General features: G+C 63.8%; 55 protein-coding genes and 1 tRNA gene (2 of these 56 only partly in view). 24 read left to right on the top strand and 32 right to left on the bottom strand.

Going from position 1 to position 55,640, the window contains the following annotated elements:
- Positions 1–587, top strand: partial view of a S9 family peptidase gene (locus tag RYH74_RS17680; RefSeq protein WP_085618073.1) — the final stretch only. It extends 1,456 nt beyond the left edge of the window; 587 of the gene's 2,043 nt are visible here — the last part of the coding sequence; its start codon lies off the left edge, out of view; its stop codon occupies positions 585–587.
- 195 nt (positions 588–782) lie between these two features.
- Here the strand turns inward: RYH74_RS17680 and RYH74_RS17675 are convergent, their stop codons facing one another.
- The gene (locus RYH74_RS17675) at positions 783–1,061 is read right to left on the bottom strand and encodes a hypothetical protein (RefSeq protein WP_075046024.1); all 279 of its coding nucleotides are present in this window, start codon (positions 1,059–1,061) and stop codon (positions 783–785) included.
- A 131-nt stretch (positions 1,062–1,192) separates the two neighbouring features.
- Here RYH74_RS17675 and RYH74_RS17670 point away from each other — a divergent pair, with 131 nt between their 5' ends.
- Positions 1,193–1,564 carry a YajD family HNH nuclease gene (locus RYH74_RS17670; RefSeq protein ID WP_003259546.1) on the top strand — a complete coding sequence of 124 codons (372 nt, stop codon included), beginning with the start codon at positions 1,193–1,195 and terminating at the stop codon, positions 1,562–1,564.
- 71 nt (positions 1,565–1,635) lie between these two features.
- Positions 1,636–2,106 carry an RNA methyltransferase gene (locus RYH74_RS17665; protein WP_025340213.1) on the top strand — a complete coding sequence of 157 codons (471 nt, stop codon included), beginning with the start codon at positions 1,636–1,638 and terminating at the stop codon, positions 2,104–2,106.
- A gap of 168 nt (positions 2,107–2,274) precedes the next feature.
- Here the strand turns inward: RYH74_RS17665 and RYH74_RS17660 are convergent, their stop codons facing one another.
- The 6 genes from RYH74_RS17660 to gabP all read right to left on the bottom strand — a co-directional run bounded on the left by RYH74_RS17660 (position 2,275) and on the right by gabP (position 10,130).
- Positions 2,275–3,765 carry an aldehyde dehydrogenase gene (locus RYH74_RS17660; RefSeq protein ID WP_025340214.1) on the bottom strand — a complete coding sequence of 497 codons (1,491 nt, stop codon included), beginning with the start codon at positions 3,763–3,765 and terminating at the stop codon, positions 2,275–2,277.
- A gap of 2 nt (positions 3,766–3,767) precedes the next feature.
- Positions 3,768–4,670 (bottom strand): dihydrodipicolinate synthase family protein, encoded by a 903-nt coding sequence (locus RYH74_RS17655; RefSeq protein WP_075046026.1) that lies wholly within the window; start codon positions 4,668–4,670, stop codon positions 3,768–3,770.
- Between the two features lie 74 nt (positions 4,671–4,744).
- Positions 4,745–6,073, bottom strand: a complete 1,329-nt coding sequence (locus RYH74_RS17650) for an MFS transporter (protein WP_317409833.1) — start codon at positions 6,071–6,073, stop codon at positions 4,745–4,747.
- A 182-nt stretch (positions 6,074–6,255) separates the two neighbouring features.
- Positions 6,256–7,575, bottom strand: coding sequence for an NAD(P)/FAD-dependent oxidoreductase (locus RYH74_RS17645; protein ID WP_274079730.1), 1,320 nt, complete (start codon positions 7,573–7,575; stop codon positions 6,256–6,258).
- Between the two features lie 61 nt (positions 7,576–7,636).
- Positions 7,637–8,353 carry a GntR family transcriptional regulator gene (locus RYH74_RS17640; protein ID WP_075046029.1) on the bottom strand — a complete coding sequence of 239 codons (717 nt, stop codon included), beginning with the start codon at positions 8,351–8,353 and terminating at the stop codon, positions 7,637–7,639.
- A 379-nt stretch (positions 8,354–8,732) separates the two neighbouring features.
- Complete coding sequence (gabP, locus tag RYH74_RS17635) at positions 8,733–10,130, bottom strand: GABA permease (RefSeq protein WP_025340219.1); 1,398 nt, start codon at positions 10,128–10,130, stop codon at positions 8,733–8,735.
- Between the two features lie 274 nt (positions 10,131–10,404).
- On the opposite strand from gabP, the gene RYH74_RS17630 reads away from it, so the two are divergent.
- A complete protein-coding gene (locus RYH74_RS17630; RefSeq protein WP_075046031.1) occupies positions 10,405–10,746 on the top strand; it encodes a DUF2892 domain-containing protein in 342 nt (113 codons plus the stop codon).
- Positions 10,747–10,878: 132 nt separating this feature from the next.
- On the opposite strand, the gene RYH74_RS17625 is transcribed toward RYH74_RS17630, so the two are convergent.
- Both RYH74_RS17625 and RYH74_RS17620 read right to left on the bottom strand, forming a co-directional pair.
- Complete coding sequence (locus RYH74_RS17625; protein ID WP_075046032.1) at positions 10,879–12,087, bottom strand: hypothetical protein; 1,209 nt, start codon at positions 12,085–12,087, stop codon at positions 10,879–10,881.
- 41 nt (positions 12,088–12,128) lie between these two features.
- Entirely contained in the window at positions 12,129–12,578 is a 450-nt protein-coding gene (locus tag RYH74_RS17620; protein ID WP_025340222.1) for a YcgN family cysteine cluster protein, read from the bottom strand.
- A 144-nt stretch (positions 12,579–12,722) separates the two neighbouring features.
- Between RYH74_RS17620 and RYH74_RS17615 the strand changes: the two genes are divergently transcribed.
- Positions 12,723–13,316 (top strand): nitroreductase family protein, encoded by a 594-nt coding sequence (locus RYH74_RS17615; protein ID WP_075046033.1) that lies wholly within the window; start codon positions 12,723–12,725, stop codon positions 13,314–13,316.
- Positions 13,317–13,447: 131 nt separating this feature from the next.
- On the opposite strand, the gene RYH74_RS17610 is transcribed toward RYH74_RS17615, so the two are convergent.
- The 5 genes from RYH74_RS17610 to RYH74_RS17590 all read right to left on the bottom strand — a co-directional run bounded on the left by RYH74_RS17610 (position 13,448) and on the right by RYH74_RS17590 (position 18,249).
- Positions 13,448–14,380: a D-2-hydroxyacid dehydrogenase gene (locus RYH74_RS17610; protein WP_025340224.1), complete on the bottom strand. Its 933-nt coding sequence runs from the start codon at positions 14,378–14,380 to the stop codon at positions 13,448–13,450.
- A gap of 2 nt (positions 14,381–14,382) precedes the next feature.
- On the bottom strand, positions 14,383–14,676 hold the full coding sequence (locus RYH74_RS17605; RefSeq protein ID WP_015271354.1) for a YcgL domain-containing protein: 294 nt from the start codon (positions 14,674–14,676) through the stop codon (positions 14,383–14,385).
- Complete coding sequence (gene rnd, locus RYH74_RS17600; protein WP_317409832.1) at positions 14,673–15,806, bottom strand: ribonuclease D; 1,134 nt, start codon at positions 15,804–15,806, stop codon at positions 14,673–14,675. The genes RYH74_RS17605 and rnd overlap by 4 nt, the downstream gene beginning before the upstream one ends.
- Positions 15,807–16,081: 275 nt before the next feature.
- The gene (locus RYH74_RS17595; protein ID WP_317409831.1) at positions 16,082–17,719 is read right to left on the bottom strand and encodes a phosphoethanolamine--lipid A transferase; all 1,638 of its coding nucleotides are present in this window, start codon (positions 17,717–17,719) and stop codon (positions 16,082–16,084) included.
- A 164-nt stretch (positions 17,720–17,883) separates the two neighbouring features.
- Positions 17,884–18,249, bottom strand: coding sequence for a 5-carboxymethyl-2-hydroxymuconate Delta-isomerase (locus RYH74_RS17590; protein WP_286100356.1), 366 nt, complete (start codon positions 18,247–18,249; stop codon positions 17,884–17,886).
- A 116-nt stretch (positions 18,250–18,365) separates the two neighbouring features.
- Here RYH74_RS17590 and RYH74_RS17585 point away from each other — a divergent pair, with 116 nt between their 5' ends.
- Entirely contained in the window at positions 18,366–18,602 is a 237-nt protein-coding gene (locus RYH74_RS17585; RefSeq protein WP_075046038.1) for a YdcH family protein, read from the top strand.
- A gap of 123 nt (positions 18,603–18,725) precedes the next feature.
- Here the strand turns inward: RYH74_RS17585 and RYH74_RS17580 are convergent, their stop codons facing one another.
- The gene (locus RYH74_RS17580; protein ID WP_075046039.1) at positions 18,726–19,907 is read right to left on the bottom strand and encodes a trans-sulfuration enzyme family protein; all 1,182 of its coding nucleotides are present in this window, start codon (positions 19,905–19,907) and stop codon (positions 18,726–18,728) included.
- A 92-nt stretch (positions 19,908–19,999) separates the two neighbouring features.
- On the opposite strand from RYH74_RS17580, the gene RYH74_RS17575 reads away from it, so the two are divergent.
- On the top strand, positions 20,000–20,461 hold the full coding sequence (locus tag RYH74_RS17575) for an Lrp/AsnC family transcriptional regulator (protein ID WP_015271359.1): 462 nt from the start codon (positions 20,000–20,002) through the stop codon (positions 20,459–20,461).
- Between the two features lie 127 nt (positions 20,462–20,588).
- On the opposite strand, the gene RYH74_RS17570 is transcribed toward RYH74_RS17575, so the two are convergent.
- Positions 20,589–22,919 (bottom strand): FdhF/YdeP family oxidoreductase, encoded by a 2,331-nt coding sequence (locus tag RYH74_RS17570; RefSeq protein ID WP_317409830.1) that lies wholly within the window; start codon positions 22,917–22,919, stop codon positions 20,589–20,591.
- A gap of 348 nt (positions 22,920–23,267) precedes the next feature.
- Here RYH74_RS17570 and moaA point away from each other — a divergent pair, with 348 nt between their 5' ends.
- Together moaA and RYH74_RS17560 are read left to right on the top strand one after the other, a co-directional pair.
- Entirely contained in the window at positions 23,268–24,272 is a 1,005-nt protein-coding gene (gene moaA / locus RYH74_RS17565; RefSeq protein WP_137164637.1) for a GTP 3',8-cyclase MoaA, read from the top strand.
- Between the two features lie 20 nt (positions 24,273–24,292).
- Positions 24,293–25,192 (top strand): bestrophin family protein, encoded by a 900-nt coding sequence (locus RYH74_RS17560; RefSeq protein WP_075046043.1) that lies wholly within the window; start codon positions 24,293–24,295, stop codon positions 25,190–25,192.
- 130 nt (positions 25,193–25,322) lie between these two features.
- Here the strand turns inward: RYH74_RS17560 and moaB are convergent, their stop codons facing one another.
- Positions 25,323–25,862 carry a molybdenum cofactor biosynthesis protein B gene (moaB, locus tag RYH74_RS17555; protein WP_003259533.1) on the bottom strand — a complete coding sequence of 180 codons (540 nt, stop codon included), beginning with the start codon at positions 25,860–25,862 and terminating at the stop codon, positions 25,323–25,325.
- A gap of 140 nt (positions 25,863–26,002) precedes the next feature.
- Between moaB and RYH74_RS17550 the strand changes: the two genes are divergently transcribed.
- Entirely contained in the window at positions 26,003–26,890 is an 888-nt protein-coding gene (locus RYH74_RS17550; protein ID WP_075046044.1) for a LysR family transcriptional regulator, read from the top strand.
- A gap of 151 nt (positions 26,891–27,041) precedes the next feature.
- Positions 27,042–27,887, top strand: a complete 846-nt coding sequence (locus RYH74_RS17545) for a DUF6216 family protein (protein WP_317409829.1) — start codon at positions 27,042–27,044, stop codon at positions 27,885–27,887.
- Here RYH74_RS17545 and RYH74_RS17540 read toward each other — a convergent pair.
- On the bottom strand, positions 27,877–28,647 hold the full coding sequence (locus RYH74_RS17540; RefSeq protein WP_075046046.1) for an AraC family transcriptional regulator: 771 nt from the start codon (positions 28,645–28,647) through the stop codon (positions 27,877–27,879). The genes RYH74_RS17545 and RYH74_RS17540 overlap by 11 nt on opposite strands.
- Positions 28,648–29,026: 379 nt before the next feature.
- Here RYH74_RS17540 and RYH74_RS17535 point away from each other — a divergent pair, with 379 nt between their 5' ends.
- From RYH74_RS17535 to RYH74_RS17515, 5 genes are all read left to right on the top strand, one after another.
- On the top strand, positions 29,027–30,643 hold the full coding sequence (locus RYH74_RS17535; protein WP_317409828.1) for an APC family permease: 1,617 nt from the start codon (positions 29,027–29,029) through the stop codon (positions 30,641–30,643).
- A gap of 148 nt (positions 30,644–30,791) precedes the next feature.
- Positions 30,792–31,718, top strand: coding sequence for a 4-hydroxyproline epimerase (locus tag RYH74_RS17530; protein WP_317409827.1), 927 nt, complete (start codon positions 30,792–30,794; stop codon positions 31,716–31,718).
- Between the two features lie 46 nt (positions 31,719–31,764).
- Positions 31,765–32,712, top strand: coding sequence for a dihydrodipicolinate synthase family protein (locus RYH74_RS17525; protein WP_286100360.1), 948 nt, complete (start codon positions 31,765–31,767; stop codon positions 32,710–32,712).
- 157 nt (positions 32,713–32,869) lie between these two features.
- On the top strand, positions 32,870–34,447 hold the full coding sequence (locus tag RYH74_RS17520) for an aldehyde dehydrogenase (NADP(+)) (RefSeq protein ID WP_286100361.1): 1,578 nt from the start codon (positions 32,870–32,872) through the stop codon (positions 34,445–34,447).
- 2 nt (positions 34,448–34,449) lie between these two features.
- Positions 34,450–35,697, top strand: coding sequence for an NAD(P)/FAD-dependent oxidoreductase (locus tag RYH74_RS17515; protein WP_286100362.1), 1,248 nt, complete (start codon positions 34,450–34,452; stop codon positions 35,695–35,697).
- Between the two features lie 124 nt (positions 35,698–35,821).
- On the opposite strand, the gene xenA is transcribed toward RYH74_RS17515, so the two are convergent.
- Entirely contained in the window at positions 35,822–36,913 is a 1,092-nt protein-coding gene (xenA, locus tag RYH74_RS17510; protein WP_025340240.1) for a xenobiotic reductase XenA, read from the bottom strand.
- A gap of 50 nt (positions 36,914–36,963) precedes the next feature.
- Between xenA and RYH74_RS17505 the strand changes: the two genes are divergently transcribed.
- Entirely contained in the window at positions 36,964–37,299 is a 336-nt protein-coding gene (locus RYH74_RS17505; protein WP_003259528.1) for an ArsR/SmtB family transcription factor, read from the top strand.
- A 119-nt stretch (positions 37,300–37,418) separates the two neighbouring features.
- Here RYH74_RS17505 and RYH74_RS17500 read toward each other — a convergent pair whose 3' ends face one another.
- From RYH74_RS17500 to RYH74_RS17485, 4 genes are all read right to left on the bottom strand, one after another.
- The gene (locus RYH74_RS17500) at positions 37,419–38,036 is read right to left on the bottom strand and encodes a helix-turn-helix transcriptional regulator (RefSeq protein WP_317409826.1); all 618 of its coding nucleotides are present in this window, start codon (positions 38,034–38,036) and stop codon (positions 37,419–37,421) included.
- Positions 38,036–38,680, bottom strand: coding sequence for a hypothetical protein (locus tag RYH74_RS17495; RefSeq protein WP_317409825.1), 645 nt, complete (start codon positions 38,678–38,680; stop codon positions 38,036–38,038). Before RYH74_RS17495 ends, RYH74_RS17500 begins: the two co-directional genes overlap by 1 nt.
- A gap of 261 nt (positions 38,681–38,941) precedes the next feature.
- Entirely contained in the window at positions 38,942–40,579 is a 1,638-nt protein-coding gene (mqo, locus tag RYH74_RS17490) for a malate dehydrogenase (quinone) (RefSeq protein WP_075046052.1), read from the bottom strand.
- Between the two features lie 328 nt (positions 40,580–40,907).
- Positions 40,908–41,099: a YhfL family protein gene (locus tag RYH74_RS17485; protein WP_003254720.1), complete on the bottom strand. Its 192-nt coding sequence runs from the start codon at positions 41,097–41,099 to the stop codon at positions 40,908–40,910.
- Positions 41,100–41,356: 257 nt separating this feature from the next.
- On the opposite strand from RYH74_RS17485, the gene RYH74_RS17480 reads away from it, so the two are divergent.
- The 3 genes from RYH74_RS17480 (at position 41,357) to RYH74_RS17470 (ending at position 43,069) form a co-directional block, all read left to right on the top strand.
- Positions 41,357–41,974, top strand: a complete 618-nt coding sequence (locus RYH74_RS17480; RefSeq protein WP_286100364.1) for a LysE family transporter — start codon at positions 41,357–41,359, stop codon at positions 41,972–41,974.
- 422 nt (positions 41,975–42,396) lie between these two features.
- Positions 42,397–42,660 carry a hypothetical protein gene (locus RYH74_RS17475; protein ID WP_025340251.1) on the top strand — a complete coding sequence of 88 codons (264 nt, stop codon included), beginning with the start codon at positions 42,397–42,399 and terminating at the stop codon, positions 42,658–42,660.
- A 136-nt stretch (positions 42,661–42,796) separates the two neighbouring features.
- Complete coding sequence (locus RYH74_RS17470) at positions 42,797–43,069, top strand: DUF3077 domain-containing protein (RefSeq protein WP_317409824.1); 273 nt, start codon at positions 42,797–42,799, stop codon at positions 43,067–43,069.
- A gap of 53 nt (positions 43,070–43,122) precedes the next feature.
- Here the strand turns inward: RYH74_RS17470 and RYH74_RS17465 are convergent.
- The 5 genes from RYH74_RS17465 to dapA form a co-directional block, all read right to left on the bottom strand.
- Positions 43,123–43,212, bottom strand: a tRNA-Ser gene (locus tag RYH74_RS17465).
- A 91-nt stretch (positions 43,213–43,303) separates the two neighbouring features.
- On the bottom strand, positions 43,304–44,014 hold the full coding sequence (purC, locus tag RYH74_RS17460; protein ID WP_004375217.1) for a phosphoribosylaminoimidazolesuccinocarboxamide synthase: 711 nt from the start codon (positions 44,012–44,014) through the stop codon (positions 43,304–43,306).
- 30 nt (positions 44,015–44,044) lie between these two features.
- A complete protein-coding gene (locus RYH74_RS17455) occupies positions 44,045–44,803 on the bottom strand; it encodes an MBL fold metallo-hydrolase (protein WP_063913004.1) in 759 nt (252 codons plus the stop codon).
- Positions 44,804–45,925: an outer membrane protein assembly factor BamC gene (gene bamC / locus RYH74_RS17450; protein WP_004375223.1), complete on the bottom strand. Its 1,122-nt coding sequence runs from the start codon at positions 45,923–45,925 to the stop codon at positions 44,804–44,806.
- Positions 45,926–45,940: 15 nt separating this feature from the next.
- On the bottom strand, positions 45,941–46,828 hold the full coding sequence (gene dapA / locus RYH74_RS17445) for a 4-hydroxy-tetrahydrodipicolinate synthase (RefSeq protein ID WP_317409823.1): 888 nt from the start codon (positions 46,826–46,828) through the stop codon (positions 45,941–45,943).
- A 259-nt stretch (positions 46,829–47,087) separates the two neighbouring features.
- On the opposite strand from dapA, the gene RYH74_RS17440 reads away from it, so the two are divergent.
- The gene (locus tag RYH74_RS17440) at positions 47,088–47,648 is read left to right on the top strand and encodes a glycine cleavage system protein R (RefSeq protein WP_013973793.1); all 561 of its coding nucleotides are present in this window, start codon (positions 47,088–47,090) and stop codon (positions 47,646–47,648) included.
- An 11-nt stretch (positions 47,649–47,659) separates the two neighbouring features.
- A complete protein-coding gene (locus RYH74_RS17435; RefSeq protein WP_075046053.1) occupies positions 47,660–48,133 on the top strand; it encodes a peroxiredoxin in 474 nt (157 codons plus the stop codon).
- Positions 48,134–48,257: 124 nt separating this feature from the next.
- Here the strand turns inward: RYH74_RS17435 and RYH74_RS17430 are convergent, their stop codons facing one another.
- Together RYH74_RS17430 and RYH74_RS17425 are read right to left on the bottom strand one after the other, a co-directional pair.
- The gene (locus RYH74_RS17430; RefSeq protein WP_075046054.1) at positions 48,258–49,328 is read right to left on the bottom strand and encodes an AI-2E family transporter; all 1,071 of its coding nucleotides are present in this window, start codon (positions 49,326–49,328) and stop codon (positions 48,258–48,260) included.
- 19 nt (positions 49,329–49,347) lie between these two features.
- Positions 49,348–49,587 carry a sulfurtransferase TusA family protein gene (locus RYH74_RS17425; protein WP_004375233.1) on the bottom strand — a complete coding sequence of 80 codons (240 nt, stop codon included), beginning with the start codon at positions 49,585–49,587 and terminating at the stop codon, positions 49,348–49,350.
- Positions 49,588–49,709: 122 nt separating this feature from the next.
- Between RYH74_RS17425 and RYH74_RS17420 the strand changes: the two genes are divergently transcribed.
- The gene (locus tag RYH74_RS17420) at positions 49,710–51,146 is read left to right on the top strand and encodes a M48 family metalloprotease (RefSeq protein WP_025340255.1); all 1,437 of its coding nucleotides are present in this window, start codon (positions 49,710–49,712) and stop codon (positions 51,144–51,146) included.
- 109 nt (positions 51,147–51,255) lie between these two features.
- On the opposite strand, the gene nadA is transcribed toward RYH74_RS17420, so the two are convergent.
- Complete coding sequence (gene nadA, locus RYH74_RS17415) at positions 51,256–52,314, bottom strand: quinolinate synthase NadA (RefSeq protein ID WP_003254747.1); 1,059 nt, start codon at positions 52,312–52,314, stop codon at positions 51,256–51,258.
- Between the two features lie 273 nt (positions 52,315–52,587).
- Positions 52,588–54,096 (bottom strand): YdgA family protein, encoded by a 1,509-nt coding sequence (locus RYH74_RS17410; protein ID WP_286100371.1) that lies wholly within the window; start codon positions 54,094–54,096, stop codon positions 52,588–52,590.
- A 445-nt stretch (positions 54,097–54,541) separates the two neighbouring features.
- Here RYH74_RS17410 and RYH74_RS17405 point away from each other — a divergent pair, with 445 nt between their 5' ends.
- Positions 54,542–55,640 carry the 5' portion of an APC family permease gene (locus RYH74_RS17405; RefSeq protein WP_317409822.1) on the top strand. Its footprint extends 254 nt past the window's final position, so the window shows 1,099 of its 1,353 coding nt (coding positions 1–1,099); its start codon is at positions 54,542–54,544; its stop codon lies off the right edge, out of view.

The raw sequence follows: 55,640 nt of genomic DNA, 5'->3' as shown, positions 1-55,640 counted from the left end.
GCGGTGAACTGGGCGAAGCCTGGTACCGCGCCGGCAAGCAGGAGCACAAGCACAACACCTTCAGCGACTTCATCGCCTGTGCCGAGCACCTGATCGCCGAGGGTGTCACGGCTGCCGACCGCCTGGCCATCAGTGGCGGCAGCGCCGGTGGCCTGCTGATGGGCGCGGTGCTCAACCTGCGCCCCGAGCTGTTCCGCTGTGCGATTGCCGAAGTGCCGTTCGTCGACGTGCTCAACACCATGCTCGACCCCGAGCTGCCGCTGACCGTGACCGAGTACGACGAATGGGGCAACCCTGAGGAGCCGGAGGTGTATGAGCGCATCAAGGCCTACGCACCGTACGAGAACGTGAAGGCACAGGCCTACCCGGCGATGCTGGTGGTGGCGGGCTACAACGACAGCCGCGTGCAGTACTGGGAAGCGGCCAAGTGGGTGGCGCGGCTGCGCACGCGCAAGACCGACGACAACCTGCTGCTGCTCAAGACCGAGATGGGGGCTGGGCATGGCGGGATGAGCGGGCGGTATCAGGGGCTCAAGGATGTGGCCCTTGAGTACGCGTTCGTGTTCGGCGAGCTAGGTCTGGCTTGAGAAAGCCGGGGGCGCTTTGCGCCCCTTTCGCGACACAAGGCCGCTCCCACAGGGATCGCGCATGTCCTGAATCCTGCGCGATCCCTGTGGGAGCGGGTTTACCCGCGAACACGGGCGAAGCCCGTGCCATCCACCGCGGCGCCTGCTTCGCGGGTAAACCCGCTCCCACAGAAAACCGGGGCAGGCCGGCTGAATTCAATCATCCTGCACCGGCTGCTTCGGCGGGTCCTGGCGCAACCCCGGCAATGGCTGGTCCTTCGGCGGCCCGGGCACCGGCATCGGCGGCAACAGGGGCGCCCCCGGCTGGCTGTCATAGGCCTTGGGCGGCGTACTCGGGGTAATCTGCGGATATGGCGTAGGCGTAGGCGTACCCGGTGCACCGGGCACCGGCGTGCTCAACCGGGGTGGCGTGCTGGCAGCTTCGGCCATGGGCAGGCCGGCGAACAACAGCACAACGAGGATCGCGCGAAACATCAGCAACCTCCTGTCGGGAACCTTCCTACAGGCTACGCCTAAATCACGGCTTTCGCCTGTCCGCCTGCCCCGCAAGCGCGCTAGACTCAATGCATAACCGTCATTTGCCTGATCAGAACAAAGGAAACACCATGAGCTCCACCTCTTCCGCCGCCGCCACCGCGCGCCTGGACCGCATCCTGGCCGATGCCAAGCGCGACAAGGAAATGGGTTACCGCGACAAGGCCCTGAAAATGTACCCGCACGTCTGCGGCCGCTGCGCCCGCGAGTTCTCCGGCAAGCGCCTGAGCGAGCTGACCGTGCACCACCGCGACCACAACCACGACAACAACCCGCAGGACGGCTCCAACTGGGAGCTGCTGTGCCTGTACTGCCACGACAACGAGCACTCGCGCTACACCGACCAGCAGTACTTCAGCGAAGGCTCCACCAGCACCCCGAGCATCGCCAAGGCCACCCACAACCCGTTCGCCGGGCTGGCGGGCATGCTGAAGAAAGACTGACCATCGATTCGCCCCCCGCTGCTACCGGGCAGCCCGTATAATCGCGCTTTTTTCGCGAAGGGCCCCGGTACGTGGCAAACAAACGATACAGCTGCATCGGCCTGTTCAACCCCAAGTCGGCAGAAAACGTCGGCTCGGTGATGCGCGCCGCGGGTTGCTACGGCGTCAATTCGGTGTTCTACACCGGCAAACGCTACGAGCGTGCCCGTGACTTCGTCACCGACACCAAGCGCGTGCACTACGACATCCCGCTGATCGGCATCGACGACCTGCAGCGCATCATCCCGCTGGGCTGCACGCCGGTGGCTGTGGAATTGGTGGAAGGCGCGCGGCCATTGCCGGAATACACCCACCCGGACCGGGCCATCTACATCTTCGGGCCGGAAGACGGCAGCCTCAGTGCCGATGTGCGGGCGTGGTGCGAAGAGACCATCTACATTCCGACCGAGGGCTGCATGAACCTGGCAGCGACGGTGAATGTGGTGCTGTATGACCGCATGGCCAAGGGGCTGAATACCCGTTCGGGGCCCAAGTTCAAGTAGTAAAAAGGCCGCCACTGCGGCAGCAGGACCGGCCCTTTCGCGGGTAAACCCGCTCCCACAGACTGTGCACTCCCTGTGGGAGCGGGTTTACCCGCGAAGAGGCCAGCCCGGACAACACAGGGCGGCCAGGTGCCGAACTCCGTCAGAACAGCACCGGTCTTGCTCAGGTCACGAAGCGTTGATCCAGATGGTCTTCAGCTCCGTGTACTGGTCATGGGCCCAGATGGACTTGTCGCGCCCACCGAAGCCGGACTCCTTGTAGCCACCGAACGGCGTGGTGACATCCCCTTCGCCGAAGCAGTTGACCGTAACCACGCCCGCGCGGATTTCACGCGACAGGCGCAGCGCATTGCGCAGGCTGCCGGTGTAGGCCGAGGCCGCCAGGCCGTAGACGGTGTCGTTGGCCAACTCGATCGCCTCGTCGATGGTCTCGAAGCTGGTCACGCTCAGCACCGGGCCGAAGATTTCCTCGACGAACAACTTGTTGTCGCGGCCAACGTTGTCGACGATGGTCGGCTGCACGAACACGCCGTCCTCGGTCTCGCCACCCTGGACGATACTGAGCTTGTGCTCGGCGGCGTATTCCAGGTACGACTTGACCTTCTCGAAGTGCGACTTGCTGACCATGGCGCCCAGGCGGTTGTCCGGGTCCAGCGGGTCGCCCAGCTTCCAGTCCTTCAGGTGCTTGGCGATCAGGCCCAGCAGCTGGTCCTTCACATCCTTGTGCACGATCAGGCGCGAAGAAGCGGAGCAGTTTTCGCCCATGTTCCAGAACGCACCGGCGGTGACGAACTGGGCCACTTCGTCCAGGTCCTCGCAGTCGTTCATGACCACGGCCGGGTTCTTGCCACCCAGCTCCAGGACGATGCGCTTGAGGTTGGACTCGGCGGCGTACTTCAGGAACAGGCGGCCGGTGTCGGTGGAGCCGGTGAAGCTGACCATCGGGATGTCCATGTGGCGGCCAATGGCCTCGCCCACTTCACGGCCACCGCCAGGCACCAGGTTGAACACGCCTGCAGGAATACCCGCCTCGTGGGCCAGTTCGGCCACGCGCAGGGCGCTGAGGGTGGTTTCCTTGGCTGGCTTGACCACGATCGAGCAACCGGCGGCCAGCGACGGGGCAATCTTCCAGGCCAGCATCAGCAGCGGGAAGTTCCACGGCAGCACCAGGCCGACCACGCCGATGGCCTCGCGCACCACCATGGTCACGGCGGCATTGCCGGTCGGGGCCGTGGCGTCGTAGATCTTGTCGATCAGCTCGGCGTGCCAGCGGATGGTGTGGATGGTTTCCGGCACGTCGACGTTCTGGCACTCGCTGACCGGCTTGCCGCTGTCCAGCGCTTCCAGCACGGCCAGTTCGTGGGCGTTGTCTTCCAGCAGCTGGGCGAACTTCAGCAGCACGTGCTTGCGGTCGTTCGGCTGCATCTTCGACCAGGTGCCCTGTTCGAACACGCGCTTGGCGGCGGCCACGGCCACGTTCACGTCGTTGACATCGCAGGCGGCGACTTCGGCCAGCTGCTTGCCGGTGGCCGGGTTGGTGGTGACGAAGGTGTTGCCCGAGATGGCATCGCGGAACTCACCGTCGATGAACGCCTGGGTACGCAGTTGCAGTTCGGCGGCGAGGGCCGCGTATTGTTCCTTGCTCAGCAAATCGGCCATTTTCAGGCTCCTCCGATGATCTGTGCGATGTTGCGCTTGAGTTCGGTGACCACGCGCTGCAGTTCCTGCTTCTCGGCCGCATCCAGGTCATACAGCGGCTTGCGTACGCCACCGGTGCTCAGGCCGTTGAGGGCGCAGCCGTACTTGATCGACTGGACGAACTTGCCGCCTTCGAGGAAGTCCATCAGCGGCATCATGGCGCCCATGATCTTGCGGCCTTTGTCGAAGTCCTTCTCGATCACACAGGCCTCGTACAAGGCCACGTGCTCGCGCGGGATGAAGTTGGAACCGGCGCAGACCCAGCTCTTGGCACCCCAGGCAAAGAACTCCAGGGCCTGGTCGTCCCAGCCGCACGACAGCTGGATGTTCGGGCGCTGGATGGCCAGGCGGTGCAGCTGGCCCATGTCACCGGAGCTTTCCTTGATGGCGACGATGTTCTTCACGTCGGCCACGGCGTCGAAGAACTCTTCGCCCATGCTCACGCTCATGCGGCCCGGGTAGTTGTAGAGCATGATCGGCAGGCCGGCGGCGGCGTCGACGGCTTTGACGTGCAGGGCGATTTCCTGCTGGGTCGGCAGTGCGTACGGCGGGGTGCCCACCAGCAGTGCGTCGGCCTTGATTTCCTTGGCGTGCTGGGCGAAAGCCACGGCGTCTTCGGTGCGGATGCCACCGGTGCCGACGATCAGTGGCAGGCGGCCGGCCAGCACGTCCTTGGCCTGGGCGGCCAGGTCGATGCGCTCCTGGGTGGTGTGGGCGTAGTACTCGCCGGTGGAGCCACCAATGATGACGCCGTGGATTTTCGACTCGACCAGGTATTCGAGGACCTCGGCGAACGCCGCCTTGTCGATCGAGCCGTCCGCAGCCAGCGGAGTGATTGCCGGGGTGTAGATGCCTTCGAATTTCACGGTAGGTTCTCCAGTGCGTTGCTCAGTGTTGTAAAGGCCGCAGCGGATCGACGCTGCGGCGGGTCGTCATGAATTCAGCTCAGCGAAGCCGCTTGTTGCAGGTTGAGCGAGCGGGTTTCCGGGGCCAGGGCAACGGAGAAGGCCAGGCCGACGAAAGTCACCGCGGCGGCGGCATACATGGTGGCGCCGATGCCATAGCTATCGAGGGCGATGGGCACCAGCCAGGTGCCGACCGCGGCACCGACCCGCGACATCGAGGTGCCCACGCCAACGGCACCGGCACGGATTTCGGTAGGGAACAGTTCGTTGGGGTACACCAGCTGCAACACCTGGGCGCCACCGATAAACAAGGCGTAGGCGCCGAACAGGGCGAGGATCAGCATCTCGTTGCCGTTGCTGAAAGCGCCCAGGCCCAGCAACGCCAGCCCCGACCAGAAGAAGCTGTGCAGCAGCGTGGTGCGGCGGCCGATGGTGTTCAGCAGGCGGGTGCCGATGATGCAACCGACCACGAACAGGCAGGTGATGGCGACCGACCCGATGGCGGCCCAGTCCCCTTTCAGGTTCAGTGCACCCAACACTTTCGGAGCGAAGGCGTAGACGGCGAACACCGGGATCACCGAGCAGGTCCAGAACATGGTGACGAACAGCATGCGCTTGCCGTAGCCGGAGTGCAGCAGGCTGAAGAACGACAGCTTGCGGGTCTTGGGCTCTTCCGGCAGGTTCTTCAGCGAGAAATCTCTGCCGTAGACGCGCTCGATCACTTGCTCGGCTTCGGCCGAACGGCCTTTGCTGATCAGCCAGCGCGGCGATTCGGGGGTGCCTATACGGATCGCGAACAGCAGCGCGCCGATCACCGAGGCACTGGCCAGCACCAGGCGCCAGGCATCATCGCCACCGTGGCGCAGGATCGCTTCACCGACCATGTAGGCGCAGGCGGCACCGGCGAACCACAGCACGGTCAGGGTGGCCAGGCGTGGGCCACGGTTCTTCTTGGGCAGGAACTCCACCAGCAGCGAGGTGGCCACCGGGTATTCGATGCCCACCGCGATGCCGATGGCGAAGCGCAGCAGGAACAGGACCATCGCCGATTCCACCCAGAACTGCGCGATCGAGGCCAGGATGAACAGGGTCGGGCCAACGAAGAACACGCGCTTGCGGCCGAAGCGGTCGGTCAACCAGCCGCCGAAGAAGCCACCGAAGAAAATGCCGATCAGCGCCGAAGCGGCGATCATGCCCTGCCAGAAACTGGTCAGGTTGAGGCCTGCCGACATCTGCACCATGGCAACGCCGATGATGCTCAATACATAGCCATCGACGAACGAGCCGCCACCGGAACGCAGGGTCAGCAACTGGTGAAAGTTGTTGATCGGTACATCTTCAATCGAAACATTTGGACTTGTCATTGTTGTTCCTGCCACTTCTGTTACATGCACAAATTCAAGGCGAGCGTGCCCGCGAAACTGAAAACAGCGTTCAGCCCCGGGTGACCGGCCTGTTGGCCAATCATCAATTTCGGGCAAAGGGCGCCCGTGCCGGCTAAATCGCCACCGGCATCAAGTGTTCAAAGTTGCAACGCCGTCAGCGGTCAGCTTTCTTTGCCAGCGCGGAACTGCCCCCACATCAGGTTTGCGTTCAAGCCTAGGGAAACCAGGGGTTGCGGCGGGTTTGCACAAGGCCCGGGAGCATTGAGCAAGAACTCGATCAGTTCGTTCTTGTCGCCGGCCAGCCAGTCGGCCAGCAACTTGCCGGTGACAGTGCCACGGGTAACACCCAGGCCGTTGCAGCACAGTGCGCCGACAACATTGGGCGCCAACTTGCCAAAGAACCCCATGTGGTTGCGCGACAGTGCCAGTGCACCGCCCCAGGTGTATTCGAAGTTCACCCCGGGCAGCATCGGGAAACGCCGGGCGAACGATTCGCGGTGGCGCTGGACGAAGCGGTCCAGGTATTTGCGGTTGCTGCGCCCGTCGGGGTTGTAGCTGAAGCTGTTGCGGATCAGCAGGCGGTTGTCGACGGTGCGGCGCATGGTGGTGCCGAACGGGTCGGCCGGGATCACGCCCCAGTAGGGTTTGCCGCCCAGGCGCGCCTGCTCTTCCTCGGTCAGCGGGCGGGTGATGCTGCCGTAGGTGAACACCGGCAGCATGCGGCCCTTGAGGAAGCCGAAGCTCATGCCGAAGGCGTTGGTGGTGAGCACCAGCTTGTCGGCGGTGATCGAACCGTTGGCATGACGCAGCACTACCTTGTCGCCGTAGTCGACCTCGGTGATGGGCGTGCGTTCATACAGCGAAACATTGGACGGCAGGCTGTCGGCCAGGCCTTTGACCAGCGCCGACGGCTGCAGCAGGGCGGTGCCGGGGGTGAACAGGCCCTTGCGGTAGAAATGCGTGCCGATGTGCTCGGGCAGGTCGCGGCCTTCGATCACTTCGTAGGGCTGGCCGAGCTTGTCCAGGCCGCGGCGGTAGGCATCCAGCACGGCGATGCCGCGGTCTTCGACGGCCGCCTGGTACTTGCCGCAGTGGCGGAACTGGCACTCGATATCGTAGCGCTCGATCAGTTCCTTGATGTAGGACTGGCCACCCAGGTTGAGCTTGAGGATGGTCTTGGCGATGTCGATGTCGCCGATGTAGTCCTCGGCGCCGATGTCGTGCGGCAGGTCGATGGCAAAGCCGGCGTTGCGCCCGGAGGTGCCAAAGCCGACCTCCTGGGCCTCGATCAGCACGATCTCGTCGTCCGGGAAGTTCGTTGCCAGCTGCCGTGCGGCAGCCAGGCCGGTGAAACCGGCGCCGACCACCACCCAGCGCGCCTGGCTGTGGCCACTGTGGGCCGGCCTTGGCGTGCGGGGCTTGCTCAGGTGATACCAGCCACAGGTGGCATCATCGGCAGGTAACGAACTAATTCTTGTCATGTCACTAACCTGGTTCTTGTTGTCGACGGGTGGTCAGCGTCAGTTGCCTGACCTTGGTAACTCATATCTGAATCGGTACATCCAGCCCTTGCGGCGCGGCGTACTCGGCCATGCGCCGGCGCGACAGCTCGAAGTGCTCGCGCACCAGCTGGCCGGCAGCTTGCGGGTCGCGGCGCTCGATGGCCTGGATCATCTGCTCGTGCTGCTCGCAGGCGATCTCGAGGTCGTGCTGCATGTCATCGGTGGTCGGGTGGCGGTAGAAAATCTTGCCCAGCCGGGTGTGGTCGATCAGCAGGCGACGCAGGCTTGGCAGCAGGTAGTCGTTGTGCGCCATCTTGCCGATTTCCAGGTGGAAGGCGTCGTTGTAGAGCACACGGTTTTCCACGTCGCGCTCTTCGATGGCCTGGCGGAACAGGGCCTGGATACCTTTGAGCACTTCGATCTCGGCGGCGCTGGCATAGGTGGCGGCCAGCTGGGTGGTGGCGATGTAGATCAGCGGGGCGGCGACGAAGAAGCTGTGCAGCGACTCGTGGTTCATGGCAGCGACACGTGGCGCGCGGTTGGCTTCCAGTTCGATGTAGCCTTCGGCGGCGATCTGGCGCAGCAGCTCACGCACTGGCGGGCGCGACAGGCCGAACTCGTCGCACAGGGCCAGTTCGTCCACCACCGCGCCCGGGGCCAGTTCCATGCTGAGGATCCGGCGGCGCAGCGCTTCGGCGAGGACGGCCTTGCGGTCCTGCGGCACTTCTGCACTGAGTGGTTGGACGGTGGCTTTCATGGCGGCCTTCTTTGTTGTCATAGAGCTGTGTCTACTATTTGTATAACGACTATAGGGCACTGTTAGACAATATGTCTACAGCATTTTCGATGAACGGTGAAATCTGTCTGGGCCTTTGTTTTCAAGGGGTCCAGCGGGTTCAAGGGTGAGATTAAACACCCCTTGGGGCTGCATTGCCAAACCGGGCAGAAAATTATCCAGATCAGACAAATGGGCAAAATTTGCCGGCCCTTTCGCGGGTAAACCCGCTCCCACAGGATCACCACAGGACTTGAGCACAGTGGTACCCCTGTGGGAGCGGGTTTACCCGCGAAAGGGCCGGCACAAACAAAAAAGCCACCTGCAGGCAGGTGGCTCTCTTCCATTCACACAAATCTCTTCACGCGGTTGCCAAGGCCTCCCGCCGCGCATGCCGCTTGCTGGTAATCACCCCCAGCACCAGGATCACCAGGGCCAGCGCCAGGGTCAGCGATACCTCCATGCGGTGCTTGGGCATGACGAACATGGTGCCGAGGGCAAAGATGATGAAACCGATCACCGCATAGGTCAGCCATGGGTACAGCCACATGCGGAAGGCAATCTCGACATTCTGCCGCTGCAGGATGGCGCGCATGCGCAGTTGCGAGAAGGCAATCGCCAGGTACACCAGCAACGCGATCGACCCGGAACTGGCCAGCAGGAAGGCAAACACCTCGGCCGGGGCGAAGTAGTTGACGATGGTCGCCAGCATGCCGATCAGCGTGCTGCCGATCACCGCCGCACGTGGCACGCCCACCTTCGAGGTGCGCTGGATGAAGCCTGGCGCATCACCGCGCTTGCTCAGCGAGTAGAGCATCCGCGACGAAATGTAGATCGACGAGTTCAGGCAGCTGGCCACCGCCACCAGTACCACGATGTCCACCAGTTGCTTGGCGTAAGGAATGTTCATGATTTCCAGCGCCCGCTGGTACGAACCCTGTACCGGCAGCAGCGGGTCGTTCCACGCCACCACCGAGATGATCACGAAGATCGACAGCAGGTAGAACACGCTGATGCGCCAGATCACCGAACGGGTGGCCTTGGCGATGTTGCGCGCCGGGTCTTTCGATTCGGAGGCGGCGATGGTGACCGCTTCGGTGCCCAGGTAGCTGAACATGGTGGTCAGCAAGGCACCGATGATCGCGGTCCAGCCATTGGGCATGAAGCCGCCCTGCTGCTCCAGCAGAAGTGGCAGGCCACTGACTTCACGCCCCGGCAAAACGCCGGCCAGGGCTGCGGCGCCCAGGGCGATGAAGGCGACGATGGCGATGACCTTGAGCATGGCGAACCAGAACTCGAACTCGCCGTATTTGGCCACGCTGAACAGGTTGGTGGCGGTCAGCAGCACGGTCATGCTCAGGGCGAAGAACCAGGCATCGATGTGCGGGAACCAGTTGTTGAGCACCACACCGGCGGCAATGGCCTCGATGGGAATCACCAGCACCCAGAACCACCAGTACAGCCAGCCGATGGTAAAGCCGGCCCAGCGGCCGATGGCGCGGTCTGCGTAGGTGGAGAACGAGCCGGTATCGGGGCTGGCGACGGCCATTTCCCCGAGCATGCGCATCACCAGCACCACCAGCGCGCCGGCCAGTGCGTAGGCGACGATGGCTGAAGGGCCGGCCGCCGCAATGGCGTGCCCGGAGCCGATGAACAACCCGGCACCGATCACCCCGGCGATGGAGAGCATGGTCACATGGCGTTGCTTGAAGCCTTGCGCCAGCTGATTGCTGGCGCCACTCGCGCTTGTCATTGTCATCCTGATCCCTGCTTTTGTTTTCTTTGTGGGGGGGACGTGAAGCTCCTGGATCGAAACCCAGCGTGGATGAGCTTCGCGCCCGGTCACGGTACGCCAGCGAGGGGGCGGTCAAGTTGCCTGGATCCGCCACGGACTTGACCATAAGTGACATCGGCTCCTTTGAAAGGCGCATGGCAGAGCCTTCTATGCGACAGGGGATGTCGTTCGGCATACCGAGTGAACGATGACAGCGGCCAACGGGTCAGCTGCTTACACTTCACGAGGAGGCCTTGCCATGCTCGATATCCATTCCGCGACGGCATCGTCGCAGCACAATGTTCATGGGCTGGAACGGGTCAGCTCGCTGGCCGGGGGGGCGCTGATGTTCAGCAAGGGGATGCGCCATGGCGGCCTGGTCGGCTTGCTGCAGATGGTGGTGGGAGGTTTGGCGGTGGCCCGAGGGGTCAGCGGGCATTGTTCGACCAAGGCCTGGTGGCAGCGGCATCGCCAGGAATACCAGCGGTTGCGTGCGGACATCGAGCGCAGCGCGGCGGAGCTGGAGGCGTTGCGGGCCAGTGCCGACGCGGCGACGCAGGGGGTGACGGTGACCGGGAAGGATCCGTTGGCTGGCAGTTGAGTTTTGCACTGCCTGTGCCGGCCCTTTCGCGGGTGAACCCGCTCCCACAGGGACCGCACCGTCTTGAGGGCAATACATTACCTGTGGGAGCGGGTTCACCCGCGAAGAGGCCGGTACGGGCGAAAGAGGTGCTCAGCGCAACGCCTTGCTCTGCAACACCTCGGAGCGCCGCCCCAGCACGTTCTCGCTGATCTGTATGAAGTCTTCGGTGCTGACGCTGGGCAGGCGCATCAGCCCGCGCGCCACATCGTCCAGCGAGCGTTTGGCCTGGGTGTGGATGCGGATTTCCTTGTCCAGCGCCTGCAGCAACATCACCCCCCGCGCCACCTGCGCCGGGGTGGCATGCTCGCCTTTGAGCCGGGTGACCTTGGCGCCCTGCTTGCTCAGGCGCGCCTGCCAGGCCTGGTAACGGTCGTCACTCACCCCGCCCGAGCGGCGCAGCAACTCGCTGGCGTAGTAGTCGGTCAGGCTTTCCACCAGCCAGTCACTGCCGTCACGCCCATGGATCTGCGCAAACAGTTGCACCACTTCGCGCAGCAACGGGCTGCTGCCGTTCTCGCTGACCATAGGCCGGGCACTGTGCAGGTACAACGAGCCCTGCGCGGCCATCGCCCCGCGCCACATGCCGTCGCGGGCACCGACCAACAGCAGCTTAGGCGGGTTGCGCGGGAACACCGCCTGCAATTGCGGCCAGACAAAGGTCAGCAAGGTCAGGTTGTCCATGCGCCGCATACCCTGCCCCACCGGTGCGGCCACGGTGACCTCGGTTTCGCCCAGGCGGGCGCGGCGGCTACCCAGGTCGCCGGCGAGCATCCAGCCGGTAGGGCGGTCGAACAGGCGCGAAACGTTATCGATGCGGAACTTGTCCTTGCCGATGCGCGGCCAGGAGGTCTCGATGCTCTTCCAGCCTTCGGGCAGGTCGAACGCCAGCCGCGCCACCAGCTCGGTGCCATCCTGTTGGTCGAGGCGCGCAGGCGGTACCAGCTGGTCGCCGAGGAACAGCGCCCAATGCGGGGTGATGCGCGACGAATAGGCGCCGCTGCCGCGTTTCTGGTCCAGCTGCACGCGGTAGCTGAGGCTGGTCTTGCCGGCCGCCGGTTGCCACACGCCGCGCTGGCCCTGCAGTTGCCATTGGCCATCAGCCTGGAAGCCGCTGTAGGCCCCGGCCTTGCCCAGGTCGAAGTCCAGGCTGCGCACGGCACTGCCTTCGGCCAAGGTGAGGCGGACCTCCGCCTGGCCACTGGCCGGCAACAGGCGCACCTGGTAGTCGAGGTCGACCTTTTTCGCCCAGGCCGGCGAACTGGCCATCAGGCCAAACAGCAACAACAGCTGGCAACGCATACAGAAACTCCTTGTTTCCCCGTGGCAGCGGGCCGCGCCGGTCAGCTGGCGCGGAAAATCAGGTGGTCTTCCCAGTCGTCTTCGTGCACATCGTGTTCACTGAGCATGCGCCCCGACTGGGAAATGCGCTGTTCATGGACCTGCTGGCGATCGCCGCAGACCAGGTGGTGCCAGGCCGGCAGGTCCTTGCCCTCGCTGACCAGGCGGTAGCCGCAGGTGCTCGGCAGCCACTTGAACTGGTCGGCCTTGCCCGGGGTGAGCTGGATGCAGTCAGGTACCTGGGCGAAGCGGTTGGGGTAATCGCTGCACTGGCAGGTGTGCAGATCCAGCAGTTTGCAGGCGATGCGCGTGTAATAGACGCTGTTGTCGTCCTCGTCCTCGAGCTTTTGCAGGCAGCACAGGCCGCAGCCGTCGCACAGCGACTCCCACTCTTGCGGGCTGAGTTGTTCGAGGGTCTTGCGCCGCCAGAACGGCGCGTTTTCAGCGATCATGACACGGGTTTCCTGCATTCATCTTGGGGCCACGGCGCGCGGCGGCGCCAGTCTAGAGCCTGGCCTTCGGCAAAGCCAGACCGCTTGTCAGTCGCGACGCGACGCAGTAGCGTGCGCGTTTCCCGTCCTTTTGCAGGAGCAGCCATGAGCGCCACCCCCCGCATTGCCGATTACGCCATCAACGAGCAATTCATCAACCGCTGGTCGCCACGTGCCTTCACCGCCGAGCCGATCAGCGAAGAAACCCTGCTGAGCTTCCTCGAAGCCGCACGCTGGGCACCGTCGGCGTACAACTCGCAGCCTTGGCGCTTCCTGTATGCCCGCCGCGACACGCCGAACTGGGAGCGCTACCTGAACCTGCTGGTGCCGTTCAACCGCAGCTGGGCGCAACAGGCTTCGGCGCTGGTGCTGGTCATTTCCAAGACCACCTTCGCGGCACCCGGTGCCACTGAAGAAAAGCCGGCGCTGTGGCACACCTTCGACACAGGTTCCGCCTGGGGGCACCTGGCCCTGCAAGCCAGCATCAGCGGCTGGCACACCCATGGCATGGCCGGCTTCGACCAGGAACTGGCGCGTCAGGAGTTGAAGGTTCCAGAAGGCTACGTGCTGCATGCCATGGTGGCGATTGGCAAGCTGGGTGACAAGGCCAGCCTGGACGAAGCCCTGCAGGCGCGTGAAGTACCGAGCCCGCGCAAGCCACTGAGCGAGCTGGCTGCCGAGGGTGATTTCAGCCTGTAAGCCTTGCATTGGCTGTACCGGCCTTTTCGCGGGCTCGCCCGCTCCCACAGGTACAACACACCCTTCGAGGGCGGCGCAATACCTGTGGGAGCGGGCAAGCCCGCGAAAAGGCCAGCACAGGCACTACAAAATCAATAGCCCCGGGCGAAGTCCACTTCACCTCGCAACCCCTGCCCCGCCACATACGCCCGCACATTCTCGACAAACAACCGCACCATCGCCGCCGGCGAGGTGGGCGCCGAGCTGTGCCCGGTCAGCAGCAAGCCCCACGCCGTCCAGAACGGGTGCTGCCTGGGCAACGGCTCCTGCCGGCAGACATCGATCACCGCCCCGGCCAGGTGCCCTTCCTTCAGCGCCTCGACCAGGTCAGCGTCGACCACCGCCGCCCCACGCCCGGCATTGATGAACAGCGCCGTGGGCTGGAAGCACTTGAACAGTGCCGCGTCATACAGGTCGTGGGTGGCCGGGGTATCCGGCAGCAGGTTGAGCACGTAGTCGACCTGGCCAACCATGCGCGGCAGGTCGGCCAACGCCGCTACCTCGACGAACGGCGCCTGCTCGCGGGCGCTGCTGGCAACGCCATACAGCACCACGCCAAACGCCTGCAGGAACTCGGCCACCCGCTGGCCAATGTCGCCAGTGCCGACGATCAGCACCTTGCGCCCTTCCAGGGTACGCCCCGGGCGGTCGTCCCAACGCCGTTCGACCTGGCTGACCAGGCGCGACAGCACCTCGCGCTCATGGCCGAGCATGTAGGTGAGCATGTACTCGGCCATCACCTGGCCAAAGATGCCCACGGCGCGGGTCAGGCGATAGTCGCGCGGCAGGCCCTCGGCCAGCAGCGGGGTGATACCGGCCCAGGTGGACTGCATCCAGGCCGGCTTGTGGCCCTGGCGCAGCAGGCTTGCCAGCAGGTCCGGCTGGCCCAGCCACACCGGGCACTGTGGCGCCTGGCCGGCCAGTTCGGCGGAGTCGCCGCTGGTCAGGATCTCCAGCTCTGGCGCGGCTGCGCGCAAAATCTCGGCGTATCGAGCATGATCATGCTCAGCAATCAGTACTCGCATGATCAGGCAGGGTCGTTACGGCGCAGCAACTCTTCGGGCAGATGCTCGATGTAGTCGTCTTCCGGCGGCGGCATCTGCAGGTGGTAACCCTGGTTGTCGAGGTTTTCCAGCACCTTGGCGATATCCTCGCGGGCCAGCTTGCGCTCGGGGGTAAGCACCAGGTCGAAGGCGTGCACGGGGGTGCCGAAGAACGGCAGCAGGCCTTCGGGCACGCGCTCCAGGCCGTCGGCCTTGAGCACGTACAGGTACATTTCGTTCTTGCGGGGGCTCTTGTAGATAGAGCAAATGCGTTTCATCGGGTCTCTCCGGCGCCTGCCAGGCTGTCCAGCAGGGCCTGGCCCATGCGCTCACGGCGCCAGCCGCGCAGCGAATCGGGCAATTGATAGGGGCCATTGGGATAGCCGCTCTTGAGCAGCGCTTCCAGGGCTTTCTTGCGCAGCATCAGCTCGGGGGCAATGCCCAGGCGCTCACCTTCGGCCTGGCCGATGGCACGCAGCTGCTTGAGGATGCCGCTGGCCTCGATCGGCAAAGGCTCGGGCAAGGCCTGTGGCCATTGTTCGGCTGGCAGGCTGGCGGCACGCTTGATCAGCTGGATGAGGAACTCACCGTCCTGACGAATGGTGCGCGGATGCATCTCGTCGATCTTGGCCAGCGCCGACAGGTTGTTCGGCTGGCTCTTGGCCATGGGCCACAGCGAGTGCTCCTTGAGAATGCGGTTGCGCGGCACGTCGCGGTTGCGCGCTTCACGCTCGCGCCAGGCGCACAGCTCACGCAGCACTGCCAGTTGCTGGGGGGCCAGCTTCCAGGCCAGCTTGACGTCGCGGTACAGGCTTTCGGGCTCGACTTCGCGGCGCAATGCGGCCACCAGCTCGGCGCCGTCCTCCAGCACCCAGGCGTACTTGTCGTCATTCAGGCGCGGGCGCAACACGGTGAACAGCTCGGCCAGGTGCACGGCATCCTCGGCGGCATAGCTGACCTGGGTTTCCGAGAGCGGGCGTTGCAGCCAGTCGGAACGGGTTTCGCCCTTGGGCAGGTCGATCCCCAGCACTTCCTGCACCAGGCGCGAATAGCCCATGGAGAAGCCCAGGTTCAGGTAGCCGGCGGCCAGTTGGGTGTCGAACAGCGGCTGTGGCAGCTTGCCGGTCAGGCGCAGCAGCACTTCGAGGTCTTCGCTGCAGGCGTGCAGCACCTTGACCACGCCGCTGTCATCCAGCAGTTCGGCCAGGGGTTGCCAGTTACCGATCAGCAACGGGTCGATCAGGAAGGCACGCTGGCCATCGCCGATCTGGATCAGCCCGGCTTTCGGGTAGAAGGTGTCGACCCGCATGAATTCGGTGTCGACGGCGACAAAGGGCAGCTGATGCCAGTCGCGGCAGTGTTCGGCCAGGCTCTGGTCGTCACGGATCCAGTGTATTTCGATGGCCACGAGGCTCTCCCACTAACATTGGCGCGCAGTATATACGGCGCGGGCACTGCTGGTGAAACCCGGGCCATCCTTGATATCGATCAGTGGTGCTGTTGTGCGTGTTCAGGCAGCAGCAACTCTCGTGCGCAAAATCCGCAAGCTTCGCGATCCCTGTGGGAGCGGGCATGCCCGCGAACACGGGCGAAGCCCGTGCCATCCACCGCGTCGCCTGCTTCGCGGGCATGCCCGCTCCCACAAAGTCCGCGCAAGCTAGCGCTTTTTGAATGCGCTTTGCCTCAGCGCTTGGCCGCCAGCCATGGCCGGCAGCTGGCGAACATGTCCAGCGACTGCTGGTAGACCTCGGTGTGTACCTGCAACAGGCCGAGCATCGAGTGGAACAGGTTGTCCTGCGACAGCGGTGCATCGCTGAGCTTGGCCAGGCAGTCGGTGTCGACGCCGAAGTCCTCCTTGTAGCTGTCGGAGAACCAGGTCAGCAGCGGCACGTGCTTCTGCTGCTCGGGGGCGATGGCGTAAGGCGTGCCGTGCAGGAACAGGTTGTACTCACCCAGCGACTCGCCATGGTCGGACAGGTAGATCATCGCCGTGTCGACCTTGTCCTGCTTGCTGCGCAGGGTGTCGATCAACGAGGCCAGCACCTTGTCGGTATAGGCCAGGGTGTTGTCGTAGCCGTTGATAATTTCCTGCTCGCTGCACTGGTCCAGCGCGTTGCTCTGGCACACCGGGGCAAAGCGCTGGTCGGCGCCGGGGTAGCGCTTGAAGTATTCAGGCCCGTGGCTGCCCATCTGGTGCAGCACCAGCACGGTGTCCTTGTCGAGGTTGTCGATCAGCTCACCCAGGCCCTGCAGCAGGATCTGGTCATGGCATTCACCATCAGCGCACAACTGCGGGTCCTGGAGCTTGCTGACATCGATGAACTGCACGCGGTCGCAGGTGCCCTTGCAGCCCGACTGGTTGTCACGCCACTGCACCGCCAGGCCGGTACGCTGGAGGATGTCCAGCAACCCTTCGCGGTTCTTCGCCACGCGGGCATCGTAGTCCTTGCGCTTCATGCCAGAGAACATGCACGGCACCGAAACGGCGGTTTCCGTGCCGCAGGAGTGCACATCGGAGAACGCCAGCAGGCCCTGTTCCCTGGCAAGGTTTGGTGTGGTATCGCGGTTGTAGCCAAGCACGCCGAAGTGGTCTGCCCGCGCACTTTCGCCCACCACCAGCACGGTCAGCGACTTGCGTTCGTGCTTTTGCCAGGCAGCATCACGCTTGGCATCTTCGCCATAATGCTGGAAGGGCCGTGATGCGGTACCGACGCGCTCGCTGACATAACCAATGGAGGCACCCACGATATTGCTGGGGGTGAGCATCAGGCGCAGTTCGTGGTGGTTGCGAAACAACGACGACAGGCCCTGGTAGTTGACCAGTGCCACCGAGCCCAGGGCCACCACGCAGGCACCGCCAACCACCAGCTTGCCGAGCAGTTCACGGTGCCAGGCGCGATAGGCGATCGGCGCCTTCCACAACAGCACCGAAGGCACTACACCGAGGCCCAGGATATACAAGGCAAACTTCAACGAAAGCAGGTCACGCACTTCCGCCACGTTGGTTTCCGCGATATTGCGGAACATGCCCGCGTCAATAAGTACGCCGTACTGGTTCATGAAGTAAGCCACGCCCGCGCCGCTCATGAACAACACGACAAGTATTGGCTTCAATATATAACGGAAGGCGAACAACGTGAGGATCAGGTTGAACGCGAACAGCATCAGCACGGCAAACGCCAGGCTCAGCCAAAGCCCCGGCAAACCGGGCGGCACGACCTGTTCAAGATGCTGCCAGAGGAAGACATTGAAGCCGATCAGCAGGTAAAGGCTGGCCAGCAGCGTGACCCATTCAGTCCGCAGGGATTTGAAGTTGAGCATCAGTGTTCGCAATCAAGAGTGATTATCAGCCCGAGGGCCTGCGCGGCACCGGGAAACTTGGCTGAACTCTAGAAAGCGTGCCATCAATATTTTGTGAAAAAGACGCCAACAAATTCGTGAGCAGGCGCCTTTTCTACATTAAAAGAAGTTCACTCAGCGCTTGTTCAGCCTGGCAGGCGTTCCTTGGCATACGGCTCGCGGTCGATCTCCAGCACTTCCACGCACAGCTGGATGTCCAGCCCCGGTTGCTCGGGGATGGCCTCACGCAGCACATCCAGCAGACTGGCGGACAGTTGCGTCTTCACCTCGGGCGAGCGCCCGCTGAGAATGGCCAGGCGCACATGGGCAAAGGCACGCTCGCCGGGCGCGGTGCCCACGCGAAACTGGCCGAAGGCCTGGGCGCGGCTCTTGATGTCAGCCTCGTCGGCGAACTGGCCACTGCCGACCAGGGCATGGTTCAGGCGCAGCAGCAGGACGTCGACGTTCAGCTCGCGCAGGTTGTCGCTGTATTCCAGGTTCAGGTGAGGCATGGCGCAGGTTCCGGGTCACGGGGAGATGCGACAGCCTACCCCAGTCCCCTACCTGCGCAAAGACGACTATCCTCAAAGGTCAGAACCATCCGCCAACCCCCGACAGAGGTGAAGAAATGCCAGTTCCGCATGATCTGCTCGCTGACCTGCACGTTACCGCTGATGCATTCCAGGCGCTCATGGACAAGGACCAGACGCTGCACTCACTGCACAAGGAATACAACGCCAAAGACAAAGAGGTGGTCGCCGCCGAAGGCAACGGCACCAACGACGAAGCCGTCAACCGCCTGCGCAAGGAACGGTTGCTGATCAAGGACAAGATCGAACGGATCATTCATCCGCCCAAATCCTGACAGGAATTCATTGAATCCACCGGCCTCTTCGCGGGTGAACCCGCTCCCACAGGTACAGCGCCAGACCTGAAGGCAGCGGAGCCCCTGTGGGAGCGGGTTTACCCGCGAAGAGGCCAGCAGCCCTCACATGGCAGCCGCAGCCTTCAACGCCCCATCCAGGTCCTCGACCAGGTCGCGGTAATCCTCGATACCCACCGACAACCGCAGCAGGTTCTCGCTGATGCCCATCACGCCCTTCTGCTCCGGGCTCAGCGAGCAGTGCGACATGCTCCAGGAGTGGTTGATCATGCTTTCCACCCCGCCCAGCGAGTCGGCCAGCACGAAGATCTGCAGCGCCTCCACCAGGCGGTTGAGCGCGGCGCGGTCGCCCTTGACCTTCATCGCCACCACCGCCCCGCCACTGCGCATCTGCCGTTTGCACAGCTCATGCTGCGGGTGGCTCTCCAGCCCCGGGTAATACACCTGCTCGATCTGCGCGTGGCTTTCGAGGAAGCGCGCCACCTGCAGGGCATTGGCACACTGGCGCTCCATGCGCACATCCAAGGTCTTCAGACCGCGCAGGGCCAGGTAGCAGTCGAACGGCCCCTGCACCGCGCCAATCGCCATGCTGATGCGGCGCAGGCGCGCCAACAACGCATCATTGGCAGCTACCACCACGCCACCGGTGAGGTCGGAGTGGCCGCCGATGTACTTGCTGGCCGAGTGCATCACCAGGTCCACGCCCAGGGTGATCGGGCGCTGGTTCCACGGCGAGCAGAAGGTGTTGTCGATGCAGGTGAGGATGCCCCGCGCCTTGGCCAGGTCGCACACCGCCTTGATGTCGACCAGGTGCAGCAACGGGTTGGTCGGCGATTCGATCCAGATCAGCTGGGTTTCCGGCTTGATGGCGGCGGCCACCGCCTCGAGGTCGTTGAGGTCGACGTAGGTGGTGGTCAGGCCCGAGGTGCGGCTGCGGTAGTCTTCCATGATGCGGAAGGTGCCGCCGTACACGCCGTTCATAACCACCACGTGGGCATCCTTGGGCAGCAGCTCCAGCACGGTGGCGGTGGCGTTCACACCCGAGGCGCAGGCGACCGCGCCAACGCCCTCTTCCAGGGCGGCGACACAGGTTTCATAGGCATGCCGGGTGGGGTTGCCAACGCGGCTGTAGGAGTATTCCGGCTTGTCGTCCAGGCTGCGCTTGGTGAACGAACTGGCGGTGACGATCGCCGGGAAAATAGCGTTATCGGCGACGCTGAACTGCTCACCGGCGTGAATGGTACGGGTGGCGAAATTGCGCGGCTTGTCGGACATGGTCAGGCCCATTGGCAGAGTGAAAGCTGCAACTATCGCACAACCCAAATCTTCTGGCCTTGGGGTAATCTGTGAAATATTTTTCTCCACGGCCCACGCGCGATATGGACAGCTTCGACCAGCACATTCTCACCCTGCTTCAGCGCGACGCCTCGATCTCGCTCAAGGACCTGGCCGAGGCCGTAAACCTGTCTACCACGCCGTGCTGGAAGCGGGTCAAGCGCCTGGAGGAAGACGGCTACATTGTCGGCCGTGTCGCCCTGCTCGACCCGGAACGGCTGGGGTTGGGGCTGACGGTGTTCGTCCAGCTCAAGACCCAGCGCCACGACAGCGCCTGGCTGGAGCAGTTTGCCGCGACCGTGACCGGGTTCGAGGAAGTGATGGAGTTCTACCGCATGTCGGGGGACTGGGATTACATGCTGCGGGTTGTGGTGGGGGATATTGCGGCGTATGACCGGTTTTACAAAAAGCTGATCACCAGTACTGATGGGCTGTCGAACATCACTTCCAGTTTTGCCATGGAGCAGATGAAGTACACCACGGCTTACCCGGTGAACCGTTCCTGATTCCTGTATGGCAGTACCGGCCCTATCGCCGGCAAGCCAGCTCCCACAGGTACGTCACAGGTTCTGAAATCTGTGCGGTCCCTGTGGGAGCTGGCTTGCCGGCGATAGGGCCCTTGCAGGCTACCTGTCAATCCGCGGCCAGCACCGCCGCAATCCGGTTCCCGGCCTTGGCTTTCTCGACCTTGATCGCCACGAACTTCGAGGTCGGGGTATAGGTTCCCTCGCCATAGCTTTCCAGCGGCACCAGCGGGTTGGTCTCCGGGTAATAGGCCGCCGCCTGCCCCTCGGGTACGTCATACGCCACCAGGCGGAAGCCTGACACACGCCGCTCCACGCCATCCTCCCACAGCGACACCAGGTCCACATGCTCGCCCGGCTCGAAGCCCATCCGGCGGATGTCCACCTCGTTGACGAACACCACTTCACGCAGGCCGAACACCCCGCGATAACGGTCGTCCAGGCCATACAGGGTGGTGTTGTACTGGTCGTGCGAGCGCAGTGTCTGCAGGATCAGGTCGGGCTTGTCACCGCGCGCCAGCACCTTGGCATTCACCAGTTGCTCCGGCAGCTGGTGCGGGCTGAAGCGCGCCTTGCCTGTGGCCGTGCGCCAGGTACGGTCGGCGGCATTGTTGCCCAGGTGGAAGCCGCCGGGGTGCTGCAGGCGCTCGTTGAAATCGGTAAAGCCGGGGATCACATCGGCAATCATGCTGCGGATACGGCCATAGTCGGCAACTGCGTACTCCCAGTCGATCGGCTGCTTGCCCAGGGTCGCCTGGGCCATGCCGGCGATGATCCACGGCTCCGAGCGCAGGTGCGGCGAGCGCGGGCGCAGCTGGCCGTGGGAGATGTGCACCATGCTGAAGGTGTCCTCCACGGTCACACCTTGCGGCCCGCTGGCCTGCATGTCGATTTCGGTACGGCCCAGGCACGGCAGGATCAACGCATCGCGGCCGGTAACCAGGTGCGAGCGGTTGAGCTTGGTGGAAATCTGCACGGTCAGCGCGCAATTGCGCATGGCCGCATGGGTGCGCGGCGTATCCGGCGTGGCCTGGGCAAAGTTACCACCCAGGCCGATGAACACCTTGGCCCGCCCTTCTTCCATGGCCTTGATCGCCAGCACCGCGTTGTGCCCGTGGGCACGCGGCGCGCGGAACTGGAAGCGTTTTTCGATGGCATCGAGCAGCGCCGCCCCGGGCTTCTCGTCGATGCCCATGGTGCGGTCGCCCTGCACGTTGCTGTGGCCACGCACTGGTGACAGGCCGGCACCGGGCTTGCCGACGTTACCACGCAGCAGCTGCAGGTTGACGATTTCCTGAACGGTCGGCACCGAGTGGCGGTGCTGGGTGACGCCCATGGCCCAGCACATGATTACCCGTTCGGCCTTGCGGTACATTCGCGCGGCCAGTTCGATCTCGGCCTGGGTCAGGCCCGATTGCTCGACGATGTGCGCCCAGGGCGTGGCATCCACGGTTTCCAGGTATGCGTCGATGCCACTGGTGTGCTCGGCGATGAAGGCATGGTCGAACACCGCCGGTTCACCATTGGCCTGGGCTTCGCGTTCCCACTGCAGCAGGTACTTGGCAATGCCGCGCATCACTGCCATGTCGCCGCCCAGGGCCGGGCGGAAGTAGGCCGTGTTGGTTGGTTCGGAGCCATTGCTGAGCATCTCGAACGGGTGCTGCGGGTGCTGGAAGCGCTCCAGGCCGCGCTCCTTGAGCGGGTTGAAGCAGACCACCTGGGCACCACGCTTCACCGCTTCACGCAGCGGCTCGAGCATGCGCGGGTGGTTGGTGCCGGGGTTCTGGCCGATGACGAAGATGGCGTCGGCCAGCTCCAGGTCGTGGAACACCACGGTGCCCTTGCCCACGCCGAGGGTTTCCGACATGCCCACGCCGCTGGCTTCATGGCACATGTTCGAGCAGTCGGGGAAGTTGTTGGTGCCGTAGGCGCGGACGAACAGCTGGTAGAGGAACGCCGCCTCGTTGCTGGCCCGGCCCGAGGTGTAGAACTCGGCCTGGTCGGGCGATTCGAGTGCGCGCAAGTGTTGGGCAACCAGCGCAAAGGCTTCTTCCCAGCTGGTTTCCACATAGTGGTCGGTGGCCGCGTCGTAGCGCATCGGGTGGGTCAGGCGGCCCTGGTACTCCAGCCAGTAGTCGGTCTGCTCGGCCAGGGCGCTGACGCTGTACCTGGCGAAGAATGCCGGGTCCACCGAGCGGCCGGTGGCTTCCCAGTTGACTGCCTTGGCGCCGTTCTCGCAGAACTTGACCATGTCGTTTTCCGGCGACTCGCCCCAGGCGCAGCCGGGGCAGTCGAAGCCGCCGTTCTGGTTGGTCTTGAGCATGGCCCGCAGGTTCTTGAAGGCATTGTCGCTGCCCAGCCAGCTCTTGGTCACGCTCTTGAGCGCCCCCCAGCCGGCGGCGGCGCCCTTGTAGTCCCTGATGTGTTGGTCCTGGCTCATGCGATGAATCCTCACGCTTCGATGCTTTTTTTCAGCCTATGGAGCGTGGGGTAGAGCCGTCCAATCGAAAGATCTTACGGGGTGATAGGCGGTTTCGATCACGGGCTGGAACCGCGCCGCGGCCTTCGCGGGTGAACCCGCTCCCACAGGGCCACCACAGGTTTCGAGCCCTGCGCTTTACCTGTGGGAGCGGGTTTACCCGCGAATTGGGCGACGCGGTCAACACTTTGAAATACGTGGCCTGCAGCCATGATAGAGGCCATCGATCAATCGGTCGGACAAAGCAATTTGACGGCCCTGCGCCCAAGTTATAGCTTGGATTGAGTCCCTACCCATTCGAGCGCGAACGTGGAACAGAACAGCCGGGCCCTGATCGACGGCTTCAACCGGAAAATCGACTACCTGCGGATGTCGGTCACCGACCGCTGCGACTTCCGTTGCGTGTACTGCATGGCCGAAGACATGCAGTTCCTGCCGCGCCAGCAGATCCTCAGCCTCGAGGAACTGTTCCAGGTGGCCGAGCGCTTCGTCGCCCTCGGCACCCGCAAGATCCGCCTGACCGGCGGCGAGCCGCTGGTGCGCCAGGGCATCGTCGACCTGTGCGGGCGCATCGCCGCCCTGCCCGGTCTGCGCGAATTGTGCCTGACCAGCAACGGCTCGCAACTCGGGCGCCTGGCCCAGCCACTGTTCGACGCCGGTGTCACGCGCCTGAACATCAGCCTCGACAGCCTGGACGCCGATCGCTTCAAGCAACTGACCCGCACCGGCGACCTGCACCAAGTGATCGCCGGCATCGACGCCGCCCGCCAGGCCGGCTTCAAGCGCACCAAGCTCAACTGCGTGGTACTCAAGGGCCGCAACGATCATGAACTGGTCGACCTGGTGCGCTTTGCCATCGACCGCGAGCTGGACATCACCTTCATCGAAGAAATGCCCTTGGGCGTGATCAGCGAACATGAGCGCGGCGAGTCGTTCTGCTCCAGCGATGAAGTACGCGCGCTGCTGGCCGAGCAGTTCACCCTGGTCGAATCGACCGAGTCGTCCCAGGGCCCGGCCCGCTACTGGCGCCTGGCCGAAGCCGCCAACACTCGGGTCGGCTTCATTTCGCCACACAGCCACAACTTCTGCGCCACCTGCAACCGCGTACGCCTCACCGTCGAAGGCCGCCTGCTGCTGTGCCTGGGCAATGAACACTCGGTGGACCTGAAGCAGGTGCTGCGCGCCCACCCCGGCAACCCCGAACGCCTGGAAAAGGCCATTCGTGACTCGCTGCACCTCAAGCCCTACCGCCATCATTTCGAAGTCGGTGGCGACGTGCAGATCCTGCGCTTCATGAACATGACCGGCGGCTAGGCAGCCGTCTCTGGATTTCCATGATCGTCCACCCCACCCCCGATGTGCTGCGTGTGCTGTTCACCCTCAAGGGTTCGATCGTCAAACGCATTGCCCTGCGGTGCCTGACGGTCACCCTGCTGGCCGCGCTGATCGTGTTGGTCGAGCGACATTTCCCGGCGTTTTTCTACCCGGTCAGCGCCACCCCGTTCACCTTGCTGGGCCTGTCGCTGTCGATTTTCATGAGTTTTCGCAACAATGCCTGCTATGACCGCTGGTGGGAGGGGCGCAAGGCCTGGGGCAAGCTGATCATCGAAACCCGTTCGTTCGTGCGCGAAAGCCTGGTAATTACCGACGAAACCCTGCGTGCCGAACTGTTGCGCAGCCTGTGCGGCTTTGCCCATGCGCTGAATGCACGGCTGCGCAGCGAGGACGAACTGGCCGCCGCCCGGCCCTGGCTGGCCCGGCCCGAAGCGATCAGCCCGCATAACGTGTGCGACGCCATCCTGCGCGAAATCGGCGGGCACTGCTCGCGGTTGGCCGAACAGCAGCAGATCAGTGACTGGCGCTACAGCCTGCTGGAGCAGCGGTTGGTGGGCCTGACCGAAGTGCAGGCCACCTGCGAGCGGATCAAGGGCACACCGTTGCCGTTCCCCTACACGCTGTTGCTGCACCGCACCATCTACATCTTCTGCCTGCTGCTGCCGTTTGCCCTGGCCGAGCCGCTGGGCTGGCTGGCGCCGCTGTTCACCACCATCGTGGGGTACACGTTCTTCGGGCTGGATGCGATTGGCAACGAACTGGAAGACCCGTTCGGGCGCGATGAGAATGACCTGCCGACCGATGCCATGGTGCGGACCGTGGAGCGCGATGTGCTGGCGGGGTTGGGGGAACAACAGCTACCGCCGGCGTTGTTGCCGGTGGACCATGTATTGAGCTGACTGAATGCAGTGGCCTGCGCCGGCCCTTTCGCGGGTAAACCCGCTCCCACAGGGCCCCCACAGGTTTCGAACCCTGCGCGGTACCTGTGGGAGCGGGTTTACCCGCGAAGAGGCCAGGACAGACGAAAGATCAACCCCGGCTTGCACAGGCCTCGATCGGTTTCAGGTGCTTGACGAAGTTGCACGGCCGGTGCCGCGCATCCAGCTGCTCCGCCAGGATGCCCTCCCACGCCGTACGGCAGGCCCCGGTGGAGCCCGGCAGGCAGCACACCAACGTGCGGTTGGACAGCCCGGCCAGCGCCCGGCTCTGCACGGTCGAGGTGCCGATATCGAGAATCGACAGGGCCCGGAACAGTTCGCCAAAGCCATCGATGCGCTTGTCCAGCAGGCACTCGACCGCTTCCGGCGTGCTGTCACGCCCGGTAAAACCGGTACCGCCGGTGATCAGCACCACCTGCACCTGCTCGTCGGCAATCCAGGTGGCGACCTGGGCGCGGATCTTGTAAAGGTCGTCCTTGAGCAACGCCCGCGCCACCAGGCGGTGGCCGATCTCCACCGAGCGGCTGGCCAGCAGCTCACCGGAGGTGTCGTTGTCGTAGGTACGGGTGTCGCTGACAGTCAGCACGGCGATGTTGAGCGGTACGAAGACCGCGTCGGGTTGGACGCGCACGGTGGGGCTCCTCGAGTGGCAGTGCCGCCACGCTAGTGGCATGGCCCGGGGGCGTCCAATCGATATGGCGTACCGACTGATCAATGACATCTATCGCAGACGTGGGTTAAGGTCTGCATAACCCGATACCAGGCACTTCCATGGACATCAAGCAGCTCAAATTCCTCATCGCGCTCGACCAGACACGCCACTTCGGCCAGGCGGCGGCGCTATGCCATATCACCCAGCCGACGCTGTCCATGCGCCTGCGCAACCTGGAGGACGAGCTGGACCTGGTGCTGGTCAAGCGCGGCCAGCGCTTTGAAGGCTTCACCGAGGCCGGCGAGCGCATCCTGGCCTGGGCCCGTACCCTGCTCGCCGCCCACGACGGCCTGCAGGCCGAGGCCGCCAGCTGCCGCGGCCAGGTGGTCGGCAGCCTGCGCCTGGGCACGGTGCCGCTGGCCAGTTTCAACCCCATGCACCTGCTGCTGCCGCTGCGTGAAAAATACCCCGAGCTGCACTTCCAGATCAGCTCGCTCAGCTCGGAACAGGTCATCGACGGGCTCAGCCGCAACCAGCTCGACCTGGGCATCTGCTACCTGGACCAGGTCAACACCAGCTTCTTCGAAGTGATCGAACTTGGCACCACCACCATGGGCCTGCTGCACGATACCCGGCACTTCAAGTTCACCAGCGACACCCTGCGCTGGGACGAGCTGGGCGACATTCCGCTGGGCCTGCTGAGCAAGGGCATGCACTACCGCCAGTCGCTGGACCTGAGTTTCCGCAGCCGTGGCCTGGAGCCGAATGCGGTACTGGAAAGCGACTCGAGCTTCCAGCTGATCCAGGCCATCAACACCGGCATGTGCTGCGCGGTCATGCCGCTGGGCTGCGGCCTGGAAGACCTGAGCGAGCACCTGCGCATCCTGCCGGTGGCCGACGCCGCCATCCACAGCCCGGTCGGCCTGCTGCTACGCCGCAGCGAACCGCGTTCGGCAATTGCCGAGCAGTGCTTCGATGAGGCGCGGGTATTGTTCACCAACGCCTGAGCCCGGCCCAGCAAGCAGAAAATTCCCACAAGCAACACAGAAGCTTCGCTAACGACAGTTCGGATTAAGCGCCTTTATCATCGTCGCTTCATCGGACCCGCCGGCCGGCAGCGTATGCACAAGGCCTGCTTACTTCGTTAAAGGAGCTGACATGAACACTTCCACCAACCTGGCCTCATCGTTCTGGAGCATAGAAAACCTGGTGCCCTTGGCCGGCGTCGGCGCGCCAGTACTGCTTGGGCTGCTTTTGTGGTTTATCTACAGGCGAGCCGGTTCGCTGTACTTTCTTCGAGACCTCATCTGGCGCATCTTCGGTGGCACCACCGAATTCGACAACCAATCGCAGTTCGACACCCTGCGCAAGGAGCTACGGGAAATCGAGTACTTTCGCTATGAGTTCAACATCCCAGCGAAAAACCTGCACGAGGCCAACCTTGCCCATCGCTGGATCGTCGACAACGGCTTGGCCCCCGGCGACCTGAGCCGCAACCGCGCTTACATCGACTGGAGCGATTTCAACGCCCCCAGGTTCGCCACCGACAAATTTTCACCGAAGCGCTTCAGGTGTTTCATTGCACTGCTGGCCATACTGGGAGTACTGCTGGCCCCCTTGCCGATGGCAAACCAATCGCCGTACATGATGGTATGGCTGAAAAACGATCCGGACTCGCCTGCATTCTACCTGTCGCAACAGGACATCAAGTTTGAGATGTGGTTGCCGGATGACAAGCTGACGCTGGACCAGTGCCGGTCTTCGGAAAAACTGGCGCCCTTTACCCGCTACATGCCGGAAGAAAATCTGGACACAATCTGCTCGTTCTTCATGGCCCCCGACTACGCATTGGAAGTTGAAAAAGGCCTTAAGGGCCAGCGTTGGTTTCTGGCGGTTGTGTCCGCGATACTGTTTCTTGGCCTGGTGCTGGTGGTACTGAAGCTGTCACGAATGCAGCGCGCGCAAACCGTTTATAACCGCTTCACCGCGTCTACTACGCCGTAGCCTGGCGGTACTGGCGCGGGGTGAAGCCGGTCAGTTGCTTGAACTGGCGGCTGAAGGCGCTGTGGTCGGTATAGCCGCAGCACATCGCCACTTCAGTGATCGGCAGTTCCGAGTGCAGCAAACGGTGGGCGTGCTCCAGGCGCGCCTTGTGGATCATCTGCCGTGGCGTGAGGTGGAACACCCGCTTGCAGTAGCGCTCCAGCTGGGCCACGGAAATGCCGGCGATACGGGTCAGCTCGCCCATGCTGATCGGCTGGTGGAAATGCCGACGGATGTGCTCGTCCACCGCCGCCAGGCGCTGGTAGGCGGGGTGGCTGTCGGCGGCTGACTGCAAGTCGACCGAGATGCCGACCAAGCCGATGATCTCGCCGGCCTGGTTGTACAGCGGGCGCTTGTGGGTCAGACACCAGCCAGGCTCTCGGCTGCCGTACAGGTGCAGCTCCAGCTGGTCTTCCAGCACCAGGCCTTCCTTGAGAACGCGACGGTCCTGCTCGGTGTAGCCGGGGCCCAGCTGTGCCGGGAACACTTCGGCGCTGGTCTTGCCCAGCAGCGGTTGCAGGCGCTTGAGGCCACAGCGCTGGACCAGGGTATTGTTGGCCAGCACATAGCGGGCGGCCGGGTCCTTGATGAAGATCGCGGCGTTGGGGATGGCGTCGAGGATCGGCAGCAGCAGGGACACACCGGCGAGCAGGGCCTCCAGGTTGGCGGGGCGGTGCTGGTCGAGGGACTGGTACAGGGTTGCCAGGGGGGTGTTGGTCATCTGCTCTATCTCGGTTTGCTGTGCCGGCCTCTTCGCGGGTAAACCCGCTCCCACAGGTATCTCCGCAGCTTTCGAGGGCTGCGCAGTACCTGTGGGAGCGGGTTTACCCGCGAAGAGGCCGGCACAGCGAGTAAATGTCTACAACCCTTATGCGGTATGGCTTACAGCCTATCCACCGCCCTTCCATCCCACCACTGTTTTTTTGCAACTGTGCCGATTTCGTCATCCCCCCTGCAGAAAACCATCAAGAACCGCCGCCCCGATCGGTCCACTCTATGCCCCACGCAAGCCGCCCCAAGTGCTACAAGAGCGCGGCCCAAAAAGCCGCATCTCGTGACATCAGACCTGCCTATCCAATAACCAACAAAAAGGCGAACCCATGTCAGGCAAATTCAAAAAACAGTTGTCATTGCTGGACCTCACCTTCATCGGCCTAGGCGCCATCTTCGGCTCCGGCTGGCTGTTCGCCGCCAGCCACGTCTCGGCCATCGCCGGCCCGGCCGGCATCCTGTCCTGGTTCCTTGGCGGCTTCGCCGTACTGTTGCTGGGCATCGTCTATTGCGAACTGGGCGCCGCCCTGCCACGTGCCGGGGGCGTGGTGCGCTACCCGGTGTACTCCCACGGCCCGCTGCTGGGCTACTTGATGGGCTTCATCACCCTGATCGCCTTTTCCAGCCTGATCGCCATCGAAGTGGTCGCTTCGCGCCAATACGCCGCCGCCTGGTTCCCCGGGCTGACCAAGGCCGGCTCCAGCGACCCGACGGTACTCGGCTGGCTGGTGCAGTTCGCCCTGCTGGGGCTGTTCTTCTTCCTCAACTACCGCAGCGTGAAAACCTTCGCCAAGGCCAACAACCTGGTCAGTGTGTTCAAGTTCATCGTACCGCTGCTGGTGATCGGCGTGCTGTTCACCTTCTTCAAACCGGAAAACTTCGAGGTCCAGGGCTTTGCCCCGTTCGGTCTGTCCGGCGTTGAAATGGCGGTATCGGCCGGTGGCATCATCTTCGCCTACCTGGGCCTGACGCCGATCATTTCGGTGGCCAGCGAGGTGAAGAACCCGCAACGCACCATCCCCATCGCGCTGATCCTCTCGGTACTGCTGTCCACCGCGATCTACGCCCTGCTGCAACTGGCCTTCCTCGGCAGCGTGCCGACCGAAATGCTGAGCAACGGCTGGGCCGCAGTGACCAAGGAACTGGCCCTGCCCTATCGCGACATTGCCCTGGCCCTGGGTGTGGGCTGGCTGGCCTACCTGGTGGTGGCCGACGCGGTGATCTCGCCCAGCGGCTGCGGCAACATCTACATGAACGCCACCCCGCGCGTGGTCTATGGCTGGGCGCAGACCGGCACCTTCTTCAAGTACTTCACCCGTATCGACGCCGAGTCCGGCATCCCGCGCCCGGCGCTGTGGCTGACCTTTGGCCTGTCGGTGTTCTGGACCCTGCCGTTCCCATCCTGGGAAGCGCTGATCAACGTGGTTTCCGCCGCCCTGGTACTGAGCTACGCCGTGGCCCCGGTCACCGTCGCCGCCCTGCGCCGCAACGCCCCCGACATGCCGCGCCCGTTCAGGGTCAAGGGCATGGGCGTGCTCGGCCCGCTGTCGTTCATCATCGCCGCGCTGATCGTGTACTGGTCGGGCTGGAAGACCGTGTCGTGGCTGCTGGCCCTGCAGATCTTGATGTTCGTGCTGTACCTGCTGTGCGGCCGCTTCGTGCCGACCCAGCACCTGTCGCTGGCCCAGCAAGTGCGCTCGTCGGCGTGGCTGATCGGCTTCTACGCGGTGACCATCCTGCTGTCGTGGCTGGGCAGCTTCGGCGGCCTGGGAGTACTCGGCCACCCGTTCGACACCGTGGTCGTGGCCGCTTGTGCGCTGGGCATCTACTACTGGGGCGCTGCCACCGGCGTGCCTGCCCACCTGGTGCGCCTGGAAGGTGAGGACGAAAGCGAAGCCAGCCATGAACCTCTGGTAGGCCAGCGCCCGGCTGCACTGGCTCCGTAACGGCTACTGGCCCTATCGCCGGCAAGCCGGTTCCCACAGGGTCCGCGCTGACCCAGAGGCCGATGCAATACCTGTGGGAGCTGGCTTGCCGGCGATGAGGCCCGCACAAACAGCACAAGACTTGGCTGATCAAAGAATGGACAAGCTCATGAAACAGATTCACATCATCGACTCGCACACCGGCGGGGAACCGACCCGCCTGGTGATGAAAGGCTTCCCGCAACTGCATGGCCGCAGCATGGCCGAGCAGCGCGACGAGCTGCGCGAGCTGCACGACCAGTGGCGCCGCGCCTGCCTGCTGGAACCACGTGGCAACGATGTGCTGGTCGGTGCGCTGTACTGCCCACCGGTATCGGCCGACGCCACGTGCGGGGTGATCTTCTTCAACAACGCTGGCTACCTGAACATGTGCGGCCACGGCACCATCGGCCTGGTCGCCTCGCTGCAGCACCTGGGCCTGATCGCACCGGGCGTGCACAAGATCGATACCCCGGTCGGCCAGGTCAGCGCCACCCTGCATGAAGACGGCGCCATAACCGTCGGCAACGTGCCGTCCTACCGCTACCGCCGGCAGGTGCTGGTGGACGTGCCCGGCCATGGCCTGGTGCGTGGCGACATCGCCTGGGGCGGCAACTGGTTTTTCCTCGTCTCCGACCACGGCCAGCGCATCGAGCTGGACAACCGCGAGGCGCTGACCGAGTACACCTGGGCGATGCTCAAGGCCCTCGAAGCCCAGGGCATCACCGGTGAAAACGGTGCCCCCATCGACCACGTCGAACTGTTCGCCGACGACGCCAACGCCGACAGCCGCAACTTCGTGATGTGCCCCGGCAAGGCCTACGACCGCTCGCCCTGCGGCACAGGCACCAGCGCCAAGCTGGCCTGCCTGGCCGCCGACGGCAAGCTCGACGAAGGCCAGACCTGGGTACAGGCCAGTATCACCGGCAGCCAGTTCCAGGGCCGCTACGAGCGCGACGGCGAACGCATTCGCCCGTTCATCACCGGCCGCGCCTACATGACCGCCGACAGCACCCTGCTGATCGACGAACAGGACCCGTTCGCCTGGGGCATCTGACCCCGGCTTTTTCCAAAAAAATCGAATATCGCGAGGAGTGACAACAATGACCAACAACATCTTCACCGGCACCATGCCCGCCCTGATGACCCCCTGCACCGCCGAGCGCAAGCCGGACTTCGACGCCCTGGTGCGCAAGGGCCGCGAGCTGATCGAGGCCGGCATGAGCGCCGTGGTGTACTGCGGCTCGATGGGCGACTGGCCGCTGCTGACCGAAGCCGAGCGCCAGGAAGGTGTAGCGCGCCTGGTGGCCGCCGGCATCCCGACCATCGTCGGTACCGGCGCGGTGAACACCCGTGAGGCGGTATCTCACGCCGCCCACGCGGCCAAGGTTGGCGCCGCCGGCCTGATGGTCATCCCCCGCGTGCTCAGCCGCGGCGCCTCGCTGATTGCCCAGAAGCACCACTTCTCGGCCATTCTGGCAGCTGCGCCGAAGCTGCCGGCGGTGATCTACAACAGCCCGTACTACGGCTTCGCCACCCGCGCCGACCTGTTCTTCGAACTGCGCAGCGAGTTCCCCAACCTGATCGGCTTCAAGGAGTTCGGCGGTGGCGCCGACCTGCGCTACGCCGCCGAGCACATCACCTCCAAGGATGACGACGTGACCCTGATGGTCGGCGTCGACACCCAGGTAGTGCATGGCTTCGTCAACTGCAACGCCACCGGCGCCATCACCGGCATCGGCAACGCTCTGCCGCGTGAGGTGCTGCACCTGGTGAGCCTGAGCAAGCAGGCGGCCCAGGGTGATGCCAAGGCCCGCCGCCTGGCGCGTGAGCTGGAGGCGGCGCTGGCGGTGCTGTCGTCGTTCGATGAAGGCTGCGACCTGGTGCTCTACTACAAGCACCTGATGGTGCTGAACGGTGACAGCGAATACAGCCTGCACTTCAACGAGACCGACGTGCTGACCGACGCCCAGCGCAACTATGCCGAGCAGCAGTACGCGCTGTTCCGCAGCTGGTACGCCAGCTGGTCGGCTGAGCAGAACCTGGCCTGATCACCTGATTCCAGGCCGAGCCGCAGCCCCTGTGGGAGCGGGTTCACCCGCGAACACCGGCGAAGCCGGTGCCAGGCACCGAGTCGCCTGCTTCGCGGGTAAACCCGCTCCCACAAGGGCCGCGGTCTCCCTTGATATTGATTCCAAAGGAGGCTCCATGACCCTCACAGGCAACCTGCTGATCGGCCAGACGCCGGTAACCGGCAGCCGCGACGCCATCCGTGCCATCGACCCGGCCACCGGCCAGGCGCTGGAACCGGCCTACCTCGGCGGCACCGGCGAACACGTGGCCCAGGCCTGCGCCCTGGCCTGGGCGGCGTTCGATGCCTACCGCGAAACCTCGCTCGAGCAACGGGCACAATTCCTCGAAACCATCGCCACGCAGATCGAAGCGCTGGGCGATGCCCTGATCGATCGCGCCGTGGCCGAAAGCGGCCTGCCCAAGGCGCGCATCCAGGGCGAACGTGGCCGCACCTGCACCCAGCTGCGCACCTTCGCCCGTGTGGTGCGGGCCGGTGAATGGCTGGATGTGCGGGTCGACAACGCCCTGCCCGAGCGCCAGCCCCTGCCGCGTGCCGACCTGCGCCAGCGCCAGGTGGCCCTGGGGCCGGTGGCGGTATTCGGCGCCAGCAATTTCCCATTGGCCTTCTCGGTGGCCGGTGGCGACACCGCCTCTGCCCTGGCCGCCGGTTGCCCGGTGGTGGTCAAGGCCCACGGTGCCCACCCGGGCACCAGCGAGCTGGTCGGCCAGGCAGTGGCAAAGGCCGTGAAGCAGTGCGGCTTGCCGGCCGGTGTGTTTTCGCTGTTGTACGGCTCCGGTCGTGAAGTGGGCATTGCGCTGGTCAGCGACCCGCGCATCAAGGCCGTTGGCTTTACCGGCTCGCGCAGCGGTGGCATTGCGCTGTGCCAGGCGGCCCAGGCCCGCCCGGAGCCGATCCCGGTGTACGCCGAAATGAGCTCGATCAACCCGGTGTTCCTGTTCGACACCGCCCTGCAGACCCGCGCCGAGGCACTGGCACAAGGCTTCGTCGCCTCGCTGACCCAGGGTGCCGGCCAGTTCTGCACCAACCCCGGCCTGGTGATTGCCCGCCAGGGGCCGGCGTTGCAGCGTTTCATCGACGCCGCCAGCGAACACGTACGCCAGGCTGCGGCGCAGACCATGCTTACCCCGGGCATCTTCAGTGCCTACCAGGCCGGTGTCGGCGCCCTGGCCGCAAACGCCAATGCCCAGGCCGCCGCCAGTGGCCAGGCCGGGCAAGGCCCCAACCAGTGTCAGGCGCAGCTGTTCGTGACCCAGGCCGAAGCGTTCCTCGCCGACCCGGCGTTGCAGGCCGAAGTCTTCGGTGCGGCGTCGCTGGTGGTGGCCTGCGCCAACGATGAGCAAGTGCGCCAGGTGGCCGAGCATCTGGAAGGCCAACTGACCGCCACCCTGCAACTGGACGATGCCGACATCGACAGCGCCCGCGCGCTGCTGCCGACCCTTGAGCGCAAGGCTGGCCGCATCCTGGTCAATGGCTGGCCGACCGGTGTAGAGGTATGCGACGCGATGGTCCACGGCGGGCCGTTCCCGGCCACCTCCGATGCCCGCACCACCTCGGTGGGCACGGCGGCGATCCTGCGCTTCCTGCGCCCGGTGTGCTACCAGGACTTCCCCGATGCCCTGCTGCCGCAGGCGCTGAAACACGGCAACCCGCTGCAACTGCGGCGCCTGCTCGACGGTAAACGGGAAGGCTGAGCATGGTCGAAACCGCTGAAACCGATATCGCCGTGGTCGGCGCCGGCATTGTCGGCGTCGCCTGTGCCCTGCAACTGGCCCGCCAAGGCCGCCGGGTAACCCTGGTGGACCGCCAGGCACCCGGCCAGGGCGCGTCCTACGGCAACGCCGGGCACCTGGCCACCGAGCAGGTATTCCCGATTGCCGACCTGTCGATTCTCAAACGCCTGCCGCGCATGCTGCTGGACCCGATGGGCCCGCTGCGCCTTGACTGGAAGTACCTGCCCAAGGCCATGCCGTGGTTCACCCGCCTGCTGCTCAACCTGCGCCCGGGCCCGTTTCAGCGCAGCGTGGCTGGCATCCGCACGTTGAACGAAGGCAGCCTGGGTGCCTGGCAACGGCTGCTGGGTTCGATCGGGCGCAGCGAACTGTTCCAGGAAGATGGCTCGTTGCTGGTGTTCGAGCGGCCGGAGTCGCGCCAGGCCCTGGAGGCCTTGCGCGCCCGCATGCAACAGCAGGCGGTGCCGGTGGACTTCTGGTCGGCCGACACCGTGCGCGAGGCGGCGCCGCAACTGAGCCCGTCGTTGCTGGGTGGGCTGTTCTTCCCACGTACCGGGCACTTCATCGACCCCTACCGGGTGGTGTGCGAACTGTTCGAAGCGGCCAAGGCCAGTGGTGTGCGCTTTGTCCAGGCGCAGGTCGATGGCGGGCGGCTGCACAGCGGCGGGGTCAGCCTGGCCAGCGACCAGGGCACGCTCGATGCCCGCCAGGTGCTGATCAGTTGTGGCGCGCATTCTGCACGGTTGACCGGCGTGCTGACCGGCAAGCAGGTGCCACTGGACACCGAGCGCGGCTACCACCTGATGTTGCCTGGCGAGCATCAGCGTTTGCCGTTTGCAGTTACATCGCTGGAGCGCAAGTTCATCATGACGCCCATGGCCGAGGGCTTGCGCCTGGCCGGCACGGTGGAATTCGCCGGGCTGGACGCGCCGCCGAGCATGCAGCGGGCGTGGCAGTTGCACCGCTTGAGCAAGGGGTTGTTCCGGAGGGACCTGAGTGTTGAGGGAGCGACGCCGTGGATGGGCTTCCGGCCTTCGTTGCCAGATTCGTTGCCGGTGATCGACCGTGTGTGTAATGGGCGGGTGCTGTTGGCGTTCGGGCATCAGCACCTGGGGTTGACCCAAGCGGCGGTGACGGCGGAATGGGTGGGGCGGTTGGCCGACAGGGAGAGTGGGGCTGATATGGCGGCTTACCGGTTGGATCGGTTTTAGCCTGTGCTGGCCTCTTCGCGGGTGAACCCGCTCCCACAGGGATCGCGCAGGCCTTGAGGGCAGTGGAGATCCTGTGGGAGCGGGTTTACCCGCGAATGGGCTGCAAGGCAGCCCCTTTCATGCCTCAGCGATAACGCTCGAGCCAGTGCGCATACGGTGCCGGCAAGGTCCAGGAGGCTTTCTCCACGCCCAACTCCTTGGCCGCAAAGTAAGCCCAGTGCGGGTCTGCCAGGTGCGCACGCCCTACCGATACCAGGTCCAGCTGGTTGGCCTGCAGCGCAGCTTCCGCCAGTTGCGGCGTACCAAACCCCCACGCCGAGGTCACCGGCAGCTTCGCCTCACGACGCACGCGCTCGGCAATCGGCCCCATGAACGCCGGGCCCCATGGGATCTTGGTGTCGGGAATGGTGAAGCCGACACTCACGCTCAGCAGGTCGAGGCCGCCAGCCTTGAAGCGGCGTGCCAGTTCGATCGACTCTTCCAGGGTCTGCTCATCGCGGCCGTCGTATTCCAGCACACCAAAACGCGCGGTCAGTGGCAGATTCTCTGGCCATACCTCACGCACCGCTGCCAGGGTTTCCAGCAGGAAGCGGCTGCGGTTGTCGAAGCTGCCACCGTAGGCGTCGGTACGCTTGTTGGAGTGTTCGGAGAAGAAGCTCTGGCCCAGGTAGCCATGGGCAAAGTGCAGTTCGATCCACTCGAAACCGGCATCGCGCGCACGGCGGGCGGCATCGACGAAGTCCTGCTTGACCCGGGCGATGTCGTCCAGGGTCATCTCGCGCGGCACTTGTGGCAGGTGCGCGCCGAAGGCGATGGCGGACGGGGCGATGGTTTCCCAGCCGCGGGCGTCGTCGGCAGCAATGTGGTCGTCACCTTCCCACGGGCGGTTGGCGCTGGCCTTGCGACCGGCGTGGGCAATCTGGATACCCGGCACGGAACCTGCGGCCTTGATTGCCTGCACCACCGGCACGAAAGCCTGGGCGTGGGCATCGCTCCAGATACCGGCGCAACCGGGGGTGATGCGCCCTTCCGGCGCCACGGCAGTGGCCTCGACCACCAGCAGGCCGGCACCGCCACGGGCCAGGCCGGCCAGGTGCACGTGGTGCCAGTCGTTGATCATGCCGTCCTCGGCCATGTACTGGCACATCGGCGGAATGGCAATGCGGTTGCGCAGGGTGACGTCCTTGAGGGTATAGGGTTCGAACAAAGCGGACATGAGCAAGCTCCCGGGCTGTCTGATTACGATAGTTCGATCATAATCGAACTATGGCAATTAATGATAGCCCCGTTATCATGACGACCATGCGAGCCTATCAACATCCCAATTCTGAAGACCTTACCTTGGAACGCCTGCTCTATGCCCTGAGCGACCCGGTGCGCCTGGGTATCGTGCGCCACCTGGCGGGCGTGGCCGAAGCCAGCTGCGGCGAGCTGGACGGTGGCCGGCCGAAGTCGAGCATGTCCCACCATTTTCGCGTGCTGCGTGATGCGGGGTTGGTGCATACCCGCAATGTGGGGACTACCCATATGAATTCGTTGCGTAGCGAGATGCTGGGGGAGCGGTTTCCTGGGTTGCTGGACTGCATTCTGCGGCAGCAGTGATTTTCCTGTGCCGGCCTCTTCGCGGGTAAACCCGCTCCCACAGGATAATCACTGCCTTCAAGACCTGTGCGATCTCTGTGGGAGCGGGTTTACCCGCGAAGAGGCCAGAACAGGCAACATCAATCTTCTTTCTTGCCCAGGGCAAACCGGCACACCTGCCCTCCCCTGAGCATGCACTCCTCATGGCTGACCTCGGCCCCACCCAAGGCCCCGATCAGCGCCAGGTCCAGCTCGCACACCACCGGGTGCGCCTTGGCCAGGTGATGGAACACGCAATTGTGCGCAACGATCTGCGGCTCGCCCCCCGAGCGGAAGAACACCTGCGCCTCGTACCCGGTATTGTTCATGTGCTCGACGATGCGTGCTTCATCCACCACTTGATGCTCCAGGTCCGCCGCCAGCTTGCGCCCCAGCTGGCGCATCAGCGCCAGCAATGCCTCCTGCCCCAGCAAGCCGGCCACTTCCGCAATCAGCAGGTTGGCCAGCAACGGGTACTGCCGCGGGAACAGTTCGCGGGCCTGTTCGGTCAGCTCGTGCAGCTGCTCCGGGCGGCGCCCGGTGGGCCGGGTAGCGCCACGCTTGACCAGGCCGTCGCGCTCCAGCGCTGCCAGGTGCTGGCGCACCGCCGTGCGGGTGATGGCCAGGGCCTGCGCCAGGTCGTCGATGCTCATGCCGGCCGGCTGGAGCAGCAACGCATGGAGCAGGTCCTGTTGGGTACGGCCCAAGCCTTCGAGCATCAGAATTTGTCCGGGAACTGTTTGACCAACGCCGCAGCCAGGGCGTCGGACAGGGTCAGGATATGCTCGCGCATCATCGCCCAGGTGCGCGCCTCGCCCACGTAGTCAGCGGCCGCCAGCTGGTCGATCTGGGCCACGTGGTGCCCGCCGTGGGCGCTGAGCAGCGTCAGCAGGGTCGGTTCGGGCAGGTTCGGGTTGGCCTTGGCCAGGAACGCAGCGATACCCTTGGCATTGCTGGTCAGCTCATTGACCGCGGCTTGCTGGCCTTTTTTGTCCTTGGCCACGGTGGCGTCGCTGTAGTGCTTGATGGCGCCCCAGTGGCCGGCCAGCAGTTTCAGCAACTGATCGGCGGCGGGCTGGCCGTACAGCGGGGCAATGCTGTTGGCGATCCTGGTAGCGTCGGTAACCACTTCCTTGGCAGCGACTTCAGCCTCCTTGGCGTTGCCGGCCTGGTTGGCGACAGCATAGTTGCGCGCCCAGAAGATGTGCTCGACCCAAAGGTCGCGCAGGGCCATGCGCGTGGTCATTGCAGCAGATTCGGCGGGTTTGGCGGCGGGGGTTTCGCTGGAGTAGGAGTAGCTTTGGCTCCATGCCGGCTGGGCGCACAGGGCGAGCAGCAGTAACGCGGCAATCTTGATGTTCATGACGGCACCCTCCTGGAGGGGGATCGACTGACAAGATTAATTTAAGCATCAAAATATGTTTTTATTGGGTTCAGCCCAGATTTCAGATCAGTGGTTCTCCAGTACCGGCCTCTTCGCGGGCTTGCCCGCTCCCACAGGTACATCACAGTTCTCGAAAGCTGTGGTGTACCTGTGGGAGCGGGCAAGCCCGCGAAAGGGCCGGAACCGGCAACAAAAAAGCCACGAGGTCTCCCCCGTGGCTTCTGTCACAACAATGGCCGCTTAAAGCGCCATGTCATTCTCAGGCTTGCTTTCGACCGGCTGGCTCGGTGCAACCGTGGTGCCGACGCTTTCGTCGATCACCGGTGGCTTCTCGAGCTGCAGCACTTCAGCGGTGTAGTTCCACTCTTTCTGGGTGGCCGCCGCCGAGTCGTTCAGCTTGGTGCCGTAGCTCGGCACGATCTGCTTGATCTTGGCCTGCCACTCAGGGGTAGCGACCTTCTCCTTGAACACGGTTTCCAGCACGTTCAGCATGATCGGTGCCGCAGTCGATGCACCTGGCGATGCACCCAGCAGGCCGGCGATGGTGCGGTCTTCGGAAGCGACCACTTCGGTGCCCAGCTTCAGCACGCCGCCCTTCTCGGCATCACGCTTGATAATCTGCACGCGCTGACCGGCCTGCCACAGGCGCCAGTCTTCCTTCTTGGCGTTCGGGAAGTAGGTGCGCAGGGCTTCGAAACGGTCGTCGTCAGACAGCATCAGCTGGCCAGCGAGGTATTCCACCAGCGGGTACTGATCGATGCCTACCTTGGTCATCGGCCACACGTTGTGGGTGGTGGTGCTGCTCAGCAGGTCCAGGTACGAGCCGTTCTTCAGGAACTTGGTCGAGAAGGTGGCGAATGGGCCGAACAGGATCACGCGCTTGCCATCCAGCACGCGGGTGTCCAGGTGCGGAACCGACATGGGTGGCGCACCGGTCGAGGCGATGCCGTAGGCCTTGGCCATGTGCTGCATGGCCACGGTCGGGTTCTCGGTCACCAGGAACGAGCCGCCCACCGGGAAGCCTGCGTATTCCTTGGCTTCAGGAATGCCCGACTTCTGCAGCAGCTTCAGCGCGCCGCCGCCGGCACCGATGAACAGGAACTTGGCGTCGGTGGCCGATTCGCTACCGTCCTTCAGGTTCTTGTACTCGACGTGCCACGAGCCGTCCTTGTTGCGGGTGATGTCCTGCACTTCGCTGGACAGCTTCAGGTCGAAGTTTTCCTGGGTTTTCAGGTGGCCGACAAACTGGCGGGTGATCTCGCCGAAGTTGACGTCGGTGCCGATTGGCGTCCAGGTCACGGCCAGCTTCTGGTTAGGGTCGCGGCCTTCCATCATCAGCGGGACCCACTTGGCGATCTGCGCGTGGTCCTCGGAGTACTGCATCGGGCGGAACAGCGGGCTGGCCTGCAGTGCGTCGTAACGCTTCTTCAGGAACTTGATGTTGTCATCGCCCCACACGAAGCTCATGTGCGGCGTGGTGTTGATGAACGAATGCGGGTTCTTCAGCACGCCCTGGCGGACCTGCCACGACCAGAACTGGCGGGAAATCTGGAAGGCCTCGTTGATTTCGATGGCCTTGGTGATATTGACGTTGCCGTCCTTGTCTTCCGGGGTGTAGTTCAGCTCGGCCAGCGCGGAGTGGCCGGTACCGGCGTTGTTCCAGCCGTTGGAGCTTTCTTCGGCCACGCCATCCAGGCGCTCGACCATTTCCATCGACCAGCTTGGCTCCAGCTCGTGCAACCACACGGCCAGGGTCGAGCTCATGATGCCGCCGCCGACCAGCAGCACATCTACTTTCTTGGTTTCTGCGGCGTGCGCTTGCATGACGCTTGCAGCGACAGCCAGACCCAGCAAGGTCTTGCCAGCTTTCTTGAACATTGATCGATTCCAGTCAGGAGAACAGGGGGTGGGCCTGTGGCTGGCCCAAGTAAAGCATGTTCTGCAGCGCAGGCTTGTTGTTGATCATTGTTCAGCAGCCAGAGAACCAGAAAACGACTCGGCCTTTTGTCGAATTGACCGACAAGGCTGAATCGTTTTTCCGATTGTAGCTCAAATGCCAGCACAAACAAATTGCCACCCGGAGCGTCAAGGCGACGGGTTGCCTCAGTGGCAGATTGTCACGCGGAAAAACAAAAACCCCCGATCACGTAAATGACCGGGGGCCTTGGATCACGCCGCAAGCGTCGCGATCAGGGTACCGCCAAGATTACTGCTGCTGAGGCAGTTTATCGATCGGGCCGCAGCCACCGATGATCTTGGAGATGGAAACCGAAGGGTGGAACAGGTAGTCGTAGGTGCAGTTTTTCGGCTGGTTGTAAACCTGGCCAGTGCAACCCGACAGCAGGGCAACACCCGAAACGACAGCAACGGCTACGGTAGCCTTGAACAGCTTTTTCATACTAAGTCCTTTAAATGAATCATCTTCGGCCATCATTCTGATGGCGGCGGGATGATACAGAACCTAGGCATTGGATCCAAGCCGCAAAGTGCACTGGCTGGTTGCACGTGTGCAACAACAAGTTGCCCTTGTAGGAAATTTCTCGCACTTCTGAAAATTCAGAGCTTGTTTCCAATTTCCTGGTAGACGGTTGAAAAGCGGGCCGGTGGCGACGATAGTCTTGAACTCTGCCTACGCACCACCAACAGGAGTTCCCCATGCTCGGCGTCACCGACTACGGCGCGTTCGTCATCGCCTTCATCATCGTCCTGGCCATCCCCGGCCCGGGCAACTTCGCCCTGATCACCGCCACCGGCAAGGGCGGAATCAAGGCCGGCATGGCCGCGACCTGCGGGGTGATCCTGGGTGACCAGGTGCTGCTGTGGCTGGCGGTGGCTGGCGTTGCCACCCTGCTGGCGGCCTACCCTGCCGCCTTCCACGTGGTGCAGTGGGCCGGTGCTGCGTACCTGGCCTACCTGGGCCTGCGCATGCTGCTGAGCAAACCCGGTGGCGCGCCGCGGGCCAGCCGCATGGACAACGGCCAGTACCTGCGCCAGACCATGATGATCACCCTGCTCAACCCCAAGGCGATCATGTTCTACATGGCGTTCTTCCCGCTGTTTGTCGACCCGGTGAAGCACCAGGGGCTGGTGACCTTCGGCTTCCTCGCGGCGACAGTGGCGGTGGTGACCTTCCTGTACGGGTTGATTGCCGTGGTGCTGACGCACGAGTTGGCCGAACGCATGCGCGCCAATCCGCGGATTGCCAATATGTTCGAGCGGCTGGCGGGGGCTTGCCTGGTGGGGTTTGGCATCAAGCTGGCGGCGATGCGCTGAAGGCCCTGGGGGGCGCTTTGCGCCCCTTTCGCGACGCAAGGCCGCTCCCACAAGGTGGCCTTACGCAAACTCCTTGTGGGAGCGGCCTTGCGTCGCGATGGGCCGCAAAGCGGCCCCCAGTCCTACAGCTGAAACTCAGAATAATCCACTTCCCTGTAGGCCATTTCCCAAACATACTGCCAACCCGCTCAAACTGTTGCGACGGATTGGGTCGCGCTCTAGTCTCGGCTTGTCGTTGCAAAATCAACGACCGGCTTTGACAGGCCGACTACTCAAGTTTCCGTTGCAGCGTTATGGCAGCTGTGCATGGGGCACATTCGTGTGCGCCGGGTCTTGGGTAACCGGTCTGTCAACCCATGTATAGCTGCCCCCATTCGTTTGACAGCGTTGCCAGGCGGCTCCACTTACCCAAGGAGCTTTACATGCGCAAGATGGTCCCCGATCCACCCCACTCCCTCGATTCCACCCAGGCTCTGCAAGACACCCTGGTCCAGTCCTCAGAGTACGTACTCTGTGCCCTGTTCGTGGCCCGCCAATCCGTGCAACTCAAACCCACGGCCCCGAGTTCGATCGTGATGCAGGCCGTGATCCATGAAATGGAAGCGGTACAGGGCCTGGTCGAGTCGGCATTGATGCAATTGCAGATGCAGGCCCATTTACCGGCTGAGCCAAGAACTTTGCACTAGCAGGCCTGGCCTCTTCGCGGGCACGCCCGCTCCCACAGGGGTAATCATTGCCCTCAAGTACTGCGCCGTACCTGTGGGAGCGGGCGCGCCCGCGAAGAGGCCGGCACAGACACCCAAGATTCCAGGGAGAAAAACAATGCCCACCGACGACACAATGCAACCCACCACAGTCGGCAAGACCTGCTTCTACCAAGGCGAAAACAACACCCACCCGCTGTTCCGCATCGAGCCCGGCATTCCCTGCCAGGACGCCCGCGAACAGGCATCCGAACTGATGGGCTACGTCCGCGACCTGATCATCACCGGTTTGATGGATGGCGACCAGAAGCTGATCTGGGCCTCGCATTACCTGAGTGCGATGGCCAAGGCGCTGCTGGACGATGCTGAACTGGGGATGATGAAAAAATAAGGCACAACGAAAAAGCCCCTGGAAACTTTCGTTCCCAGGGGCTTCATCTTGTATGGCGGAGAGATAGGGATTTGAACCCTAGGTACTGTTGCCAGTACAACGGATTTCGAATCCGTCCCGTTCGACCACTCCGGCATCTCTCCAATGCCGCGCATCATACCAGCGTTCTTTTAAAACGCAAACCTTTTTTTAAAAAAAATCGCGTGGTATCAGGCGCTTGCGTGAACGTGCCGATTACAGCGGCACGCCCAGGCGCTTGGCAACTTCTTCGTAGGCTTCGATCACATCGCCCAGGCCCTGGCGGAAGCGGTCCTTGTCCATCTTCTTGCGGGTCTCTTTGTCCCACAGGCGGCAGCCGTCCGGGCTGAACTCGTCGCCCAGCACGATCTGGCCGTGGAATACGCCGAACTCCAGCTTGAAGTCGACCAGCAGCAGGCCGGCGTCATCGAACAGCTTGCTCAGCACTTCGTTGACCTTCAGCGACAGCTTTTTCATTTCGGCCAGCTGCTCGGCGGTGCCCCAGCCGAACGCGACAACGTGGGATTCGTTGATGAAGGGGTCGCCCTTCTCGTCGTTCTTCAGGAACAGCTCGAAGGTGGACGGCTCCAGCTTGATGCCCTCCTCCACGCCCAGGCGCTTGACCAGGCTGCCGGCGGCGTAGTTGCGCACCACGCACTCGACCGGGATCATGTCCAGCTTCTTCACCAGGCACTCGTTGTCGCCCAGCAGCTTGTCGAACTGGGTCGGCACGCCGGCTTCTTCCAGTTTCTGCATGATGAAGGCGTTGAACTTGTTGTTCACCATGCCTTTGCGGTCGAGCTGTTCGATACGCTTGCCGTCGAACGCCGAAGTGTCGTTACGGAACAGCAGGATCAAGCGGTCGGCGTCGTCGGTCTTGTAAACCGATTTGGCCTTGCCGCGGTAGAGTTCGTCGCGTTTTTCCATGATTGGGCTCCGCTTGCTTGAGGTGTTGGGCTAGGCGATTTCGCGCCAGTCGAGCCCGTGTTCCTGATTCGCCACCTGGAGCCAGTCCGGGTCGCACCCAAGGGTGTCGACGAAGCACTGGCGAGCCAAGTGTGGCAGGTTGTTCTTGCTGCTGAGGTGGGCCAGCACCAGGTGTTGCAGGTTGCTCCAGCCCAACTCGTGCACCAGGCGCGCGGCCTGGTGATTGTTCAAATGCCCTTGCATGCCACCCACCCGCTGCTTCAGGAAGGCCGGGTAGTGACCGCGTGCCAGCAGGTCGCGGCAGTGGTTGGCCTCGATCAGCAGTGCATCCAGGCCCTGGTAACGCTCCAGCAGCAGCGCGTCGTACGAGCCCAGGTCGGTCAGCATGCCGAAGCGCCGCTGGCCGTCACTGACCACGTACTGCAGCGGCTCGTAGGCGTCGTGCTCGACCCGCGCCGCGGTCACTTCCAGGCTGCCGATACGCAGGCTGTCGCCACAAGCGAGAAAACCGGCCACCTCCACCGGCTTGCGCATGCCGCGCAAGGTCCCCTGGCTGAGGTAGACCGGTACATTGTAGCGCCGTGACAGCAAGCCGACCCCATGCACGTGGTCGGCATGTTCGTGGGTGACCAGTACCGCACTGAGCTGGGCCGCCGACACGCCGAGCAGCGCCAGGCGCCGCTCGGTCTCGCGCAGGGAAAACCCGCAATCGACCAGGATGAACGTGTCACCACTGGCGATCAGCGTGCCGTTTCCCTGGCTGCCGCTTCCGAGTACCGCGAAGCGCACTTAGCCCAGGTGATCCTGAATGGCGCTCAGCACGCGGCGGGCGACATCGGCCGGGGCCACGGTGTTGATGTTCTTCTCGACCGTGACCTGCACGCTCTCACCCACCTTGCTCAGGCGAACCTGGTAGCGCTCGGCACGGGCTTCACGCTCTTCCTTGGTCGGCTCGCTGCCGAACATGCGGCCGAAGAAGCCAGGCTGGTTCTGCTTGTCTTCAGGCTTTTCAGACAGGTTGATGTAGTACAGGCCCAGGCTGCGGTTGATGTCCTCGACACGCCACTCGCCACCCTGCTCCAGGGCACGGCCCACGCTGGACCAGGCGCGGTCCAGGTCGGCGCCCAGGTACAGCACCGGGTTGCCGCTGCCGTCTTCGCTCAGGCTGACGCGGCTTGGCGCGTCGAAATCGCGCGCGGCCAGCAGCGATACCGAACCGCCCTTCTCGGCGCTGCGGTTCATGCTGGCAAGCATTTCGTCGACCAGCAGGGCATCGGCACCGGTGTTGCTGGAGGTGGACGGGAAATCGGGCTCGGCAGTGCTGCCGGCCGGGCGCTCGACGCTGACCACATACACCTCGGAGGTGTTGCGCTGCACGCCAGGCTCCATGCGTACACGCACGCGCACTTCGCTGTCAGCGCTGCTGGCAGTGCTGGCCAGGCGCTGGCCGAGCGAAGCCGACAGTTCGTCGAAACGCTGCCAGGTGGTGTTGAATTCACCGGTCTGCGGGCGCTCTTCGGCGATGCGGAAGCCGTTGTCCTCGAAGAACTGGCGAGCCACCGGCCATACCTCGGCCGGCGAATGCTGGGCCAGCACCCAACGGCTGCTGCCGCTGCGCTGCAGGCTGTAGTCGGTAACCTGGGCGGCGCCACCGGTCATCGGTTGCGGGCGCGGCACCTCGAACTCGCCGGTGGCGCTGTCGTCGGCGACATTGCGCGGGATCGGCAGCAGCGGGTCAAGGCGCTTGACGTTGCTGGCGTCCGGCGGCAGCTGCATCGGCGCAGTCGGGCGCGCCTGCAGGTAATCGCTGCCGCGGTCGCGGAAATAGCCATCCTCGCCCCACAGCCAGCCACACCCACTGGTGCTGGAGATGATCAGGGCAAGGGCGGAAAGACCAGCCAGTCGCTTCATGCGGTGTACTTCCTCTTAAACCAGTACGCCGGACTGGCGCAAGGCAGTACGGACTTTTTCGTGGCAGCCTTCGCTCAGCCAGGTCAGCGGCAGGCGAATGCCTTTGTGCATCAGGCCCATTTCGACGAGTGCCCATTTCACCGGGATCGGGTTGGACTCGCAGAACAGGTCTTTGTGCAGCGGCATGAGTTTTTCGTTGATTGCGCGGGCCTTCTCGGCATTGCCCGCAAGGGCGGCCTCGCACAGGTCGGCCATTTCGCGCGGGGCGACGTTGGCAGTGACGGAAATGTTGCCCTTGCCGCCCATCAGGATCAGCTCGACGGCAGTCGGGTCGTCGCCGGACATGACGATGAAGTCTTTGTCGACGCCATCGAGGATGGCCTTGGCGCGTACCAGGTCGCCGGTGGCTTCCTTGATACCGATGATGTTCTTGACCTTCGACAGGCGGATCACGGTATCGGCCTGCATGTCGCAGGAGGTGCGGCCGGGTACGTTGTAGAGGATCTGCGGGATGTCGACGGCTTCGGCGATGTGCTTGAAGTGTTGGTACAGGCCTTCTTGCGTCGGCTTGTTGTAGTACGGTACCACCAGCAGGCAGGCGTCGGCGCCGGCATTCTTGGCGTTCTGGGTCAGGTGCACGGCTTCAGCAGTGGCGTTGGCACCGGTGCCGGCGATGACCGGGATGGGTTTGTTGCTGCGCTTGACGCGCTCGACCACGTGCTTGATGACCAGGATGTGTTCTTCGACATCCAGCGTGGCGGACTCACCGGTTGTGCCGACAGCGACAATCGCGTGGGTGCCGTTTTCCAGGTGGAAGTCTACAAGTTTGTCGAGGCTGCCCCAGTCCACACGCCCTTGTGCATCCATGGGTGTGACCAATGCCACCATACTGCCCGCAATCATGTAACTGCTCCTGCCGGAAAAAGAGAGCGGTAATGGTACTGGGGGCATCGGCCTTGCACAAGCGAAGCAGGCGGGCGGAGCATTCCCCTCGGCGCCTTATTTCGCTACCCTTGATGCTTTGATCGGTGCAGCGCGGCCCGCCGGGCCGTCGACCTTGCTCCCCGCCAGCGTCCACGACCTCGCATGCGAGCCCCGGGCCCTGCCGACAGGAGGCTTTCGCCCGTCCTGTGCCGACCGCTCATCGCTTTAGGAATGCTGCATGTCCACCCCCACCGTCCGCGAACAATTCCTTGTCATCAGTGCCCTGGGCCCCAACCCCATGGAGCTGGCCAACGTCCTCAGCCGCGCTGCCTTCGAAAACCGCTGCGCGGTGGTCACCTCGCGCCTGAGCCGCCACGGCGAGACCAGCGCCCTGGTACTGCAGGTAGGTGGCAGCTGGGACGCCCTGGCGCGCCTCGAAGCCATGCTGCCGGGCCTGGGCAAGAAGCACGGCCTGACCCTGGACGTGGTGCGCAGCGCCGACCAGGAAGTGCGCCCGCAGGCCCTGCCCTACGTGGCCTACGTCAGCGCCGCCTACCGGCCGGACATCATCAACGAGCTGTGCCAGTTCTTCCTCGACCACCGCGTCGAGCTGGAAGCCATGACCTGCGATACCTACCTGGCACCGCAGACCGGCAGCAGCATGCTCAATGCCCAGTTCACCGTGATTCTGCCGGCCGGCACCCAGATCAGCTGGCTGCGTGACCAGTTCCTGGACTTTGCCGATGCCCTGAACCTCGATGCGCTGATCGAGCCATGGCGTCCACAGAACCCAATGTAAGGAAACCGAACATGGCCGTAGCAATCGACCAACCCGTTGCCGACTTCCAGGCCCTGGCCACCAGCGGGCAAACCGTCAGCCTGGCCGAGCTCAAGGGCCGGCAAGTGGTGGTGTACTTCTACCCGAAGGACAGCACCCCAGGCTGCACCACCGAAGGCCAGGGTTTCCGTGACCAGCACGATGCCTTTGCCGCAGCCAATACCGTGGTGTTCGGCGTGTCGCGCGATGGCATCAAGTCGCACGAGAACTTCAAGGCCAAGCAAGGCTTCCCGTTCGAGCTGATCAGCGACAAGGACGAAGCCCTGTGCCAGCTGTTCGACGTGATCAAGCTGAAGAAGCTGTATGGCAAGGAATACATGGGCGTTGACCGCAGCACCTTCCTGATCGACAAGGACGGTGTGCTGCGCCAGGAATGGCGCGGGGTGAAAGTGCCCGGGCATGTGGATGCAGTACTGGCTGCTGCCCAGGCCCTGAACAAGGCTTGAGGTCGTGGGGGGCGCTTTGCGCCCCTTTCGCGACACAAGGCCGCTCCCACAAGGTCCCGCGTACACCGATCAATGTGGGAGCGGGCGCGCCCGCGAATGGGCCGCAAAGCTGCCCCATTTGCACTCAGAGCATCGGCGAAACGCTAGGCTCCTGCCGCGGCCAGGCATCCAGCACAGCCTTGATCAGCGTCGCCAGCGGGATGGCAAAGAAGATCCCCCAGAACCCCCACAACCCGCCAAACAGCAACACCGCGCAGATGATCGCCACCGGGTGCAGGCTCACCGCCTCGGAGAACAGCAGCGGCACCAGCACGTTGCCGTCCAGCGCCTGGATGATCGCGTACACCGTCATCAGGTAGATGAACTGGTCACCCCAGCCCCACTGGAACAGTGCGATCAACGTCACCGGCACGGTCACCACCACCGCGCCCACGTAAGGCACCACCACCGACAGCCCCACCAGCAACGCCAGCAACGCGGCGTAGTTGAGCCCCAGACTGATGAAGGCGATGTAGGTGGCAATGCCGCAGATCAGGATCTCGATGCCCTTGCCGCGGATGTAGTTGGCGATCTGCCGGTTCATCTCGCTGCCCACCCGGTTCAGCAGGCTGCGTTGGCGTGGCAGGTAGCCGCTGACCCAACGGCCGATCAGTTCGCGGTCCTTGAGAAAGAAAAACACCAGGATCGGCACCAGCACCAGGTAGATCATGGCGTTGACCAGCAGCGGCAGGCTCGATAGCGAGAAGGTCAGCGCCCACTGGCCGAACTTGCCGATTTCCCCGCGCACCGACTCGATGGCATGCAGCACCTGCTCGTCCGACACCAGGTGCGGGTAGCGCTCGGGCAACAGCAACAGCAGCGACTGCCACTTGCCGAGCATGCCCGGCAGTTCGTTGAACAGGGTGATCAACTGGTGCCACAGCAGCGGCACCAGCACCAGCATGAACACCGCCAGCGCGCCCATGAACAGGGCGAACACCAGCATCACCGCCAACCGGGTGGGTACCCGCAAGCGCTCCAGGGCATTGACCAGCCCCTGCATCAGAAACGCCAGCACCATGCCCGCCAGCACCGGCGCAAGCATGCCACCCAGGGTGAGTACCGCACTAAAAGCCAGGAACAACAGGACCGCCAGCACCACCGCTTCCTCATCGGAGAAGTAGCGCTGCATCCAGTCGCGAAGCACTTTGAACATTGACGATCCTTGGAAAGACTCAGGCCTTGCGCAGCCAGTAAGTGTAGGTACCGGCCTCGGCCGTTTCCCGCAGCAGGGTATGACCGGCCAACTGGGCGAAAGTGCGGAAGTCGCGCTGGGAGCCGGCGTCGGTGGCGATTACCTTGAGCACCGCGCCGCTGGCCAGGCGGTTGAGCTCCATCTTGGCCTTCAGCAGCGGCAAAGGGCAATTCAGCCCGCTGGCGTCCAGTTCGGCGTCACAGGTCAGGGTTTCACTCATTGCGGGGCTCTCCAAAGGCATTGCCAGGCTGTATCTGGATTTGGCCGGCTAGGATAGCGCCACTGGTCGCCAACGTGTGAGCCCGCTACAGTAGGTATCTTTGACCGACGCGAGCTTCATGCATGAATCTACTGCGCCCTACCCTGCTGACGCTGGCCTGCCTGTTGGCCCTTCCCGGCCATGCTGACGACCTGCCATCACTGGGCGACGCCAGTTCCGCGATCGTCTCGCCACAACAGGAGCACCAGCTCGGCCGTGCCTGGCTGAGCCTGCTGCGCGGCCAGGTCAACCAGCTCAACGACCCGCAGCTGAAGGACTACGTCGAAACCAGCGTGTACCGCCTGGCCGAAACCAGCCAGCTGCAGGACCGCCGCCTGGAATTCATCCTCATCGATAGCCGCGAGCTCAACGCCTTTGCCGCCCCCGGCGGCATCGTCGGGGTCAACGGCGGGCTGTTCCTCAACGCCCAGACCGAAGGCGAGTACGCTTCGGTACTGGCCCACGAACTGGCGCACTTGTCGCAGCGCCACTTCGCCCGCGGCGTCGAGGCCCAGCAGCGCATGCAACTGCCGATGATGGCAGCGCTGCTGGCCGGTATCGTGCTGGCGGCCGGTGGCGGCGGTGATGCCGGTATCGGTGTGATCGCCGGCACCCAGGCGGCGGCGATCCAGGAACAGCGGCGCTTCTCGCGGCAGAACGAACAGGAAGCCGACCGCATCGGCATCCAGAACCTGGAAAAGGCCGGCTACGACCCGCGCAACATGCCGACCATGTTCGAGCGCCTGGCCCGGCAGTACCGCTACGACGCCAAGCCGCCGGAGTTCCTGCTGACCCACCCGGTAACCGAATCGCGTATTGCCGACACCCGCAACCGCGCCGAGCAGGCCCCCAAGGGCGGCGTCGAGGACAGCATGCGCTACCAGCTGATCCGTGCCCGGGTGGCGCTGACCTACGAAGGCACCCCGGGGCTGGCGGCCAAACGCTTCCGCGCCCAGCTGGACGAAGACCCCAAGCTGGACGCCGCGCGTTACGGCCTGGCCCTGGCGCAGATCAAGGGCGGCCAGCTGAACGAGGCGCGTGAACTGCTCAAGCCGCTGCTGGCCAAGGCGCCCAACGACATTACCTACAACCTGGCGCAGATCGACCTGGACATCACCAACAACCGCCTGGCCGACGCGCAGCAGCGCGCCGAACGCATGCAGGGGTTGTACCCGGGCAACTACCCGCTGAAGCAGGTGCGTGCCGATCTGCTGGTGAAGCTGAACAAGCCCGCCGAGGCGGAAAAGGTGCTGAACGAACTGGTGAAGAGCCGGCCGGATGACCCGGACGTGTGGTACGACATGGCCGAAGTGCGGGGCCTTTCGGGCAATACCATTGGCTTGCACCGGGCGCGGGCCGAGTACTTCACCCTGGTGGGCGACTTCGACCAGGCCATCCAGCAGCTGGATTACGCCAAGCGCCGGTCGGGTGGGAACTTCCCGCTGGCAGCACAGATTGACCAGCGCCAGCGCGAGATCATGGAGCAGCAGCGCATGGTTCAGGAAATGATGGGGCGTTGAGGACCCTTTCGCGGGTAAACCCGCTCCCACAGGGACCGCACCGCCCGTGAGCGCTGCGCTGTACCTGTGGGAGCGGGTTTACCCGCGAAGAAAGCGACGCGGTCTGGCGTCAGGCGTTACCAGACAACTTCAGGCGCGCTGCCTGGGTAAAGTCCAGCATCCGGTTCAGCGGCTTGATCGCCTTCGGCACCAGCGCCGGGTCAACAAAGATCTCGTTCGTGCCATTACGCAGGCAATCCAGCACACGCTCCAGGGTGTTCATCGCCATCCACGGGCAGTGCGCGCAGCTGCGGCATGCCGCGCCGTTACCGGCGGTGGGGGCTTCGACGAACTCCTTGTCCGGGCACAGCTGCTGCATCTTGTAGAAGATGCCGCGGTCGGTGGCGACGATGAAGGTCTTGTTCGGCAGGGTCTGGGCAGCCTTGATCAGCTGGCTGGTGGAGCCCACCGCGTCGGCCAGCTCGATCACCGCTTCCGGCGACTCGGGGTGCACCAGAATCGCCGCATCCGGGTACAGCGCCTTCATGTCGGCCAACTGGCGCGACTTGAACTCTTCGTGAACGATGCAGGCACCGTCCCACAGCAGCATGTCGGCACCGGTTTGCTTCTGGATGTAACGCCCCAGGTGCTGGTCCGGGCCCCAGATGATGGTTTCGCCGTTGTCCATCAGGCTTTCGACGATTTCCAGTGCGCAGCTCGAGGTCACCACCCAGTCGGCGCGGGCCTTCACGGCAGCGGAAGTGTTGGCATAGACCACCACGGTACGCTCGGGGTGCTGGTCGCAGAAGGCCGAGAACTCTTCTACCGGGCAGCCCAGGTCGAGCGAGCAGGTGGCCTCCAGGGTGGGCATCAGCACGCGCTTTTCCGGGGTGAGGATTTTCGCTGTTTCGCCCATGAAGCGCACACCGGCAACGATCACGGTTTCGGCCGGGTGGTTCTTGCCGAAGCGGGCCATTTCCAGCGAGTCGGACACGCAGCCGCCGGTTTCTTCGGCCAGCGCCTGGATGACCGGGTCGCAGTAATAGTGGGCGACCAGCACGGCGTTCTGGGCCTTGAGCTCGGCAGCGATGGCCGCACGGTATTCGGCCTCCTGCTCGGCTGTCAGCGGGTTTGGCTGCTTGGCGTCGAGGTGGGCCTGAACCAACAGGCGTTCGGAAATCTGGGTCATGATCGCTGGACCTGCAGGCGCGTGCGCGCGTCAAATCGAGTGTATCACCCGGCCCTGACAGATCGGCTAAGGGTGCCGGACGGCACGAAGGCCGCCACGGCCCTCTGCGGGCGCGGATTATTATCGGAGGCCGAAGGCTACAGACAATCCAGCGATTTCTAAAGTGGTTTTTGTGTTGCCTGTGCTGGCCTCTTCGCGGGCACGCCCGCTCCCACAGGTACAGCGCTGCCCTCGGGGGCAAAGAGTAACCTGTGGGAGGAACAGGAGAAACGATCAGCCCTGCGGCGACAGGGCCGCCAGCTGCGCCGCCATGAGCATGGCGAACTCTTCCACGGTCATCTTCTTGCCGTTGAAGTCGACCATGCCGTCGGCATAGTGCAGGCTGCTCACCACATCATTGCCCTGCACGGTGGCCATGCCACTCTGCAGCGCCATCATGCCGACCATTTCCCCGGCCTGGCTCGATTGCATGGCAATGGCCTGGGCGTCGGTCTGGCCATCCAGCAGTGCCTGCAAGGTTGCCAGGTCACCGATCATCGGCTTGGACAACGACAGCTTGCTCTTCACCTCGGTGATCAGTTGCTTGCTCAACTGGTCAGGCGGCAGGTCGAAGCTGGCCGGGGCGGCGAAGCCCATCGACAGGTCAAAGCGGCTTTCGCCATTGGCGGTCCTGAACGACAGGTTTTCCACCGCCACCCGGGGCTTGGCAGCCAGCAGTTTCTGCAGCTCGCCCTGGAACCTGGCCTTCTCCTCATCGTCCATCTGGATTTCCGGCACCGGCTGGCCAGCGGCAGCTGCGGCCTCGAATTCCGGCAGGTGCGCCTGGTACCACGTCGACAACGCCTGTAGCGCCGGCGCGTTGACCGACGTGATGCTCACCGCCATCTGCGCCTTGCCCACCGCACGACCATCCCAGGTGATATCCCCGACCTTGTACTCCACGCGGCCACCCACGGTATCCGGGCCGTCAAGGGTTTGCAGGGCGTTCTGCTCCAGCCCCTTGACCACCAGCACCTGCTGTTTGGGCCCCAGGGTGACCTTGGTTTCGGCCAGCGCCAGGTCGACGTTGCCCACGTAGATGGCCTGGTGCGCGGTGGCCGCCAGCTGGCCGCCGACCTTCAGGCCATTGAGCTCGAAGGTGGCAGGTGGCTGGTCATCGCGTACCAGTTTCATCACGAACCGATCGGCCTGGCCGTGGAAGCTCGAGGCCTTGCCTTCCTGGTCACCACTGACTTGCAGTTGCATGCCCGAGAAGTCGAGGCTGTTGCCATCCGCTTCGTCGAGCTTGACCGGTGCCAGCTGCACCTGGCTGACCACATTGCCGTCGTAGCCCAGGCTGGTCTGTGCGCTGACCGGGGCCTGCTCGCCCGCTGCGGCGAACCACGGCGCGGTGGCGTCGTCCTTCTGCAGCGTGCTGTTGCTGACTGCCAGCACCGGCATCAGCTTCAGTGCCTTTACCCGCGACCAGGGGAACGGGCCGTGCTCGATCTGGTCGGTCACGCCAACGTCGAAATTCACCACTTCGCCTTCGCCCAGGTTGATATCGCGGGCCTTGAGCCGGTACTGGGCGGTACTGCTGAAGAAATGCTGCTCCAGCGACACCCGTTCGATGCTCATGCTGCCACCGGTGCTCACCAGGGCCTTCTTGAGTTCCGCGTTGCTGCGGACCAGGGCGTTGTCCAGCTCCGCAGGCAGCTGCTTGCCGGTGTACCAGGCGCCAGCGGTGGTTGCGACGGCGATGGCGATAGCCAGGCCGGAAAGGATGCCAACTGATTTCTTCATGAATAGAACCGATTGCTGTCCATATGGGCTTCGTAGGCGGCCAAGGGCCACACAGGACGCCAAGAGTACCACTGCAGCCCAGCCCTGGCGCTGGCCAGGCTCGAGAAATCCGGTTTTTGGGAAACGCCTGACATACCTTCCGAGGGAAACCGGCATTCGTTAATTTTTGCGAACACCAGAATTGATCATAACCGCAAAAAAACGCGCAAAAACCGAACAAAACCCCACTTTAATCGATAAATATTTCAATCCAGCAACATCTTGTCATGTTTAACTTGACACTAAGCTACCCATCGTTTTTTATTTTCACCACTTTGCGCGCTCCTCCGCGCCCCCGCTGCTCCAACAATAAAGGTGAACAACATGGAGCCCACCCGCTCGCCCTTGCCGCATGCGCAGTACACCGTGCCCGCCGTTTACGCCCAGCCGCAGGAGCCATGCCAGCATGCAGCCTGACCACAGCGCTTCCGGCAACGGCCAACTCCGCAAAACCCTGCGCCTCTGGCACGTGATCATCATCGGTCTGGCCTACCTGACCCCGATGACCGTGTTCGACACCTTCGGTATCGTTTCCGGGATTACTGCCGGCCACGTACCCAGCGCCTACATCCTGGCACTGGCCGGGATCCTGTTCACCGCCGTGAGCTACGGCACCCTGGTAAGGCGCTTCCCGCAGTCGGGCTCGGCCTACACCTACACACAGCGCGCGATCAACCCGCACGTCGGCTTCCTGGTCGGCTGGTCGTCGTTACTGGACTACCTGCTGCTGCCAATGGTCAACGCCTTGCTGGCCAAGCTGTACCTTTCGGCCATGTTCCCGGAAGTACCGGAGTGGATGTGGGTGGCCGGCTTCGTCACCCTGATCAGCCTGATCAACATGCGCAGCGTGAACCTGGTGGCGCACTTCAACCTGCTGTTCGTGGCCGTGCAGGTGGCGATCATCGCCGTGTTCATCTACCTGTGCGTGCGCGGCCTGGACCAGGGTGAAGGGTTGGGTACCGCCTGGAGCCTGCTGCCGTTCGCCGACGACCAGACCCAGCTCAGCGCCCTGGCCGCCGGTGCGACCATCCTGTGCTTCTCGTTCCTCGGCTTCGACGCGGTCACCTGCCTGTCCGAAGAAACCCGCGACCCGGGCAAGACCATCCCTCGCGCGATCTTCCTCACCGCCCTGATTGGCGGCCTGGTGTTCATCACCGTGTCGTACTTCATCCAGGCCTACTTCCCGACCATGTCCCGCTTCCACGACCAGGAAGCGGCACTGCCGGAAATCGCCCTGTACGTCGGCGGCAAGTTGTTCCAATCGATCTTCATCGCCTGCACCGTGATCAACACCATCGCCTCGGGCCTGGCCTCGCAGACCAGCGTGTCGCGCCTGCTGTACGTGATGGGCCGCGACAACGTGATCCCGGCCAGCCTGTTCGCCCGCCTGCACTCACGCTACAAGACGCCGGTGCTGAACATCGCGGTGGTGGGGCTGATTTCGCTGTCGGCGATCTTCTTCGACCTGGTCACCGCCACCTCGATCATCAACTTCGGTGCGCTGG

The organism is Pseudomonas sp. LSJ-87 (assembly GCF_032971465.1).
Taxonomy (GTDB): domain Bacteria; phylum Pseudomonadota; class Gammaproteobacteria; order Pseudomonadales; family Pseudomonadaceae; genus Aquipseudomonas; species Aquipseudomonas putida_Z.
This window is presented reverse-complemented; position numbering and strand designations above follow the sequence as displayed.

Bases quoted from the DNA above. Each gene is read 5' to 3' on its own strand.
- RYH74_RS17535 (WP_317409828.1), top strand. From the start codon at position 29,027: ATGTCAGGCAAATTCAAAAAACAGTTGTCATTGCTGGACCTCACCTTC.
- RYH74_RS17425 (WP_004375233.1), bottom strand. From the start codon at position 49,587: ATGAGTGAAACCCTGACCTGTGACGCCGAACTGGACGCCAGCGGGCTG.
- RYH74_RS17470 (WP_317409824.1), top strand. From the start codon at position 42,797: ATGCCCACCGACGACACAATGCAACCCACCACAGTCGGCAAGACCTGC.
- RYH74_RS17475 (WP_025340251.1), top strand. From the start codon at position 42,397: ATGCGCAAGATGGTCCCCGATCCACCCCACTCCCTCGATTCCACCCAG.
- RYH74_RS17660 (WP_025340214.1), bottom strand. From the start codon at position 3,765: ATGGCCGATTTGCTGAGCAAGGAACAATACGCGGCCCTCGCCGCCGAA.
- RYH74_RS17605 (WP_015271354.1), bottom strand. From the start codon at position 14,676: ATGAAACGCATTTGCTCTATCTACAAGAGCCCCCGCAAGAACGAAATG.
- nadA (WP_003254747.1), bottom strand. From the start codon at position 52,314: ATGACCCAGATTTCCGAACGCCTGTTGGTTCAGGCCCACCTCGACGCC.
- RYH74_RS17620 (WP_025340222.1), bottom strand. From the start codon at position 12,578: ATGATCGCTGAAAACGCGCCGTTCTGGCGGCGCAAGACCCTCGAACAA.
- RYH74_RS17560 (WP_075046043.1), top strand. From the start codon at position 24,293: ATGATCGTCCACCCCACCCCCGATGTGCTGCGTGTGCTGTTCACCCTC.
- RYH74_RS17570 (WP_317409830.1), bottom strand. From the start codon at position 22,919: ATGAGCCAGGACCAACACATCAGGGACTACAAGGGCGCCGCCGCCGGC.
- RYH74_RS17515 (WP_286100362.1), top strand. From the start codon at position 34,450: ATGGTCGAAACCGCTGAAACCGATATCGCCGTGGTCGGCGCCGGCATT.
- xenA (WP_025340240.1), bottom strand. From the start codon at position 36,913: ATGTCCGCTTTGTTCGAACCCTATACCCTCAAGGACGTCACCCTGCGC.
- RYH74_RS17595 (WP_317409831.1), bottom strand. From the start codon at position 17,719: ATGCTCAACTTCAAATCCCTGCGGACTGAATGGGTCACGCTGCTGGCC.
- purC (WP_004375217.1), bottom strand. From the start codon at position 44,014: ATGGAAAAACGCGACGAACTCTACCGCGGCAAGGCCAAATCGGTTTAC.
- RYH74_RS17530 (WP_317409827.1), top strand. From the start codon at position 30,792: ATGAAACAGATTCACATCATCGACTCGCACACCGGCGGGGAACCGACC.
- gabP (WP_025340219.1), bottom strand. From the start codon at position 10,130: ATGACAATGACAAGCGCGAGTGGCGCCAGCAATCAGCTGGCGCAAGGC.
- RYH74_RS17640 (WP_075046029.1), bottom strand. From the start codon at position 8,353: ATGAAAGCCACCGTCCAACCACTCAGTGCAGAAGTGCCGCAGGACCGC.
- RYH74_RS17420 (WP_025340255.1), top strand. From the start codon at position 49,710: ATGAATCTACTGCGCCCTACCCTGCTGACGCTGGCCTGCCTGTTGGCC.
- mqo (WP_075046052.1), bottom strand. From the start codon at position 40,579: ATGTTCAAGAAAGCTGGCAAGACCTTGCTGGGTCTGGCTGTCGCTGCA.
- RYH74_RS17590 (WP_286100356.1), bottom strand. From the start codon at position 18,249: ATGCCTCACCTGAACCTGGAATACAGCGACAACCTGCGCGAGCTGAAC.
- RYH74_RS17675 (WP_075046024.1), bottom strand. From the start codon at position 1,061: ATGTTTCGCGCGATCCTCGTTGTGCTGTTGTTCGCCGGCCTGCCCATG.
- RYH74_RS17540 (WP_075046046.1), bottom strand. From the start codon at position 28,647: ATGACCAACACCCCCCTGGCAACCCTGTACCAGTCCCTCGACCAGCAC.
- RYH74_RS17545 (WP_317409829.1), top strand. From the start codon at position 27,042: ATGAACACTTCCACCAACCTGGCCTCATCGTTCTGGAGCATAGAAAAC.
- RYH74_RS17615 (WP_075046033.1), top strand. From the start codon at position 12,723: ATGAGCGCCACCCCCCGCATTGCCGATTACGCCATCAACGAGCAATTC.
- RYH74_RS17480 (WP_286100364.1), top strand. From the start codon at position 41,357: ATGCTCGGCGTCACCGACTACGGCGCGTTCGTCATCGCCTTCATCATC.
- RYH74_RS17630 (WP_075046031.1), top strand. From the start codon at position 10,405: ATGCTCGATATCCATTCCGCGACGGCATCGTCGCAGCACAATGTTCAT.
- RYH74_RS17670 (WP_003259546.1), top strand. From the start codon at position 1,193: ATGAGCTCCACCTCTTCCGCCGCCGCCACCGCGCGCCTGGACCGCATC.
- RYH74_RS17580 (WP_075046039.1), bottom strand. From the start codon at position 19,907: ATGGGCCTGACCATGTCCGACAAGCCGCGCAATTTCGCCACCCGTACC.
- RYH74_RS17500 (WP_317409826.1), bottom strand. From the start codon at position 38,036: ATGCTCGAAGGCTTGGGCCGTACCCAACAGGACCTGCTCCATGCGTTG.
- RYH74_RS17485 (WP_003254720.1), bottom strand. From the start codon at position 41,099: ATGAAAAAGCTGTTCAAGGCTACCGTAGCCGTTGCTGTCGTTTCGGGT.
- RYH74_RS17625 (WP_075046032.1), bottom strand. From the start codon at position 12,087: ATGCGTTGCCAGCTGTTGTTGCTGTTTGGCCTGATGGCCAGTTCGCCG.
- RYH74_RS17495 (WP_317409825.1), bottom strand. From the start codon at position 38,680: ATGAACATCAAGATTGCCGCGTTACTGCTGCTCGCCCTGTGCGCCCAG.
- bamC (WP_004375223.1), bottom strand. From the start codon at position 45,925: ATGAAGCGACTGGCTGGTCTTTCCGCCCTTGCCCTGATCATCTCCAGC.
- RYH74_RS17430 (WP_075046054.1), bottom strand. From the start codon at position 49,328: ATGTTCAAAGTGCTTCGCGACTGGATGCAGCGCTACTTCTCCGATGAG.
- RYH74_RS17505 (WP_003259528.1), top strand. From the start codon at position 36,964: ATGGCAATTAATGATAGCCCCGTTATCATGACGACCATGCGAGCCTAT.
- RYH74_RS17435 (WP_075046053.1), top strand. From the start codon at position 47,660: ATGGCCGTAGCAATCGACCAACCCGTTGCCGACTTCCAGGCCCTGGCC.
- RYH74_RS17520 (WP_286100361.1), top strand. From the start codon at position 32,870: ATGACCCTCACAGGCAACCTGCTGATCGGCCAGACGCCGGTAACCGGC.
- RYH74_RS17645 (WP_274079730.1), bottom strand. From the start codon at position 7,575: ATGACAAGAATTAGTTCGTTACCTGCCGATGATGCCACCTGTGGCTGG.
- RYH74_RS17550 (WP_075046044.1), top strand. From the start codon at position 26,003: ATGGACATCAAGCAGCTCAAATTCCTCATCGCGCTCGACCAGACACGC.
- RYH74_RS17610 (WP_025340224.1), bottom strand. From the start codon at position 14,380: ATGCGAGTACTGATTGCTGAGCATGATCATGCTCGATACGCCGAGATT.
- RYH74_RS17410 (WP_286100371.1), bottom strand. From the start codon at position 54,096: ATGAAGAAATCAGTTGGCATCCTTTCCGGCCTGGCTATCGCCATCGCC.
- RYH74_RS17440 (WP_013973793.1), top strand. From the start codon at position 47,088: ATGTCCACCCCCACCGTCCGCGAACAATTCCTTGTCATCAGTGCCCTG.
- RYH74_RS17585 (WP_075046038.1), top strand. From the start codon at position 18,366: ATGCCAGTTCCGCATGATCTGCTCGCTGACCTGCACGTTACCGCTGAT.
- RYH74_RS17575 (WP_015271359.1), top strand. From the start codon at position 20,000: ATGGACAGCTTCGACCAGCACATTCTCACCCTGCTTCAGCGCGACGCC.
- dapA (WP_317409823.1), bottom strand. From the start codon at position 46,828: ATGATTGCGGGCAGTATGGTGGCATTGGTCACACCCATGGATGCACAA.
- RYH74_RS17525 (WP_286100360.1), top strand. From the start codon at position 31,765: ATGACCAACAACATCTTCACCGGCACCATGCCCGCCCTGATGACCCCC.
- RYH74_RS17650 (WP_317409833.1), bottom strand. From the start codon at position 6,073: ATGACAAGTCCAAATGTTTCGATTGAAGATGTACCGATCAACAACTTT.